The organism is Nonomuraea sp. NPDC004580, assembly GCF_040609855.1.
GTDB classification, from domain to species: Bacteria; Actinomycetota; Actinomycetes; order Streptosporangiales; family Streptosporangiaceae; genus Nonomuraea; species Nonomuraea salmonea.
Map to the genome: position 1 here is coordinate 1 of NZ_JBEXLH010000018.1, position 56,594 is coordinate 56,594.

53 protein-coding genes (1 of these 53 running past the window's edge) are annotated in these 56,594 nt (G+C 71.7%); 34 read left to right on the top strand and 19 right to left on the bottom strand.

Translation table 11 applies throughout. The features are described 5' to 3' along the window. Together ABZW11_RS20090 and ABZW11_RS20095 are read right to left on the bottom strand one after the other, a co-directional pair. A partial coding sequence (locus ABZW11_RS20090) for a thiamine pyrophosphate-binding protein (protein ID WP_355419106.1) occupies window positions 1-957 on the bottom strand: 957 nt, incomplete at its 3' end. A gap of 93 nt (window positions 958-1,050) precedes the next feature. Then, window positions 1,051-2,283 (bottom strand): molybdopterin molybdotransferase MoeA, encoded by a 1,233-nt coding sequence (locus tag ABZW11_RS20095; RefSeq protein WP_355419108.1) that lies wholly within the window; start codon window positions 2,281-2,283, stop codon window positions 1,051-1,053. A gap of 199 nt (window positions 2,284-2,482) precedes the next feature. On the opposite strand from ABZW11_RS20095, the gene ABZW11_RS20100 reads away from it, so the two are divergent. From ABZW11_RS20100 to ABZW11_RS20140, 9 genes are all read left to right on the top strand, one after another. Continuing rightward, complete coding sequence (locus ABZW11_RS20100) at window positions 2,483-3,460, top strand: 2-dehydropantoate 2-reductase (RefSeq protein ID WP_355419110.1); 978 nt, start codon at window positions 2,483-2,485, stop codon at window positions 3,458-3,460. Between the two features lie 38 nt (window positions 3,461-3,498). Further along, window positions 3,499-5,400: a molybdopterin-dependent oxidoreductase gene (locus tag ABZW11_RS20105; RefSeq protein ID WP_355419112.1), complete on the top strand. Its 1,902-nt coding sequence runs from the start codon at window positions 3,499-3,501 to the stop codon at window positions 5,398-5,400. Between the two features lie 4 nt (window positions 5,401-5,404). Then, window positions 5,405-7,282 carry an NAD(P)H-dependent oxidoreductase subunit E gene (locus tag ABZW11_RS20110; RefSeq protein WP_355419114.1) on the top strand — a complete coding sequence of 626 codons (1,878 nt, stop codon included), beginning with the start codon at window positions 5,405-5,407 and terminating at the stop codon, window positions 7,280-7,282. Next, complete coding sequence (locus tag ABZW11_RS20115) at window positions 7,279-8,121, top strand: 2Fe-2S iron-sulfur cluster-binding protein (protein ID WP_355419116.1); 843 nt, start codon at window positions 7,279-7,281, stop codon at window positions 8,119-8,121. The genes ABZW11_RS20110 and ABZW11_RS20115 overlap by 4 nt, the downstream gene beginning before the upstream one ends. After that, window positions 8,114-8,986 carry a formate dehydrogenase accessory sulfurtransferase FdhD gene (gene fdhD, locus ABZW11_RS20120; protein ID WP_355419118.1) on the top strand — a complete coding sequence of 291 codons (873 nt, stop codon included), beginning with the start codon at window positions 8,114-8,116 and terminating at the stop codon, window positions 8,984-8,986. The genes ABZW11_RS20115 and fdhD overlap by 8 nt, the downstream gene beginning before the upstream one ends. A 217-nt stretch (window positions 8,987-9,203) precedes the next feature. Beyond that, window positions 9,204-10,136 carry a metal ABC transporter substrate-binding protein gene (locus ABZW11_RS20125; protein ID WP_355419120.1) on the top strand — a complete coding sequence of 311 codons (933 nt, stop codon included), beginning with the start codon at window positions 9,204-9,206 and terminating at the stop codon, window positions 10,134-10,136. Then, entirely contained in the window at window positions 10,133-10,912 is a 780-nt protein-coding gene (locus ABZW11_RS20130; protein ID WP_355419122.1) for a metal ABC transporter ATP-binding protein, read from the top strand. The genes ABZW11_RS20125 and ABZW11_RS20130 overlap by 4 nt, the downstream gene beginning before the upstream one ends. Next, window positions 10,912-11,784 carry a metal ABC transporter permease gene (locus ABZW11_RS20135; RefSeq protein ID WP_355419350.1) on the top strand — a complete coding sequence of 291 codons (873 nt, stop codon included), beginning with the start codon at window positions 10,912-10,914 and terminating at the stop codon, window positions 11,782-11,784. Before ABZW11_RS20130 ends, ABZW11_RS20135 begins: the two co-directional genes overlap by 1 nt. Continuing rightward, entirely contained in the window at window positions 11,781-12,170 is a 390-nt protein-coding gene (locus ABZW11_RS20140; protein ID WP_355419124.1) for a transcriptional repressor, read from the top strand. Before ABZW11_RS20135 ends, ABZW11_RS20140 begins: the two co-directional genes overlap by 4 nt. Here ABZW11_RS20140 and ABZW11_RS20145 read toward each other — a convergent pair. Next, entirely contained in the window at window positions 12,157-13,146 is a 990-nt protein-coding gene (locus ABZW11_RS20145) for a DMT family transporter (protein WP_355419126.1), read from the bottom strand. The two genes, ABZW11_RS20140 and ABZW11_RS20145, sit on opposite strands and share 14 nt — an antisense overlap. A 92-nt stretch (window positions 13,147-13,238) precedes the next feature. Between ABZW11_RS20145 and ABZW11_RS20150 the strand changes: the two genes are divergently transcribed. Then, complete coding sequence (locus ABZW11_RS20150; protein ID WP_355419128.1) at window positions 13,239-13,787, top strand: CGNR zinc finger domain-containing protein; 549 nt, start codon at window positions 13,239-13,241, stop codon at window positions 13,785-13,787. Window positions 13,788-13,852: 65 nt separating this feature from the next. Beyond that, complete coding sequence (locus tag ABZW11_RS20155; protein ID WP_355419130.1) at window positions 13,853-15,808, top strand: ATP-binding protein; 1,956 nt, start codon at window positions 13,853-13,855, stop codon at window positions 15,806-15,808. A gap of 71 nt (window positions 15,809-15,879) precedes the next feature. Here the strand turns inward: ABZW11_RS20155 and ABZW11_RS20160 are convergent, their stop codons facing one another. Continuing rightward, entirely contained in the window at window positions 15,880-16,707 is an 828-nt protein-coding gene (locus tag ABZW11_RS20160; RefSeq protein ID WP_355419132.1) for an isoprenyl transferase, read from the bottom strand. Then, on the bottom strand, window positions 16,650-17,384 hold the full coding sequence (gene recO / locus ABZW11_RS20165; protein ID WP_355419134.1) for a DNA repair protein RecO: 735 nt from the start codon (window positions 17,382-17,384) through the stop codon (window positions 16,650-16,652). Before recO ends, ABZW11_RS20160 begins: the two co-directional genes overlap by 58 nt. Before the next feature lie 151 nt (window positions 17,385-17,535). On the opposite strand from recO, the gene ABZW11_RS20170 reads away from it, so the two are divergent. The 3 genes from ABZW11_RS20170 (at window position 17,536) to ABZW11_RS20180 (ending at window position 21,521) form a co-directional block, all read left to right on the top strand. Beyond that, window positions 17,536-19,092, top strand: coding sequence for a CDP-alcohol phosphatidyltransferase family protein (locus ABZW11_RS20170; protein WP_355419136.1), 1,557 nt, complete (start codon window positions 17,536-17,538; stop codon window positions 19,090-19,092). Then, on the top strand, window positions 19,089-19,808 hold the full coding sequence (locus ABZW11_RS20175) for a DUF5941 domain-containing protein (RefSeq protein WP_355419138.1): 720 nt from the start codon (window positions 19,089-19,091) through the stop codon (window positions 19,806-19,808). Before ABZW11_RS20170 ends, ABZW11_RS20175 begins: the two co-directional genes overlap by 4 nt. Before the next feature lie 321 nt (window positions 19,809-20,129). After that, the gene (locus ABZW11_RS20180) at window positions 20,130-21,521 is read left to right on the top strand and encodes a glycoside hydrolase family 16 protein (RefSeq protein WP_355419140.1); all 1,392 of its coding nucleotides are present in this window, start codon (window positions 20,130-20,132) and stop codon (window positions 21,519-21,521) included. A gap of 38 nt (window positions 21,522-21,559) precedes the next feature. Here ABZW11_RS20180 and ABZW11_RS20185 read toward each other — a convergent pair whose 3' ends face one another. After that, a complete protein-coding gene (locus ABZW11_RS20185; protein WP_355419142.1) occupies window positions 21,560-21,688 on the bottom strand; it encodes a hypothetical protein in 129 nt (42 codons plus the stop codon). A 34-nt stretch (window positions 21,689-21,722) separates the two neighbouring features. On the opposite strand from ABZW11_RS20185, the gene ABZW11_RS20190 reads away from it, so the two are divergent. Next, window positions 21,723-22,688: a 2-oxoglutarate and iron-dependent oxygenase domain-containing protein gene (locus ABZW11_RS20190; protein WP_355419144.1), complete on the top strand. Its 966-nt coding sequence runs from the start codon at window positions 21,723-21,725 to the stop codon at window positions 22,686-22,688. On the opposite strand, the gene ABZW11_RS20195 is transcribed toward ABZW11_RS20190, so the two are convergent. Further along, window positions 22,685-25,039: a GH1 family beta-glucosidase gene (locus ABZW11_RS20195; protein ID WP_355419146.1), complete on the bottom strand. Its 2,355-nt coding sequence runs from the start codon at window positions 25,037-25,039 to the stop codon at window positions 22,685-22,687. The two genes, ABZW11_RS20190 and ABZW11_RS20195, sit on opposite strands and share 4 nt — an antisense overlap. A 92-nt stretch (window positions 25,040-25,131) precedes the next feature. Here ABZW11_RS20195 and ABZW11_RS20200 point away from each other — a divergent pair, with 92 nt between their 5' ends. The 3 genes from ABZW11_RS20200 (at window position 25,132) to rocD (ending at window position 27,759) form a co-directional block, all read left to right on the top strand. Continuing rightward, window positions 25,132-25,617 (top strand): Lrp/AsnC family transcriptional regulator, encoded by a 486-nt coding sequence (locus ABZW11_RS20200; RefSeq protein ID WP_345399260.1) that lies wholly within the window; start codon window positions 25,132-25,134, stop codon window positions 25,615-25,617. 125 nt (window positions 25,618-25,742) lie between these two features. Next, complete coding sequence (gene ddaH, locus ABZW11_RS20205; protein ID WP_355419148.1) at window positions 25,743-26,540, top strand: dimethylargininase; 798 nt, start codon at window positions 25,743-25,745, stop codon at window positions 26,538-26,540. Between the two features lies 1 nt (window position 26,541). Beyond that, window positions 26,542-27,759, top strand: coding sequence for an ornithine--oxo-acid transaminase (rocD, locus tag ABZW11_RS20210; protein WP_355419150.1), 1,218 nt, complete (start codon window positions 26,542-26,544; stop codon window positions 27,757-27,759). Between the two features lie 40 nt (window positions 27,760-27,799). On the opposite strand, the gene ABZW11_RS20215 is transcribed toward rocD, so the two are convergent. Further along, a complete protein-coding gene (locus tag ABZW11_RS20215; RefSeq protein ID WP_355419152.1) occupies window positions 27,800-28,516 on the bottom strand; it encodes a class I SAM-dependent methyltransferase in 717 nt (238 codons plus the stop codon). A gap of 16 nt (window positions 28,517-28,532) precedes the next feature. Continuing rightward, complete coding sequence (locus tag ABZW11_RS20220; RefSeq protein ID WP_355419154.1) at window positions 28,533-30,083, bottom strand: alkaline phosphatase D family protein; 1,551 nt, start codon at window positions 30,081-30,083, stop codon at window positions 28,533-28,535. A 213-nt stretch (window positions 30,084-30,296) separates the two neighbouring features. Here ABZW11_RS20220 and ABZW11_RS20225 point away from each other — a divergent pair, with 213 nt between their 5' ends. Together ABZW11_RS20225 and ABZW11_RS20230 are read left to right on the top strand one after the other, a co-directional pair. Further along, a complete protein-coding gene (locus tag ABZW11_RS20225) occupies window positions 30,297-31,574 on the top strand; it encodes a Glu/Leu/Phe/Val dehydrogenase (RefSeq protein ID WP_355419156.1) in 1,278 nt (425 codons plus the stop codon). A gap of 75 nt (window positions 31,575-31,649) precedes the next feature. Then, window positions 31,650-31,853: a hypothetical protein gene (locus ABZW11_RS20230; protein WP_355419158.1), complete on the top strand. Its 204-nt coding sequence runs from the start codon at window positions 31,650-31,652 to the stop codon at window positions 31,851-31,853. Window positions 31,854-31,893: 40 nt separating this feature from the next. Here ABZW11_RS20230 and ABZW11_RS20235 read toward each other — a convergent pair whose 3' ends face one another. Further along, a complete protein-coding gene (locus ABZW11_RS20235) occupies window positions 31,894-32,340 on the bottom strand; it encodes a MarR family transcriptional regulator (protein ID WP_355419160.1) in 447 nt (148 codons plus the stop codon). A gap of 48 nt (window positions 32,341-32,388) precedes the next feature. On the opposite strand from ABZW11_RS20235, the gene ABZW11_RS20240 reads away from it, so the two are divergent. The 4 genes from ABZW11_RS20240 to ABZW11_RS20255 are packed head-to-tail and all read left to right on the top strand — an operon-like array spanning window position 32,389 to window position 36,768. Beyond that, entirely contained in the window at window positions 32,389-33,465 is a 1,077-nt protein-coding gene (locus ABZW11_RS20240; protein ID WP_355419162.1) for a substrate-binding domain-containing protein, read from the top strand. A 52-nt stretch (window positions 33,466-33,517) separates the two neighbouring features. Continuing rightward, window positions 33,518-34,885 (top strand): APC family permease, encoded by a 1,368-nt coding sequence (locus ABZW11_RS20245; protein ID WP_355419164.1) that lies wholly within the window; start codon window positions 33,518-33,520, stop codon window positions 34,883-34,885. Beyond that, on the top strand, window positions 34,882-35,886 hold the full coding sequence (locus tag ABZW11_RS20250) for an acetamidase/formamidase family protein (protein ID WP_355419165.1): 1,005 nt from the start codon (window positions 34,882-34,884) through the stop codon (window positions 35,884-35,886). The genes ABZW11_RS20245 and ABZW11_RS20250 overlap by 4 nt, the downstream gene beginning before the upstream one ends. A 57-nt stretch (window positions 35,887-35,943) precedes the next feature. Next, complete coding sequence (locus ABZW11_RS20255; protein WP_355419166.1) at window positions 35,944-36,768, top strand: trypsin-like serine protease; 825 nt, start codon at window positions 35,944-35,946, stop codon at window positions 36,766-36,768. Here ABZW11_RS20255 and ABZW11_RS20260 read toward each other — a convergent pair. The 3 genes from ABZW11_RS20260 to ABZW11_RS20270 are packed head-to-tail and all read right to left on the bottom strand — an operon-like array spanning window position 36,765 to window position 38,916. Beyond that, window positions 36,765-37,652: a Gfo/Idh/MocA family oxidoreductase gene (locus tag ABZW11_RS20260; protein ID WP_355419168.1), complete on the bottom strand. Its 888-nt coding sequence runs from the start codon at window positions 37,650-37,652 to the stop codon at window positions 36,765-36,767. The two genes, ABZW11_RS20255 and ABZW11_RS20260, sit on opposite strands and share 4 nt — an antisense overlap. Next, the gene (locus tag ABZW11_RS20265; protein ID WP_355419170.1) at window positions 37,649-38,560 is read right to left on the bottom strand and encodes an NAD-dependent epimerase/dehydratase family protein; all 912 of its coding nucleotides are present in this window, start codon (window positions 38,558-38,560) and stop codon (window positions 37,649-37,651) included. The genes ABZW11_RS20260 and ABZW11_RS20265 overlap by 4 nt, the downstream gene beginning before the upstream one ends. A gap of 2 nt (window positions 38,561-38,562) precedes the next feature. After that, on the bottom strand, window positions 38,563-38,916 hold the full coding sequence (locus ABZW11_RS20270) for a YrdB family protein (protein WP_355419172.1): 354 nt from the start codon (window positions 38,914-38,916) through the stop codon (window positions 38,563-38,565). A gap of 113 nt (window positions 38,917-39,029) precedes the next feature. On the opposite strand from ABZW11_RS20270, the gene ABZW11_RS20275 reads away from it, so the two are divergent. From ABZW11_RS20275 to ABZW11_RS20285, 3 genes are all read left to right on the top strand, one after another. Continuing rightward, window positions 39,030-39,746 (top strand): TetR/AcrR family transcriptional regulator, encoded by a 717-nt coding sequence (locus tag ABZW11_RS20275; RefSeq protein ID WP_355419174.1) that lies wholly within the window; start codon window positions 39,030-39,032, stop codon window positions 39,744-39,746. A gap of 24 nt (window positions 39,747-39,770) precedes the next feature. Next, window positions 39,771-40,094 carry a helix-turn-helix transcriptional regulator gene (locus ABZW11_RS20280; protein ID WP_345399206.1) on the top strand — a complete coding sequence of 108 codons (324 nt, stop codon included), beginning with the start codon at window positions 39,771-39,773 and terminating at the stop codon, window positions 40,092-40,094. 98 nt (window positions 40,095-40,192) lie between these two features. Next, entirely contained in the window at window positions 40,193-41,044 is an 852-nt protein-coding gene (locus tag ABZW11_RS20285) for a hypothetical protein (protein ID WP_355419176.1), read from the top strand. On the opposite strand, the gene ABZW11_RS20290 is transcribed toward ABZW11_RS20285, so the two are convergent. From ABZW11_RS20290 to ddaH (ABZW11_RS20310), 5 genes are all read right to left on the bottom strand, one after another. Further along, a complete protein-coding gene (locus tag ABZW11_RS20290) occupies window positions 41,025-41,621 on the bottom strand; it encodes a TetR/AcrR family transcriptional regulator (protein WP_355419178.1) in 597 nt (198 codons plus the stop codon). The genes ABZW11_RS20285 and ABZW11_RS20290 overlap by 20 nt on opposite strands. Window positions 41,622-41,631: 10 nt before the next feature. After that, window positions 41,632-44,085 carry a PEP/pyruvate-binding domain-containing protein gene (locus ABZW11_RS20295; RefSeq protein ID WP_355419352.1) on the bottom strand — a complete coding sequence of 818 codons (2,454 nt, stop codon included), beginning with the start codon at window positions 44,083-44,085 and terminating at the stop codon, window positions 41,632-41,634. A 44-nt stretch (window positions 44,086-44,129) separates the two neighbouring features. Further along, window positions 44,130-45,506, bottom strand: coding sequence for an MDR family MFS transporter (locus ABZW11_RS20300; protein WP_355419180.1), 1,377 nt, complete (start codon window positions 45,504-45,506; stop codon window positions 44,130-44,132). A 140-nt stretch (window positions 45,507-45,646) separates the two neighbouring features. Further along, the gene (leuA, locus tag ABZW11_RS20305; RefSeq protein ID WP_355419182.1) at window positions 45,647-47,353 is read right to left on the bottom strand and encodes a 2-isopropylmalate synthase; all 1,707 of its coding nucleotides are present in this window, start codon (window positions 47,351-47,353) and stop codon (window positions 45,647-45,649) included. 216 nt (window positions 47,354-47,569) lie between these two features. Beyond that, window positions 47,570-48,316: a dimethylargininase gene (ddaH, locus tag ABZW11_RS20310; RefSeq protein ID WP_355419184.1), complete on the bottom strand. Its 747-nt coding sequence runs from the start codon at window positions 48,314-48,316 to the stop codon at window positions 47,570-47,572. Between the two features lie 38 nt (window positions 48,317-48,354). Here ddaH (ABZW11_RS20310) and ABZW11_RS20315 point away from each other — a divergent pair, with 38 nt between their 5' ends. The 6 genes from ABZW11_RS20315 (at window position 48,355) to ABZW11_RS20340 (ending at window position 55,353) form a co-directional block, all read left to right on the top strand. After that, entirely contained in the window at window positions 48,355-48,600 is a 246-nt protein-coding gene (locus ABZW11_RS20315) for a DUF2630 family protein (protein ID WP_355419186.1), read from the top strand. A 41-nt stretch (window positions 48,601-48,641) separates the two neighbouring features. Then, entirely contained in the window at window positions 48,642-49,625 is a 984-nt protein-coding gene (locus ABZW11_RS20320; protein ID WP_355419188.1) for a GNAT family N-acetyltransferase, read from the top strand. A gap of 63 nt (window positions 49,626-49,688) precedes the next feature. Continuing rightward, window positions 49,689-51,839: a glycoside hydrolase family 6 protein gene (locus tag ABZW11_RS20325; protein ID WP_355419190.1), complete on the top strand. Its 2,151-nt coding sequence runs from the start codon at window positions 49,689-49,691 to the stop codon at window positions 51,837-51,839. A gap of 197 nt (window positions 51,840-52,036) precedes the next feature. Next, window positions 52,037-53,347 (top strand): MFS transporter, encoded by a 1,311-nt coding sequence (locus tag ABZW11_RS20330; protein WP_355419192.1) that lies wholly within the window; start codon window positions 52,037-52,039, stop codon window positions 53,345-53,347. 9 nt (window positions 53,348-53,356) lie between these two features. Then, the gene (locus ABZW11_RS20335) at window positions 53,357-54,022 is read left to right on the top strand and encodes a response regulator transcription factor (protein WP_355419194.1); all 666 of its coding nucleotides are present in this window, start codon (window positions 53,357-53,359) and stop codon (window positions 54,020-54,022) included. Then, on the top strand, window positions 54,019-55,353 hold the full coding sequence (locus tag ABZW11_RS20340; protein ID WP_355419196.1) for a HAMP domain-containing sensor histidine kinase: 1,335 nt from the start codon (window positions 54,019-54,021) through the stop codon (window positions 55,351-55,353). The genes ABZW11_RS20335 and ABZW11_RS20340 overlap by 4 nt, the downstream gene beginning before the upstream one ends. Window positions 55,354-55,430: 77 nt before the next feature. On the opposite strand, the gene ABZW11_RS20345 is transcribed toward ABZW11_RS20340, so the two are convergent. Further along, window positions 55,431-56,336 (bottom strand): TAXI family TRAP transporter solute-binding subunit, encoded by a 906-nt coding sequence (locus ABZW11_RS20345; protein WP_355419198.1) that lies wholly within the window; start codon window positions 56,334-56,336, stop codon window positions 55,431-55,433. Window positions 56,337-56,369: 33 nt separating this feature from the next. On the opposite strand from ABZW11_RS20345, the gene ABZW11_RS20350 reads away from it, so the two are divergent. Beyond that, window positions 56,370-56,594 carry the beginning of a Mut7-C RNAse domain-containing protein gene (locus ABZW11_RS20350; protein WP_355419200.1) on the top strand. It continues 486 nt past the right edge of the window, so the window shows 225 of its 711 coding nt (coding positions 1-225); the start codon lies at window positions 56,370-56,372; the stop codon falls past the right edge of the window.

Here is a 56,594-nt window from a genome sequence, read left to right on the forward strand (position 1 = left end):
GAGCCCGGCGTCGCCGACGATGCCGAGGTCGATGTCGCGGTTCTTGCCGACCGTGCGGTAGTCGAGGTCGATCTGCACGACCTTGGCCGTCGGCGACAGGCGCTTGCCGTAGCCCATGCGGAAGTCGAACGGGGTGCCGACGATGATGATCAGGTCGGCCTCGGTGAAGGCGTAGCGGCGGCTGAGCTGGAAGTGGTGCGGGTCGCCGGGCGGCAGCGTGCCGCGGCCGGAGCCGTTCATGTACGCGGGGACGTTCAGCGTCCGCGCGAAGTCGATGGCCGCGTCGGTCGCCCGGCACGTCCAGACCTGGCTGCCGAGCAGGATGCACGGCTTCTCGGCGTGGGCGAGCATGTCGGCCAGCTGCTCGATGGCCTCGGGGTCGCCCTGCTGGCGGGTGGAGGCGCGGTAGTGGCCGGCCTTGGGGATGCGCGCCTTCTCGACCGGCACCTTCGCGTCGAGCACGTCGCGCGGGATCTCCAGGAACGACGGCCCTGGAGCGCCGTGGTAGCACTCGCGGAAGGCCATGGAGACGATGTCGGCCACCCGCTCGGTGCTCGGCACCGTGGCCGCGAACTTGGTGATCGGGGTCATCATGTCGACGTGCGGGAGGTCCTGCAAGGAGCCCATCTTGTGCTGGCTCAGCGCACCCTGGCCGCCGATGAGCAACATCGGGCTCTCCGCGCGGAAGGCGTTGGCCACGCCGGTCACCGCGTCGGTCGTGCCCGGCCCCGCGGTGACGACCGCGCAACCCGGCTTGCCGGTGATGCGGGCGTAACCGTCGGCGGCGTGCGCGGCCACCTGCTCGTGGCGTACGTCGATGACCTCGATGCCCTCATCGACGCAGCCGTCGTAGATATCGATGATGTGGCCGCCGCAGAGCGTGTAGATCACGTCCACGCCTTCGGCTTTGAGCGCCTTGGCTACGAGATGACCACCGGAGATCGTTTCCGACATCATGCACCCTTCCTGGCGAACGAACTCGCTGTCTTCCGCATACTGCATACCGTATGAACGCAATGGTTACTCTCTCCGGAAGGGCGTGTCCAGGCCCTAGGGCAACTCGATCAGCTCGACCTGCTCACCGGACCACCCCGGCGGCACCACGGCCAGCGCGTCCGCCAGGGCCGCGCCCCACAACGATCCCGGCCGGTCATGACCCACGGGGACCGCGCCGCGACCCGACCGCCGGACCGGCACCAGCCGGGTGTCGCGCGGGTGCGGGCGCACCTCGCCCGACAGCGCGCTCGTCTCCCGCGCGGCGGGCACCCCGGACAGCTCGCGCAGGATCGGGGCGAGCAGCGTCAGCGCGGCGGCGAGGGCCGCGAACGGGTTCCCCGGCAGGCCCACCACGAGCCTTCCGTCCGTCAGGCGGGCCAGCGCCTGGGGGTGCCCTGGACGTACGGCGACCCCGTCCACCAGCACGTCGGCGCCCAGCTCCGCCAGCACCGCCCGCAGGTGATCGGCGGGCCCCTTGGACGACGCCCCGCACACCACGACCACGTCCTCGCGGCACTCCGGCCACCCGGCCGCCACGCCGGACAGGGCGGCGCGGAGGGCGGCGGGGCCGTCGGGGAGACGGGTGGTGGTAACGACGCGGCCGCCGGCCCACTCCACGAGGCCGGGCAGGAACGGGCCGATCGCGTCGCGGACGCGGCCGGGTGCGGGCAGGCCGGCGTCCACGACCTCGTCACCCGTGACCAGCACCGCGACGCGCGGCCGTGGACGCACCTCCAGCACGTCGTGGCCGAGCGCGGCGGCCAGGCCGAGCGTCACCGGCGTCACCACCGTCCCGGCACCCAGCACGACCGCGCCCTCGGCGATGTCCTCGCCCCTGCGCCTGATGTGCCTGCCGGGCACGACGACCCCACCGACGACCCCACCCACGACCCCGCCCACGGACCCGCCCACGGACCCGCCGAGGGGGCCACCCGCGCCGGACCCGGGCACGTCGCCGTCCGCGTGCTCGTACGGCAGGACCGCCTCGGCGCCCACCGGCACCGGGGCGCCCGTGGCGATCTCGACGGCCTGGCCCGCCCGCAACGCACCCCCGTACGGGGCTCCCCCGGCCAGCACCCGGGCCACCACCCGCCAGGGCGCGGGACCCGCGACCGCGTATCCGTCCATCGCCGAGACGTCGACGCCCGGCACCGCCACCAGCGCGCGCAGCGGCGCCACCAGCCGGCAGCCGAGCGCCTCCCGCAGCGGCACGGATGAGGGCTTCGAAGGGCAGGCCGCGCCCGCCGCGAGGGCCCGTGCGGCGGGCCATGAGATCGCTTCCACCACTGGTCCATGCCACAAAACGGTCACAGGCACACTCCTTGACCCTCGTTTTTCCATACTGTATACCGAATGCACGGTGGGGAGTGTCCAGCGATCCCGCCGCGAGCACGGGGCCCCGTACTTACGGCCGGGTCGCCTTCAAGCGACTGCCGCAGCTACGGGGCTCCGTGCTTACAATCCGACGCAAGAACGGAGCGCAAGCATGAAGGTCGCTGTTCTTGGCGCCGGCGCCATCGGCGCGTACGTGGGGGCCGCACTCCACAGGGCGGGAGTCGAGGTGCACCTCATCGCGAGAGGCGCGCACCTCGAGGCGATACGCCGTGCCGGTGTGCGGGTGCTCACCCCCAGGGGCGACTTCACCGCCCATCCCCACGCCACCGACGACCCCGCCGAGGTCGGCCCGGTGGACCACGTCTTCCTGGGCCTCAAGGCGAACAGCTACGCCGCCGCCGGCCCCATGATCCGGCCGCTCCTGCACGAGACGACCAGCATCATCGCCGCGCAGAACGGCATCCCGTGGTGGTACTTCCACGAACTCAAGGGCCCCTACGAGGGTTACCGCATCGAGAGCGTCGATCCCGGCGGCGCGGTGACGGCCGCGCTGCCCCTGCACCGCGCCATCGGCTGCGTGGTCTACGCCGCGACGGAGATCGAGGAGCCCGGCGTGATCCGCCACCTGGAGGGCACCCGCTTCTCCATCGGCGAGCCCGACGGCCGGCTGTCGGAGCGCTGCCTCGCCTTCAGCGGGGCCGCCGTCGAGGGCGGGCTGAAGTGCCCGGTCGAGCGCGACCTGCGCAGGGACGTGTGGATCAAGCTGATGGGCAACATCGCCTTCAACCCGATCAGCGCGCTGGCCCGCGCGACGATGGCCGGCATCTGCCGCCACGACGGCACCAGGGAGCTGGTCGTCGCCATGATGCGGGAGACCGTGGAGGTGGCCCGCCGGGTGGGCTGCGATCCGGGCATCTCGATCGAGCGCCGCCTGCGCGGGGCGGAGAAGGCGGGCGAGCACAAGACGTCCACGCTCCAGGACCTGGAGAAGGGCAAGCCGCTGGAGCTCGACGTGCTGCTCGCGGCGGTGGTCGAGCTGGCCGATCTGACCGGAGCGGAGGTGCCGACGCTGAGGGCGATCCACGCGGTGAGCGACCTGCTGAACGCGAACCTTGTCCGTGCGGTATAGCCCGGAATACCGTAGATTGTATACTGAATGGAGGGATCATGAGCTATGACCGCCTGACCCATCCACTGGTACGCGAGAACGGCGTGCTGCGCAAGGCGTCGTGGGAGGAGGCGCTGGAGCGAGCAGCGGAGGGCTTCCGCCGCAACATAGAACGACACGGGCCCGACAGCTTCGCGATGCTGTCGTGCGCCCGCTCCACCAACGAGATGAACTACGTCGGGCAGAAGTTCACCCGGGTGGTCGTCGGGACCAACAACGTGGACTCCTGCAACCGCACCTGCCACGCCCCCAGCGTGGCCGGCCTGTCGGCGGTGTTCGGCAGCGGTGGCGGCACCTCCTCCTACCAGGAGGTCGAGGACACCGACGTGATAGTGATGTGGGGTTCCGCGGCCAGGAACGCCCACCCCATCTTCTTCCAGCACGTGCTCAAGGGCATCCGCAACGGCGCCAAGATGTTCGCCGTCGATCCGCGCCGCACCGGCACCGCCCAGTGGGCCGACCTCTGGCTCGGGCTCAACGTCGGCACCGACATCCCGCTCGCGCACGCGGTCGCCCGCGAGATCATCCACGCGGGGCTGCACAACGAGGCGTTCATCGAGCGGGCCACCGTGGGCTTCGAGGAGTTCAAGGAGTCCGTCGAGCCCTGGACGCTGTCGGCGGCCGAGCAGGTGACCGGCGTACCGGCCGCGGCGATCCGCGAGCTGGCCCACGCCTACGCCCGCGCCGACCGCGCACAGCTCTGCTGGACGCTCGGCATCACCGAGCACCACAACGCGACCGACAACGTCCGGGCGCTGATCAACCTGGCCCTGCTGACCGGCCACGTCGGCCGCTACGGCTCCGGCCTGTCGCCGCTGCGCGGCCAGAACAACGTGCAGGGCGGCGGCGACATGGGCGCCATCCCCAACCGCCTGCCCGGCTTCCAGGACATCCTCGACCCCGGCATCCGCCGGCGCTTCGAGAGCGCCTGGGGCCGCGCCATCCAGCCCCGTTACGGCTACAACCTCACCGAGATGCTGGAGGCGATGGGCGAGGGCAAGCTCACCACCTGCTACATGATCGGCGAGAACCCGGTGCAGTCCGAGGCCGACTCGCTCTCCTGCATCAAGCGCCTGTCCATGCTCGATCACCTGGTCGTCCAGGACATCTTCCTCACCAAGACCGCGCAGATGGCCGACGTGGTGCTGCCGGCCAGCGCCGCCTGGTGCGAGGCCGACGGCACCTTCACCAACAGCGAGCGCCGGGTCCAGCGGGTGCGCAAGGCCCTGGAGCCGCCGGGCGAGGCCCGCGACGACATCTGGATCGTCTGCGAGATCGCCCGCAGGCTCGGCCACGACTGGCACTACGACGGCGCCGAGGAGGTCTGGAACGAGCTGCGGTCGCTGTCGCCCCAGCACGCCGGCATGTCCTACCAGCGGCTGGCCGAGTTGCAGGGCATCCAGTGGCCATGCCCGTCGGAGGACTCCGTGGAGCCGCCCTACCTGCACGGCCGGCTGTGGGAGAGCGACCCGGTCAAGCGGGGCACGCCGGCGCCCTTCGCCGTGCTGCGCCACTCGCCGCCGGTGGACCTGGTGGACGAGGAGTACCCGCTGCGGCTGACGACCGGGCGGCGGCTCGACTCGTACAACACGGGCGTGCAGTCCTCCGGGTTCGCCTCGCCGCTGCGCCGCGGCGAGACGATCGAGCTGTGCCCCGAGGACGCCGAGAAGCTCGGCGTCGTGGCCGGCGAGGAGGTGCGGATCACCTCCCGGCGGGCCTCGGTGGTCGCGCCCGTCCACATCGACCCGGGGCTGAGACCCGGGCTGGTGTTCATGACCTTCCACTTCCCCGACGAGGTCGACACCAACTCCCTGACGATCGAGGCCACCGACCCGATCTCGGGGACGGCGGAGTTCAAAGCGGCCGCGGTCAGGGTCGAGAAGCTCGTCAAGGCCGGGTGACCACATGGATCTGAGATTCCGCGACGCCAAGCCCACCGACGAGGAGCGCGCGGCGGTCGACGACCTGCTCGGCCCGCCCGCCTCCGCGTGGACCGGCGGCAGCCGTACCGACGCCGACCTGCGCATGGCCGTCCGCGCCGAGGAGGCGCGCGACCAGCTGCTGCCCGCGCTGCACGCGGTCAACGACCGCGTCGGGTGGATCAGCGAGGGCGCGCTCGACTACATCTGCCGCCGGCTCAACGTGCCGCCGTCCGAGGCGTACGGCGTGGCCACGTTCTACTCGCTGCTCTCCGTCGAGGAGCGGCCCAAGCGGGTGCTGCACGTCTGCACCGACCTGGCCTGCCAGGCCAAGGGCTCCAAGGCCGTGTGCGACCGCGTACGCGAGCGCCTCGGCCCACCCGGCAAGGACTGGCAGGAGAGCCCCTGCCTCGGCCTGTGCGAGCGGGCCCCCGCCGCGCTCGCCCTGGAGGCCGGCGTGCCGCACCGGGCCGAGGTGTACGCCCCCGCCACCCCCGACACGATCACCACCATCACCGGCACCCTGCCCACCACCCTGCCCACCACCCTGCCCACCACCCTGCCCGGCACGCTGCCCGGCACCAACGGCCACGCGCCCGCCGTGCACGTCGCCGGCGAGACGCCCGTCAAGGAGGCCGTGCCGCAGTCCGGCGACCCCGGCCTGGTGCTGCTGCGCCGCGTCGGCCAGGTCGATCCGGCCAGCCTCGACGACTACCGGGCGGCCGGCGGCTACACCGCGCTGCGCCGCGCCTTCGAGCTCGGCCCGACCGGGGTGATCCGCGAGGTGCTGGAGTCGGGCCTGGTCGGCAGGGGCGGCGCCGCCTTCCCCACCGGCCGCAAGTGGGAGGCCACCGCCCGCCAGCCCGACCACCCCCACTACCTCGTGTGCAACGCCGACGAGAGCGAGCCGGGCACGTTCAAGGACCGGGTCGTGATGGAGGGCGACCCGTACGCGCTCATCGAGGCGATGACCGTCGCCGCGTACGCCACCGGCTGCGCCAAGGGCTACCTCTACATCAGGGGCGAGTACCCGAGGGCGACCGCGCGGCTCCAGCACGCCATCGCCACCGCCCGCTCCCGGGGGCTGCTCGGCGACGACATCCTCGGCAAGGGGCTGTCGTTCGACATCGAGCTGCGCAGGGGCGCGGGGGCGTACATCTGCGGCGAGGAGACCGCGATCTTCAACTCCATCGAGGGGCGGCGCGGCGAGCCGCGCAGCAAACCGCCCTTCCCCGTGGAGAAGGGGCTGTTCGGCAAGCCGACCGTGGTCAACAACGTCGAGACGCTGGTCAACGTGCTGCCGATCCTGGAGCGGGGCGCGCAGGCGTACGCGGCGGCCGAGCCCAAGCTGTTCTGCGTCTCCGGCGCGGTCGAGCGGCCCGGCGTCTACGAGCTCACCTTCGGCGCCACCCTGCGCGAGCTGCTCGACCTGGCCGGCACCACCGGCACCACCAGGGCCGTGCTGCTCGGCGGCGCCGCCGGGGCGTTCGTCACCGACCTCGACATCCCGCTCACCTTCGAGGGCACCAGGAACGCCGGCGCCACCCTCGGCTCCGGCGTGGTGCTCGTCATCGACGACTCCGTCGACCTCAAGGCGCTGCTGCTGCGCATCGCGGAGTTCTTCCGCGACGAGTCCTGCGGGCAGTGCGTGCCGTGCCGGGTCGGCACCGTACGGCAGGAGGAGGCCCTGCACCGCCTCACTCGCCGGGTCGACCCGAACGAGCCGCGCCGGGACGACGACCCCGACCTGGTGCTGCTGCGCGAGGTCGGGCAGACCATGCGCGACGCCTCCATCTGCGGCCTCGGGCAGACCGCCTGGAACGCCGTCGAATCGGCCATCGACCGTCTGGGAGTGTTCACATGATCCCGCTCCAGCCGCCCCGCCGGCTCATCGACGTCGAGATCGACGGCGAGACCGTACGGGTGCCGGAGGGCTCCACGATCCTCGACGCCTGCCAGGCGGCGGGCAAGGACGTCCCCACCCTCTGCTACGGCGACACGCTCACCCCGAAGAACGCCTGCCGGGTCTGCGTCGTGGAGGTGGAGGGCGCCAGGACGTTGGCGCCCGCCTGCTCCAGGAAGGCCGAGCCGAACATGAAGGTCGGCACCGGCACCGAGCGGGCCCGCCAGAGCCGCAAGGTCGTGCTCGAACTGCTCGGCTCGTCGGTCGACCTGTCCACCACGCCGCGCGCCGCCGAGTGGACCGAGGAGTACGGCGCCGACCCCGCCAGGTTCGGCGACGAGGCCGCCACCGTCGAGCAGCCCGCCAAGGTGGACAACGACCTCTACGTCCGCGACTACAGCAAATGCATCCTCTGCTACAAGTGCGTGGACGCCTGCGGCGACCAGTGGCAGAACTCCTTCGCCATCTCCGTCGCGGGACGCGGCTTCGACGCCGAGATCTCCACCGAGTTCGACGCCCCGCTCACCGACTCGGCCTGCGTCTACTGCGGCAACTGCGTCGAGGTCTGCCCCACCGGGGCGCTGTCGTTCAAGACCGAGTACGACATGCGCGCCGACGGCACCTGGGACGAGTCCCGCCAGGCCGAGACCACCACCGTCTGCAGCTACTGCGGCGTCGGCTGCAACCTCACCCTGCACGTCCAGGACAACAAGATCGTCAAGGTGACCTCGCCGCACGACAACCCCGTCACGAAGGGCAACCTCTGCGTCAAGGGGCGCTTCGGGTACGGATATGTCTAGGGTCACCGTCAAGAAGCGCATCCTGCGGGTGGAGGACGCCGCCCGGGTACGCAAGGTCGACGCGCTGGCCGCCGAGGAGCCGCTGGAGATCCGGCTCAACGGCACCCCGCTGACCGTCACCATGCGCACGCCGGGCGACGACTTCGACCTGGCGGCCGGGTTCCTCGTCAGCGAAGGGGCCGTCGGGTCGCCGGGCGACATCTCCACCATCCGCTACTGCGCCGGAGCCACCGTCGAAGGGCAGAACACCTACAACGTCCTCGACGTGCGGCTCGCCCCCGGCGTGCCCGAGCCTGAGCCGCGCAACTTCTACACCACCTCCTCGTGCGGCGTCTGCGGGAAGGCGTCGCTGGAGGCCGTACGCACGGTGGCTCGCTGGAACGCGGGAGATGACCCGGTCGAGCTGGCGCAGTCGACTGTCGCTGCCCTGCCGGACCGGCTGCGCGCCGCCCAGCGGGTCTTCGACAGGACCGGGGGCCTGCACGCGGCCGGCCTGTTCACGGCCGACGGTGAGCCGCTGTGCGTACGCGAGGACGTCGGCCGGCACAACGCCGTCGACAAGCTGCTCGGCTGGGCGCTGCGCGAAGGACGGCTGCCGCTGCGCGGCACCGTGCTCATGGTGTCGGGACGGGCGTCGTTCGAGCTGGTGCAGAAGGCCGTCATGGGCGGGATACCGGTGCTCGCCGCGGTCTCGGCGCCGTCCTCGCTCGCCGTCGAGCTGGCCGCCGACGAGGGACTGACGCTCATCGGGTTCCTGCGCGGGAACTCGATGAACGTCTACACGGGTGAACGCCGGCTGAGCGCCCGTACAAGCGTCACCTCGGGCGCCGGCAACGGCTCTGCCGACGCACGATCACCGAGGTGATGACGGGATGCCGCACGGCGCGCCGAGCCCCCAGCACGCCGTGCGGCAACCCTCTCTCTCCTCGCCGCGCCCTGTCTGATGGCTCTGTCTGATTGCCGCACTCCGTGCGGCGGGCTCGCTCGCCACTGACGCCGCCGCCTTCCCCCGCTAGTCCGATGGGGCGTCCTGACTCGGGAGGTTTTGACAACCATTTTCATTTTGGCGCATACTGACTCACATGATGTCAGGATTTTCCCGGTCGTGGGCTGGTGGCCTGCTGGCCGCGGCCACGCTGCTCACCACCACTGCCTGCGGTTCCGGTACGGCGGACACCTCCGCCGGGTCCGAGGGCGGCAAGCCCGAAGTGATCGCCGCCTTCTATCCGCTGCAGTGGCTGAGCGAGCAGGTCGGAGGATCCGACACCCAGGTGAGCGTGCTGACCGCCCCCGGCGTCGAACCGCACGACCTGGAACTGGGCATCCAGCAGGTCACCCAGCTGAAGAACGCCGCACTCACGGTCTACATCAAGGGCATCCAGCCGGCCGTGGACGACGCCGTCGATCCTGAGACGAGTTTCGACGCCGCCACGGCGGTCCAGACGATCCCGGCCGGTGAGCACGCGGAAGAGGAAGAAGGCGAGGAGGCCCACGAGCACGAGGTCGCGTACGACCCGCACATCTGGCTCGACCCCGCCCGCCTGGCCACCGTCGCCACCAAGCTCGGCGAGCGGCTGGCCGCCGCCGACCCCGCGCACGCCCAGGGCTACAAGGACCGCGCCGCCCGGACGGCCGCCACGCTGGGCGCCCTCGACCAGGAGTTCGCCAAGGGCCTCGGCACGTGCAGGACCAAGACGATGGTGACCGCGCACGAGGCGTTCGGCTACCTGGCCGACCGCTACCGGCTGAAGCAGGTCGGCATCACGCTCGACCCCGAGACCGAGCCCTCCCCCACCCGCCTGTCGGAGGTCGGCAAGCTGGCCAAGGCAGAGGGCGTCACCACCATCTTCACCGAGTCCCTGGTCAGCCCGAAGGTGGCCGAGGTGCTGGCGAGCCAGGTCGGCGCCAAGACCGCGGTGCTCGACCCGCTGGAGAGCAAGCCCTCGGGCGACTACGTCTCAGCCATGCGCGATAACCTCAAAACCCTACAAACAGCACTGGGGTGTACGTCATGACGGAAACGGCCTTCGCGATGACCGGCGGCCGGGTCACCTTCGATGGCAAGCCCGTCCTTCGAGGGATCGACCTGACCGTCTGTCCCGGGGAGGTCGTGGCCCTGCTCGGCGCCAACGGCTCGGGCAAGTCGACGCTGGTCCGCGCGCTGCTCGGCCTCACGCCGCTGACCGGCGGCACGACATTGCTGTACGGCACCCCGCCGGCCAGGTTCCGTGACTGGTGGCGCATCGGCTACGTGCCGCAGCGCCTCCAGGTGGGCGGCGGCGTGCCCGCGACCGTCCGCGAGGTGGTCGCCTCCGGCCGCGTCGCCAGGCAACGCCGGTTGCGCAGGACCAGCGCGGCCGACAAGGCGGCCGTGGCCGGCGCCCTCGAGGCCGTGCGCCTGGCCGACCGGGCCGGCGACCCCGTCCAGTCGCTGTCGGGCGGCCAGCAGCAGCGGGTGCTCATCGCCCGCGCGCTGGCCGGGGAGCCCGACACGTACGTGATGGACGAACCCACCGCCGGCGTGGACGCCGACACCCAGCAGCTGCTCGCCGACACCCTGGGCGGGCTGGTACGCGAGGGCAAGACGGTCGTCCTGGTGGCCCACGAGCTGGGCCCGCTGGAGCCGATCATCACGCGCGGCGTGGTGATCCGCGAGGGCCGCGTCGCCCACGACGGGCGGCCGCCCCGGCCCGAGGGCGAGTGCGCGCGGCCGGGACACGAGCACCAGCACCCGCACGCCGCCGAACCCGTCGGCGGCCCGCTGACCGGGTGGCAAGGGGAACCAAGGTGATCTTCGAACTTCTGCAGGAACAGCTCTTCCAGCTCGCGCTCGTCGCGGCGCTGCTGGTGGGGCTCTGCGCGCCCGCCGTGGGGACGTTCATCGTGCAGCGCCGGCTGGCGCTGCTCGGCGACGGCGTCGGCCACATCGCGCTGACCGGCGTCGCGCTCGGCTTCCTGACCGGCAGCGCGCCGGTGCTCACCGCGGTTCTCGTGTCCATCGCCGGCGCCGTGGCCATCGAGCTGGTCAGGGCGCGCGGGCGCACCAGCGGCGACGTGGCGCTGGCGCTGATGTTCTACGGCGGCATCGCGGGCGGCGTCATGCTCATGGCCATCGCGCCCGGCGGCAGCAACGCCAAGCTCAACTCCTACCTGTTCGGCGCCATCGCCAGCGTCACCGTCGAGGACATCTGGGTCGTCGCCGCGCTCGCCGTGGCCGTGCTCGCGGTCGTCCTGATCTTCGGCAGGGAGCTGTTCGTGCTCTGCCAGGACGAGGAGATGGCCAAGGCCAGCGGCCTGCCCGTACGGTTCCTGAGCCTGCTCATCGCCGTCACCGCCGCGCTCACCGTGGTCATCGCCATGCGCGTGGTCGGCCTGCTGCTCGTCAGCGCCCTCATGGTGATCCCCGTGGCCACCAGCCAGCAGCTCACCCGCGGGTTCCGTACCACGATGGGGCTGGCCATGCTGTTCGGGGTGCTCGCCTCCGTGGGCGGCCTGCTCGCCTCCACCTACTCCGCCAAGGTGCCGCCGGGGGCCGCGATCGTGCTTCTTGCGCTCGCCGGCTTCGTCCTGGCGCTCGGGGTCGGTAAATTCGTACGTCGAGGGCGTACCCAGGAGTCGACATTGAGCGAGCGGCCAAAGCTGCGCATCGAGGAGGTCGCATGACGACGAGACGCGATGCCGTGCACGACACCCTGCGCAAGAGCGAGGGGTTTCGCAGCGCGCAGGACGTCTATGCCGAGATGCGCCTGCACGGCGCCAAGATCGGGCTGACCACCGTCTACCGCGCGCTCCAGGCGCTGGCCGACGGCGGCCAGGTCGACGTGCTGCGCACCGACGACGGCGAGTCCGTCTACCGCGCCTGCGCCACCGACACCCACCACCACCATCTGGTGTGCCGCCGCTGCGGGCGCACGGTCGAGGTGGCGGGGCCCGCCGTCGAGCGGTGGGCGGAGATGGTGGGCAGTGAGCACGGCTTCACCGAGATCACGCACACGGTCGAGGTGTTCGGCACCTGCGCGGGCTGCTCGACGGCGGTCAGGTCGAGCTGACCGGCCCCGCCCTAGGCTCCTCTGCCGCCCGCACCGGCACCGCGTCCGGTTCCGGCCTCGCGTTCGGTTCCCGTACCGCGTCCGGACCCGGCTGCCCGGCCGCCTGCCCCGGTTCCCCTGCCTGCTCGGGTGACGGGGTGCGGCGGGAGCCGTACAGGACACCCAGCACGATCACCGCGCACCCGGCGAGCTGCAGCACCGACGGCCGCTCGCCCAGCGCGAGCGCGCCGATCGCCACCGTCGTCATGGGCTGGATGAGCAGCAGCAGCGCGGTCAGCGCGGCGGGCTGGCGGGGCAGCGAGTACGTGATCAGCGACCACCCCAGCACCTGCGGCCCCAGCGCGAGCAGCAGCAGCCACCAGTGACCCGGCCAGGTGGGCACCAGGTCGGCGCCGCCGAACATGGGGCTCAGCAGCGCCATGACGACGGTGGCCACCACGGTGGCGTGCGCCAGCGGCCCGGCCGCGCGATCGCCCCCGCCGCCCTTCATCAGCAGCAGGAACACGGCGTACGACACGGACGTCGCCAGCCCCGCCAGCACCCCCTTGAGCGGGTCGCTGCCGTAGGCGGCGCTGTCGAACACCCCGGAGATCAGCACGACGCCGGCGAAGACGACCGGCGTACCGAGCATGAGGCGGGTGGACGGCCGCTCACCGAACAGCCCCCACGCCGCGAACGCCACCAGGAACACCTGCAGGTTGCCCAGCACGGTCGCGAGGCCCGCCCCCACGTAGTCGATCGCGTGGTGCCAGAACAGCAGGTCGAACGCGAACGCCACGCCCGCCACCCACGCCGCAGGCAACGCCCGGCGCGGCAGGGGCCCCAGCCTGCGCCGTTCGCGCCAGGCGAGGAACAGCAGCGGAGGTACGGCGTACGCGCAGCGGAACACCGCCGAGGTGGCGGGCGACACCTCGGACAGCCGGACCAAGGGGGCCGAGGTGGAGATGATGAGCGCTCCGGCGATCGCGATCAGCACGATACGGCGATGTGCGCTCACCGAAACCCCCGAAGTCCCGTATAGGAGATACGCTGCGACCACGCTAGAACCCGGCGCGGACAGGAGTCAACATGCCGTTTGGCCATGACATGGTGCATGCATTGGCCACCGTCGTCGAGCTGGTCAACACCTCGCCTTCCACCGGAGGCGACGAAGGGCTGGCCGGCCTGGACGACCTCCAGGCGTTCGTGGAGTCACGCGAGGTCAGCGGCATCGACAAGATCACCGCCCGCGACCTCGGCCAGGTCCGCATGGTGCGCGAGGCGTTCCACCGCGTCTTCACCGCCCCCGACCAGCCCACGGCCGTACGCACGCTCAACGCCCTGCTCGCCGAGACCCGCATCACGCCCCGCCTCACCGAGCACGACGGCCACCCGCTGCACGTCCACTACTTCGCCGCCGACGCCAGCCTCGCCGAACACGTGGCCGCCGACTGCGGCGTCGCGCTGGCGCACCTGCTGGTCGAGGGCGAAGCCGAACGCCTGCGCACCTGCTCGGCCCCCGACTGCGACCGCGTCTTCGTCGACGAGTCCCGCAACCGCTCCCGCGTCTACTGCGACAGCCGCACCTGCGGCAACCGCATGCACGTGGCCGCCTACCGCGCCCGCCGCCGCGCCTGAGAAGACGTTCGCCGGGATAGCGCTCCTCCCCTCGTTCGCGCACGTCATCTGGGATAGTTGGCCGCGTGCGCACCGTTCACATCGAAGCGAAGCCCGACCACCTTCTGCGCCTCGCACGTCAGAAGGACCCCGTGGGAGCCGTGGCCGAGATGATCTGGAACGCGCTGGATGCCGAGGCCGGTCATGTCAGCGTGGACATCGAGGTCAACGAGCTCAACGGAGTCGAGTCGGTCAGCGTCACCGACGACGGACACGGCATGCCCAATGCTTCGTGCGCGGGCTTCTTCAGCGGTCTGGGCGGCTCCTGGAAGACCACGGCCAAGTTCTCCCCTCATCTGAAGCGCGGCCTGCACGGAAGGAGCGGCCAAGGGAGGCTGCGCGCGTTCGCACTGGGCGAGCAGGTTCGCTGGGTCACCGTCGCGGAGGCCGCCGACGGCCGGATCGAGCGCACGGCCATCACCGGAGCGGTCGACCGGCCCACCGACTTCGACATCTCCGATGCCGAGCAGGTCGAGGGCCCGACCAGCACCCGCGTCGAGGCCTCGGTCCCAGCGGATTTCGTCAACCGGCTCGTCCACGACGACACCTCACAGGATCTGGCCTCGATCTTCGCGCCGTTCCTGGCGGCCAACCCCGATGTGCGTATCATCTACCAGGGGACGGACCTCAACCCCAGCACGGTCTGGACGGACACCGCCGAATACACGGTGCGCGGCCCCGATTCCGCCGGCCTCGCCCAGCCGCTGCTCCGCGTCATCGAGTGGCCGAAGAACGTGGGCCGCGTACTTGCTCTGTGCGATGCGAGCGGCGTGGTCCTGGACGAGGCATCACCCGGGATCCAGGCGCCCGGCCATCACTTTACGGCCTACCTGCTCTGGGACGGCTTCGTGGAGCGGCGCGGCACCCTCCACCTGGCCGAGATGGACGAGACCGCCGAACTGCTTGAGTCGGCCCGCGAGGCGCTACGAGCACATTTCAGAAGACGCGACCAAGAGCGCCGCGCCAGGCTCATCCAGGAGTGGAAGAGCGAGGGCGTCTATCCCTATGCCGGCGAGCCGGCTCTTCCTGTCCACGCGGTCGAACGGCAGATGTTCGACGAGGTCGCCACGACCATCTCGCGCCGTCTCCCGGGCGCGACCCAGAGCAAGAGGACCACGCTGCGGCTGCTGAGAGAGATCATCTCGCACGACCCCAGCGGACTGTACGCGGTGCTGGACGAGTTGTTCAGGCTGCCTCAGTCGGAGCAGGAGGAGCTCAAACGCATCCTGCAGCGCACCAGCCTGTCCGAGGTGATCAAAGCCACCGGGCAGGTCACCGATCGCCTCGACTTCCTCGCCGCTCTGAAGAAGCTGGTCTTCGAACCGGAGATCAGCCAGACGGTCAAGGAACGCAGCGAACTGCACAAGATCCTTGAGCGCGAGACGTGGGTCTTCGGGGATGCGTACGCGCTGATGGTCAGCGATCAGAGCCTCGACGCGGTGCTGCGACGGCATCTGCAGGAGTTGGGCCGTGCCCCCGGCCCTGGAGGGCTGAGCCCCGTACTCCGTGAGGACGGCAGGAAAGGCATCATCGACCTGCTGCTCGGACGGGCCCATCGCGGCAGTGTGGGCAGGGAGCACCTCGTGGTGGAGCTCAAGGCGCCGAAGGTCAGGATCGGGCAGACGGAGGTCAGGATCGGGCAGACGGAGGTCGCGCAGATCAAGAGCTACGCCAAGGCCGTCGTCGGTGACCCGCAGTTCCGCGACGCCAGGGTGACATGGGACTTCTGGGTCATCTCCACCGAGATGGACGACGTCGTCAGAGAAGACGCCTGCGCACCCAACCGGCCTCCCGGCTGCGTCGCCGAATGGAAGGACGGCGTCCGCATCTGGGCCCGCACCTGGAGCGAGATCATCGACGACTGCGAGGACCGCCTGCACTTCTACCGCGAGCGCCTGAATCACGATCCGGCGACGGAGCACGCCGTGGAATATCTCCGCCGCGTGCACGGAGAGGTCGCACCCGTGGCCGCGGTGCGCTAGGGCGACCGTTCCTCCGTGCCGCTCGCCTCGGCCTCAGGGTGAGCTGAGGCGGAATCCACCGGTGGCGGGGGTCAGACCGGGTTGGGGAGGGCGCCGCCGTAGCGGCGGTCGCGTTTGGCGAAGATCTCGCAGGCTTCCCACAGGTCGCGGCGGTCGAAGTCGGGCCAGAGGCGGTCGAGGAAGACCATCTCGGCGTAGGCCGACTGCCAGAGCAGGAAGTTGGAGAAGCGCTGCTCGCCCGACGACCGTACGAACAGGTCGACCGGCGGGATCTCCGGCTCGTCGAGGTAGCGGGCGAAGACCTTCTCGTTGACCTTGCCGGGCTTGACGCGGCCGGCGGCGATGTCGGCGGCCAGCTTCAGCGCCGCGTCGACGATCTCGGCCTGCCCGCCGTAATTGACACAGAATTGCAATGTGAGCTTGCGGTTGGCCGTCGTCATCTCCTCGGCGGTCTGCAGCTCGGAGACGACGCTCTTCCACAGCCGGCCGGGGCGGCCGGCCCACCGCACGCGTACACCCATGGCGTGCAGCTCGTCGCGCCGCCGCCTGATGACGTCGCGGTTGAAGCCCATGAGGAAGCGCACCTCGTCGGGCGAGCGCTTCCAGTTCTCGGTGGAGAACGCGTAGGCGCTCAGGTAGGGGATGCCCAGCTCAAGGGCCCCTTCGATGACGTCGAAGAGCGAGGATTCGCCCGCCTTGTGGCCTTCGGTGCGGGGCAGGCCACGGGTCTTGGCCCAGCGGCCGTTGCCGTCCATGACGATGGCGACGTGCTGGGGCACCAGCTCTCGCGGAATGGGCGGCGGGGTCGCCCCCGACGGGTGCGGGGACGGTGGTCGTACGTTCACGCGGGCTCCCTTTCGACGTGTCGGAGAGAGCGTATTCCGTGTTCGAGGTGCCATTGCAGGTAGGCGGCGACCAGGCCGCTGCACTCGCTGCGATGGCGCGGCTCCGAAGCGTCGGCGGTGACCCAGTCGCCGCGCAGCAGCGCCGTCATGAGCCCGATGGTCTCACCGGCAGGCACCGCGGCGCCGGCCGGCTTGCAGGCTCCGCACACCACGCCACCTGCGACGATGGCGAACGCCCTGATCGCGGGCGCCTGGCATTTGGCGCACGCGTCGAGGGCGGGCGCGTAGCCGGCCACGGCCAGGGAGCGCAGGAAGTAGGCGTCGAGCACCAGCCGGGCCTCGTGTCCGCGGTCGGCGAGGGTGCGCAACCCGCCCACGAGCAGCAGGAACTGCCGCAGCGCCGGCTCCTTCTCCCCCTGCGTCAGCCGGTCGGCGGTCTCGAGCATCGCGCTGCCGGCGGTGTAGCGGGGATAGTCGACGGCCAGCGCCTCTCCGTAGGGTCTGATCGTCTCCGCCTGGGTGATGACGTCGAGCGTGCGACCGGTGTGAAGCTGCAGGTCGACGTGCGTGAACGGCTCCAGCCTTGCCCCGAAGCGTGAGGTCGTGCGACGGACCCCCTTCGCCACCGCGCGGATCTTGCCGGTGCGCTTGGCCAGGATGGTGACGATGCGGTCGGCCTCACCGAGCTTCTGAGTGCGCAGAACCACGCCTTCGTCACGGTAGAGACTCACTCGCACATCTTACGGCCGACCTGTATACCGACGGACGAGACGTTACGGTCATGCTCTGGTGACGCGACTTTGCGTCACTCTCACTAGACTTTGACGCCTGTCCCCGCATTACCCGTTGTTCAACCCCCCGCTACCGCCTCGAAAGGGAGTCATGACCCGCGTGGTCCTGCTGGGTGCTTCGCCCGGCCCCGACATCTCTCCGACCGGCCTGAGGCTGGCCGCGCTGCCCGGTAATCCCACTGTCGCCGAGCGCCTGCGCGGCCAGCTCTCATCGATGGACCCGCGTTTCGCGACGGTCCCGACGGGCGATGTGGCTGCCGCTCTGCGCGCCGTGGCCGACGTCGCCGAGTCAGCAACGGAGAGCCTGTTCCTCATCCCGGAGAACTCTGTCGTCCACGACGAGCTGATCTACCAGATCACCAAGTCCAAGCGCGGTGCGCTGGCGCTCGTCGCGAAAGAGCCGCGCCCGGAGGTGACGGAGGACAACGGCCAGGAGGATCCCGGGCAGGAGGAGCCCGGAACCGAGGACGAAGGTCCCGGAGACCGCATCCCCATCGACGAGGCCGAGCCGGAGATCGGGCTCAACCGCGTCGAAGGGCTGCCGGTGCGGGTGCGCATCGGCAAGTCGCGCGTGGTCTCGGTCGGCACCGCCAACCACGCGGTGACCAGGCCCAACGGCGTGGTGCTCGGCCCGCTGCACATCAGCGCGCGCAACGCGCCGGTGCTCGCCCGCACGTGCCGCGAGCTCGCCGACATGGCCCACCGCTTCGGTGACGACGACGACCTGGTGCAGCTCATCGTCTTCGGCCTCGTACGCAACGGCGTGTCGGTCGGCATCCGCGGCCGCCGCGACCTGTTCTACCGACGGGTCACCACCCAGGAGGAGATCAACGAGGCCGGCGCCGAGATGGCCGGCATGGACGAAGACCGCTCCAGGCTCAACAACGCGGTCAAGGGCGCCGACGGCTTCTTCACCACGTACTTCGTCTCCACCTACTCCCGCTACATCGCCCGCTGGGCCGCCCGGCGCGGCCTGACCCCCAACCAGGTCACGCTGATCTCCATCACGCTCGGCGTGGCGGCCGCCGCCTGTTTCGCGACCGGCGACCGGCCCTGGATGGTGGCGGGCGGCGTGCTGATCTACTTCGCCTTCGTCTTCGACTGCGTCGACGGCCAGGTCGCCCGTTACGCCCGCAAGTTCGGCGTGCTCGGGGCGTGGCTGGACGCCACGTTCGACCGGTTCAAGGAATACGTCGTCTTCGCCGGCCTGGCCATCGGCTGGGTGGTCTCCGGCCACGGCGACGAGATCTGGATCCTCGCGCTCGCGGCGATCGGCCTGCAGTCCGTACGCCACCTGCTCGACTTCTCCTTCGGCGCCGCTCGCCGCCGCAAGCCGCCGTCCCCCCTCCCCTCGATCCCCCTCGACTCCCCCGACGACCGCGAGCTGCGGCAGGCGCTCTCCACCCGTAAGGTGGAGCGGAGCCAGGGTGTCCGAGGCATGCTCAAGATGTGGACGAAGGCGGGCAAGTACCGCGCCGTCCACTGGGCGCGTAAGATGATCGTCTTCCCCATCGGCGAGCGTTTCGCGGCCATCGCGATCACCGCCGCCCTCTTCGACGCCCGGATCACCTTCATCACGCTGGTGATCTGGGGTTGCGTCGCCGCCGCCTACACCCTCACCGGACGCCTCATGAGGTCGCTCGTATGATCACCCACCCGCAGGCCATGGCCACCCCCACGCCGGATCCCGACGAGGAGCGCCGCCGCATCCAGACCGCCCGGCTCGTCGCCTATCGGGACGACGGCCCGCTCGCCCACGCCCTGTCCACCCGGATCGGGGCCGGCCTGCCACCCGTGCCCGCCACGCTCGTCGCCCTGCTCGCCGTGGTCGCCATCACGGTCGCCGGCCTGCTGGAGCCGGGCCCCATCCTCCTGCTGCCCGTGGCCGTCGTGCTGCTGCTCGTGCTGCCCACGACGTCGCGCGACCACCTGGGCCGCTTCGACTGGCTCACCCCGCCGCTGGTGCGCGGCGCCGAGTTCTTCACCATCATCGCGATCGGCCTGGCCGCGGACGCGCCGAAGTGGCTGCTGTTCGTGCTGGTCTACGTCGTCGGCTACCACACCTACGACACCGTCTACCGCACCCGGCAGAGCATCTGGCCGCCCGCCTGGGTCTTCCGCGCCGGTCTCGGCTGGGAGCTGCGGCTGGCCATCATCGGTGTCGGTGCGGCGTTCGGCGCGGTGACGCCGGTGCTCGCGGTGCTGACGGCGTACCTGTTCGTGCTGTTCGCCGTCGAGAGCGTGACGAGCTGGGTGCGCCTGGACAAGGCGTCCGCCCAGGCCAGTGCCGACGCCGAGCAGGACCTGGAGGCCTCCCCTGAAGACGCCCTCGAGCAGGCCACGGGAGAGGCGGAGAAGGGCTGACCCGACGCCCGACCGCAGCTCCCGCCGCGGCGCCGTACCCCACGGGTGCGGCGCCGCGGCTTTTTCCTGTCACGCGGGGCCTGCGGCCACCCAAGGCTGGGTTGAGGAGCACCTCGGGCCGGGGAGAGGCGGCGGGCGCGACCACGGTCGACCTGCTCAGGAAGCTGCGAGAGCGCTCTCTACACGTCGCCTAGGGGCTTTTCACAGGGCGGTCAGGAGCGGCGTGCGGAATGTTGACAGCAGGTAAGCCAAGCGTCCACACTGCGGAGAGAGCGCTCTCTCAGGTCCCTCCGCACCCCCCATGGAGCGATGATGACCCGTGTGAACAGGCACAGGCGCCGCTTGGCGGCGGTCGCCGCGGCGCTGGCCGCACTCGGCGGCCTGCTCGTCCAGGTGGCCACCAGCGCCTCGGCCTCCGTCCCCGCCACCCCGTCCGGCTGGTCGCTGGTCTGGGCGGACGACTTCAACGGCCCGGCCAACACCCTTCCCTCCTCCAGCAACTGGATCATCGACACCGGCCACGGTTACCCGGGCGGCCCCGGCAACTGGGGAACGGGCGAGATCCAGCGCTACACCGACAGCACCTCCAACCTCAGCCTCGACGGCTCGGGCAACCTGCGCATCACCCCGCTGCGCAGCTCGTCGGGCGAGTGGACCTCGGCCCGCATCGAGACCAGGCGCGCCGACTTCAAGCCCGCCGACGGCCGCATCCTGCGCATCGAGAGCCGCCTGCAGATGCCGAACGTGACCGGTCAAGCCGCCCTCGGCTACTGGCCGGCGTTCTGGGCGCTCGGAGCGCCGTACCGGGGGAACTACTGGAACTGGCCGGCCATCGGCGAGTTCGACATCATGGAGAACGTCAACGGACTCAACTCCGTCTGGGGAGTGCTCCACTGCGGCGTCAACCCCGGCGGCCCGTGCGAGGAGACCAACGGCCTGAGCGCCAGCCGCGCCTGCCCCGGCTCGACCTGCCAGTCGGCCTTCCACACCTTCCGCTTCGAGTGGGACCGCAGCGTCTCGCCCAACCAGCTCCGCTGGTACGTGGACGGCCAGCTGTTCCACAGCCTGAGCCAGTCCAGGTTCGACGCCACCACGTGGAACAACATGACCGGCCACGCCGGCTACTTCCTGCTGCTCAACGTGGCGATGGGCGGCGCGTTCCCGAACGCGCTCGGCGGCCAGACGCCGACCGCGGCCACCGTGCCGGGCCGGCCGATGGTGGTCGACTACGTGGCGGTCTGGCAGAGCGGCGGCGGCGGCACCGACCCGACCGACCCGCCGACCGACCCGCCCGGCGACGTCGACGCCCGCTCGACCATCCAGGCCGAGCGCTACTCTGCTCAGTCGGGCACGATCGTCGAGACCACCACCGACTCGGGCGGCGGTCAGAACGTCGGCGCCATCGCCAACGGCGACTGGCTGCGCTACGACGGCGTGAGATTCGGCTCTACGCCCGCCACCCAGTTCAGGGCCAGAGTGGCGTCGGGCGCGGCGGCGGGGGTGAGCGGGCTCGTCCAGGTCAGGCTGGACAGCCCCACGGCGCCGCCCATCGGTGACTTCGCCCTGGCCAGCACGGGCGGCTGGCAGAGCTGGCGGACCATCCCCGCCAACATCTCGGGGGTGACGGGCACGCACACCGTGTACCTGACTTTCTCCTCCGGGCAGCCCGCCGACTTCGTCAACGTCAACTGGTTCACATTCTCGACCTCCTGACCGGAGCCGCTGGGGCCCGGGAAGGGCCCCAGCGGCCGTCAGGCGGTGCGCCGGCGGGCGATGATCCGTTCTGCCCAGCTCGCCGCCTCCGGGTCCCGCAGCCCCTCCACGACGCCGCCCAGGTACGCCGTGGCCAGGCTGTCGAAGCCGCTGTCGAGCCGGCACACGCGGCGATGGACGAAATGGGGGAACAATGACCGCGTGAGCGATTTGCCGATCATCGATGTGTCGCCGCTCGTCACCGGCGGCCCGGGTGGGGAAGCAGGCAAGAAGGCGGGCAAAGGGGCCGTGGCCGAGGCGATCGGCGCGGCCTGCCGCGACAGCGGGTTCTTCTACATCCGCGGCCACGGCGTACCGGCCGAGCTGATCGACCGGCTCGACGCCGCCGCCAGGCGCTTCTTCGCGCTGCCCGACGAGGTCAAGAACGAGATCGCGATGGAGCGCGGCGGCCGGGCGTGGCGCGGCTTCTTCCCGGTCGGCGGCGAGCTGACCTCGGGCCGGCCCGACCTGAAGGAGGGCGTCTGCTTCGGCGCCGAGGAGCCGCCAGGGCCGCGCCCGCTGCACGGCCCCAACCTGTTCCCCGCCCAGGTGCCCGAGCTGCGCGCGGCGGTGCTGGACTACCTGGACAGGATGACGGAGGTCGGGCAGGCGGTCATGGCGGGCGTCGCGCTCAGCCTGGGGCTGGACGAGGACTACTTCCGTACGGGCTACACGGCCGACCCGACCATCCTGTTCCGGATCTTCCACTACCCGCCGGGCGCGCCGGACGACCCCGAGACGTGGGGCGTCGGCGAGCACACCGACTACGGCCTGCTCACCCTCCTCCTCCAGGACGCCAACGGCGGCCTTCAGGTGCACACGCGATCGGGCTGGGTGGAGGCGCCGCCGCTGGAAGGCACGTTCGTGTGCAACATCGGCGACATGCTCGACAAGCTCACCGGCGGCCGTTACCGCTCGACGCCGCACCGGGTGCGCAACCGCAGCGGCAACGAGCGGCTCAGCTTCCCGTTCTTCTTCGACCCCGGCTGGGACAGCGAGGTGCCGCCCCTGCCGTACGCGCCGGGCCGCCGCTGGGACGGCCAGGTCGACTTCACCGGCACGTACGGCGAGTACCTGCTGGCGAAGGTGTCGAAGGTCTTCCCCGAGCTGTTCGAGCGGCAGATCTAGGCCGACTCGCGCACGACGAGCCGGGCGGGCAGCACGACCGAGGTGGTGTGGCGGCCCTCGAGCCGCGACAGCAGCAGCCGGGCCAGCGCCAGCGCCTGGTCGGCGACCGGCACCCGGACGGTGGTGAGCGCGGGCGTGGTGGCCGAGGCGGCGTCGATGTCGTCGAAGCCCACCACCGCCACGTCGTCCGGCACCCGCCGCCCTGCCTCGCGCAGCGCCCGCATGGCGCCGATGGCGAGCTGGTCGGTGGCGGCGAAGACGGCGTCGAGCGCGGGGTCGTCGGCGAGCAGCCGCCGCATCGCGTCGGCGCCCGCGGCCCTGGTGAGGTCGTCGGCGGGCGCCAGGTGGGGCTGCAGGCCCGCCCGGTGCAGCGCCGCCCGGTGCCCGGCCAGCCGGTCCTGGACGGTCACCAGGTCCATCGGCCCGCACACCATGCCGACGCGCCGCCGCCCCCGCTCCAGCAGGTGCTCGGTGGCCGCCGCCGCGCCGCCCGCGTTGTCCACGTCCACGTACGGCACCAGCGACGCGATCTCCGGCTTGCCCAGCAGCACGACCGGCACCCCGGTGCGGGACAGCCGCTCGGCCAGCGTGTCGGCCCGGTCGGGCGGCAGCAGCACGACGCCGTCGGCCAGCCGCGCCTCCACGTGGGCGACGATGCGCCGGTGGCTCTCGGCGGTGTCGGCGAGCATGAGCGTGATCTGCTTGCCGGCGCCTTCGAGCAGGCTGGTGACGTATTGGACGACGGCCGCGGTCAGCGCGTCGCCGCCGCCCTGCCTGGGCACCGACAGCACGAGCGCGACCGCGTTGGTCCTGCGGGTGACGAGGCTGCGGGCGGCCAGGTTGGGCACGTAGCCGAGCTCGTTGACGGCCCGCATGACGGCGGTCCTGACCTCGGGGCTCACCGACGACTCGCCGTTGACGACGCGGGAGACGGTGGCGCGGGAGACGCCGGCGCGGGCGGCCACGGTCTCCAGGGTGGGGCGCTTGGGCGGGGTCTCGGCCAGGCCGTTGCGGCGTACGACGTCGCGGTACCACAGGGCGCTGTCCTTGAGCCGCCGCCGCTGGGTGGCGAAGTCGACGTGGACGAGGCCGAACTTGCGCTGGTAGCCGTCCACCCATTCGAGGTTGTCGAGCAGCGTCCAGGCGAGGTAGCCGCGTACGTTGGCGCCCGCGTCGAGCGCGGCGCGCAGGGCGCGCAGGTGCTCCTCGATGAAGCTGATGCGATCGACGTCGTGGATGCCGTCGCCGGTCACCACGTCGACGAAGTCGGCGCCGTTCTCGGTGATCATGAGCTCGAGCCCGGGGTACTCGCGGGTGAGCCGGCCCAGCAGCTGCGACAGGCAACCGGGCACGATGGGCCAGCCCATGGCGGTGACGGCGGTGGGCACCGTGCAGAACAGCACGCCCTCGCTGCCCGGGTAGGCGGGGTCGGCGGGCTCGCTGGGCTGGGCCTGCACGACGAGAGGCGCGTAGTAGTTGACGCCGAGCAGGTCGATGGGCTGCCCGATGATCTCCAGGTCGCCGTCGTGGACGTGGCCGAGCCTGCCGTGCCGCTCGATGACCGGCAGCAGCTCCTCCGGGTACGCCCCGCGCAGCACGGGCTCCAGGAACTGCCGGTTGACCAGCGTGTCGATCCTGGCGACGGCCGCCGCGTCCTCCTCCGACGCCCGCCGGCCGGGATCACCCACCTGGGCGGGCGTCATGACGGGCGAGATGTTGAGCACGACGCCCACCTCGGCGGCGCCCGCCTCGCGCAGCGCCCGCACGGCCAGGCCGTGGCCGAGCAGCATGTGGTGGGCGGCGGCGAACGCCTCGGCGGCCGACGTGCGGCCGGGGGCGTGGATGCCGGAGCCGTAGCCGAGGTAGGCGGCCACCCACGGCTCGTTCAGCGTGAACCAGGTGCGCACCCGGTCGCCGAGCCGCTGGTGCACGGCGGCGGCGTAGTCGGCGAAGCGCAGCGCCGTGTCACGCGACGGCCAGCCGCCGCGATCTTCCAGCGCCTGCGGCAGGTCCCAGTGATAGAGCGTCGCGTACGGCTTGATGCCGGCGCCGGCCAGCTCGTCCACCAGCCGGTCGTAGAAGTCCAGCCCGGCCGGGTTGGGCTTGCCGCCGCCCGCGGGGAAGATCCGCGGCCAGCTCATCGAGAACCGGTAGGAGCCGAGACCCAGCTCCCGCATCAGCCGGACGTCCTCCGGATAGCGGTGGTAGTGGTCGCACGCCTCCACCCGGTCCACGGAGAAGGCGTCCCAGATCGACGGGCCGCGGCCGTCGAGGTCCGGGGCCCCCTCGATCTGGAAGGCCGAGGTCGACACTCCCCACTCGAAGCCCTCGGGGAAGCTTGCGGTGCTCATTTCTGCGGATACCTTCCCATCAACGATCAGCCGGCCCAGTCTCCCGCGCCCCTTCGTCGCGCGCCAGCCTGGCCAGGAGGTATACAGAGCGCGTGGAACTGGACCGGCTCGATCGTGACATCATCGCGGCGCTCGTGGACGACGCCCGCCAGACCTACGCCGAGATCGGCCACCGGGTCGGGCTGAGCGCCTCGGCGGTCAAGCGCAGGGTCGACCGGTTGCGGCAGGCGGGGGCGATCACGGGGTTCAGCGCGCGGGTGGCGCCGCAGGCGCTGGGCTGGACGACGGAGGCGTACGTCGAGCTGTTCTGCCAGGGCAAGACCAAGCCGTCGGACATCGCGCTGGCGGTGGCGAAGTTCCCCGAAGTGGTGGCGGCGGCCACGATCACCGGCGAGGCCGACGCGCTGCTGCACATCAGGGCCACCGACGTGCGGCACGTGGAGCGGGTGATCGAGCGCATCGCGGCGGAGACGTTCGTGGTGCGGACCAAGAGCGCGATCGTGCTATCGCGGCTCATCGACACACCGCCGGGCGCCTCGGTGCCGGAGGCGCGCAACGAATCGCCCTTGATGGGCTGAGACAAGCAACGGATCTGCGCGAACGCGCAATGTCAAGCCCTTGGCCGCCCTAATCGGCGTTCCTAGGCTGTCCTCATCTCCGCATCGTGGAGTTTTCCCTGCTTAGAGAGCCGATGGAGCGCTGCATGCCCAAACACTTCCTCATGTGCCGCCCGGACTATTTCGCGGTCGAGTACGCCATCAACCCGTGGATGCATCCCGAGGCGGGCGCCGACCGTGACATCGCGGTCCGGCAGTGGGAGGGCCTGAAGTCGGCGTACGAGGAGCTCGGGCACGAGGTGAGCCTGATCGAGCCGATCGACGGCCTGCCCGACATGGTCTTCGCCGCGAACGGCGCGCTGGTCGCGGGCGGCCGCGTCTACGGCGCCCGCTTCGCCTACCCGCAGCGCGCCGCGGAGGGGCCCGCCTACCTGCGCTGGTTCGCCGAGCGCGGCTACCCGGTGATGGAGCCGGCGCACGTCAACGAGGGCGAGGGCGACTTCCTCACCCTCGACGAGGTCATCCTGGCCGGCACCGGCTTCCGCACGGACGTGGTGGCCCACCAGGAGGCACAGGAGTACCTCGGCCGCCCCGTCGTCTCGCTGACGCTGGTGGACCCGCGCTTCTACCACCTGGACACGGCGCTGTTCCCGCTCGACGGGCGCAACGTGGCCTACTACCCCGAGGCGTTCTCGCCCGGGAGCCTCGCGGTGCTGCGCCGCATGTTCCCCGACGCGGTGCTCGCGACCGCTCAGGACGCCGAGGTGCTCGGCCTCAACGCGGTCAGCGACGGCACGAACGTGGTCATCAACGCCGAGGCGACCGACCTGCAGTTGGAACTCAAGCGACGCGGGTACGAGGTGATCCCCGTCGACCTGTCGGAGCTGCGCAAGGCGGGTGGCGGCCCCAAGTGCTGCACACTGGAGATCAGGGGGGACAACTGACATGATCACCAGCGCAGAGCTGATCGAGATAAGCGAGCGCCGCAGCGCGCACAACTACCATCCACTGCCCGTCGTCATCCACGAGGCTGACGGCGCGTGGGTCACCGACGTCGAGGGCAGGCGTTACCTCGACTGCCTGTCCGGCTACTCCTCGCTGAACTTCGGCCACCGCCACCCGAAGATCATCGAGGCGGCGCGCGAGCAGCTCGAGCGGCTCACGCTGACCAGCCGCGCCTTCTACCACGACCAGTTCGCGCAGTTCTGCGCCGGGCTCGGCGACCTGACGGGCAAGGACATGGTCCTGCCCATGAACACCGGCGCCGAGGCCGTCGAGACCGCGATCAAGGTGGCCCGCAAGTGGGGTTACGAGGTCAAGGGCGTCGAGCCCGGCCAGGCCAACATCATCGTCATGGACGGCAACTTCCACGGCCGTACGACGACGATCATCAGCTTCTCCACCGACCCCGACGCGCACGACGGCTTCGGCCCGTACACGCCGGGCTTCCGCATCGTCCCGTACGGCTCCGCCGAGGCGGTCCGCGAGGCCATGGACGCGGCGACGGTGGCCGTGCTGGTCGAGCCGATCCAGGGCGAGGCCGGGGTGCTGGTGCCGCCGGACGGCTACCTGACCGAGCTGCGGGAGCTGTGCTCGGCCGAGGGCGTGCTGCTGATCGCCGACGAGATCCAGTCGGGGCTCGGGCGCACCGGCCACACGTTCGCCTGCGACCACGAGGGCGTCGTGCCCGACATCTACGTCATGGGCAAGGCGCTCGGCGGCGGCGTGGTGCCGGTGTCGGCCATCGCGGCCAACCGCGACGTGCTCGGCGTGATCCATCCGGGCCAGCACGGCTCCACGTTCGGCGGCAACCCGCTGGCCTGCGCGGTCGCCAACGCCGTGATCGAGATACTCAACACCGGCGAGTTCCAGGCCAGGGCCGCCAAGCTGGGCGAGCTGATGCTCGGCAGGCTGCGCGAGCTGGTGGGCCACGGCGCGGTGATCGAGGTGCGCGGGCGCGGGCTGTGGGCGGGCGTGGACATCCACCCCGACGTCGGCACCGGGCGCGAGGTGTCGAAGGCGCTGCTGAAGCGCGGCGTGCTGGCCAAGGACACCCACGGCTCCACGATCCGGCTGGCCCCGCCCATCGTGGTCTCGGAGGACGACCTCCACTGGGCGCTCGACCAGCTCGTGGACGCCGTCTACGAGCTCCAGAGCAGGTGACGCGGGGGCCGGAGGCCACGCCTCCGGCCCTCACGCGTGCTCAGGAGGCGCGCCACACCTGCATGCCGTCGGGGGCGTCGTCCTGGACGAAGCCCGCCTCCTTCAGCTCGGCCGCCAGCACCGCGCCCGCCGGCCGGTGGGCGGTGCTCACCACCTCGTCCTCGCTGAGGAGCAGGTCGCCCTGCCTGACCCGGTAGAGGAAGCGCGAGGTGACGCTGTCACCGGTGACGTCGAGCACCTGCCCGGCCACCTCGTACGTGTGCCGCCCCACGGTGTACGTCCCCATGACTCCCGGCTCGGCCTCGGGGCTGGGCAGGTCGCGGTCGCGCCAGTTGAACACCAGCCGCCCGTCCGTCTCGAGTTGCCCGGCCAGCACCCGCCACAGCTCGGGCCGCTCGGCGGCGGTGAAGCTCTGCAGCACCGAGATCATCACGACCGCCTCGGCGGGCTCGTCCACCTTCACCTCCAGCCCGCCGCACGGCAGCACGGTCACCCGGCGCAGCAGCTCGGGGTCGTGGGCCAGCCGGTTGACCAGCACAGAGCGCATGCCGGGCGACGGCTCGACGGCGTAGATCTCACCCGGCGTGGCACGGGCGATGACCTCGGTGATCAGGCCGGTGCCCGCGCCGATCTCGATGACGCCACGCCGCACTCCGGTGAGCAGCGGGGGCAGCCACTCGCGGATCGCCGGCACGTGGCCGTCCTCGTGGAAGAGGTCGTAGAAGGGCACGGCAGGGGCATAGGGATCAGCAAGCATGCGGACGAGCTTAGATTCAGCGCAGCTCGGTGGTGTCGATGGGTGCGACGACCTCGCCGGTGGAGCCGTACCAGGTGACCGTGTTCGGCAGGTCGAGCGTGGCCAGCGCGTTCTGGAACCAGGGGCCCCTGGTGATGCGCCAGCGGAACGGCGGGCGCGGGACGCCGGCCAGGCGCGCCAGCAGGCTGCCGACCAGGGTGGCGATGGAGAACTGGGTGAAGACGTTGGCCCAGCGCAGCATCCGGCTGAGCGGGTTGCGGATGGGCGAGCAGACGAGCTGGAAGACCTGCCCGCGGTCGGCCTTGGCGAGGTAGGAGTAGTGGACGTCGCCCGACAAAATGTAGGCCGGCTTGCCGAGCGCGATGAGCAGCCGGGCGAGGTCCTCGAACGAGCGGCGGAAGGCCGCCCAGTGCTCCAGGTCGATGGCCTGCCTCAACGTCTCCGACCAGCGGCGGACGACCGGGCCCCACTTGCCGTCGGCCAGGGCCTCGTTCCAGTTCTGGACGCCGTGGACGCCTTCGGGCAGCAGGAACGGGATCGACGAGCCGATGATGAGCCGGTCGGCGGGCTTGCGCACCTCCTCCTGCAGCCACGCCCACTCCTCGGCGTCGAGCATGCGCCGGTCGCCGGGGGTGAGCTGCCTGGCGCACCGGGTGTCGACCATGATCAGCCGGGCGGTGCCGAGGTCGCGGGCGTAGCTCCAGCGGTTGCTGCTCGGCTCGGCGTCGGCCTTCTCGGCGAACGCGTCGAGCGCCGCTCCCCCGTCGCCGGCCATCAGCTTGGCCAGCAGCGGGTCCTCGGCGCGCTCGGCCGGTGAGAGGTTGCCGAGGTGCTGGTAGACCCAGTAGGCGCCGAGGCCGGCGACGACCCGGCGCTGCCACCACGGCGTCTTGGCCATCTGCTCGCGCCAAGGCTGGGAGGTGTTCCAGTCGTCGCGCAGGTCGTGGTCGTCGAAAATCATCGCCGTCGGCACGGTGGACAGCAGCCAGCGGATCTCGGTCTCGGTCCACGCCTGGCGGTAGAGCTCGGCGTATTCCTCGAAGTCGGCGATCTCCGCCTGGGGCTCGGTGTCGCTCCTGCGGGAGCGGATGAAGGCCAGCATGTCGGGCGACGGGCTGTCGGCGTAGACCTGGTCGCCGAGGAGCAGCAGCAGGTCGGGCCACTCGTCCTCGCCGGCCTGGGCGAGGTGCTCGCCGTAGGCGCGCAGCACGTCGTCACCGTGGGTGCGCACGTGGAAGGCGTCGTGGGGCACGCTGGTGCGGCACGATCCGAACGCCAGCCGCCGCACCCCCTCGGCGGGCAGCAGCCGGATGCGGCTCGGCGGGCGACCCGCCAGCGGCCATACCTGCTCCCCGTCGCAACTGACCGTGTACGACGCGATATCCTGGGACAACTCAACGAGATCCACGATCGCGTAGTGGTGACCGTGCACGGTGAAGGTAGGCGACCGGTAAGTCCTGCCGTCCGCCTCGACGGCGACCGTGCAGGGTTCGGCGGTCTCCACCCAGATCGAGGCGCTGACGGAGTCGACGTATCTGAGCATCGGCCCCACCACGAGTGCGGTCATGTCACCCCCGATTCGACGTTTCGGCACACTCTGCGCTTGTAAGCCTGCCAGAGTGGCACGACCGCGGCATCTCGATCACCGGCCTGGATTTCATCGACAACTAGGCAAGGTCAAACCACCCGCTCTAGGATGATCGTAACAACAACGCCCAAAAGGAATGGCAATGGCGCCTTTTCCCATAATAGGGCGTACATAACAGGAGGAATTCCTTCCATGAGCATCATGGTGCCGTCAACGACGCCGGCCCTGATCACCCCGGGCCGTCAAGCCCTCGACTCCGCCCTGCACCAGCTCGACCGGGCCGCCGCGCACCTCGGCCTGGACGACGGGCTCCGCACGATGCTGGCCACGCCCCGCCGCTCGCTGACCGTCTCGGTCCCGGTGCGGCGCGAGGACGGCAGCCTGGACGTCGTCCAGGGCTTCCGGGTCCAGCACAACGTCTCGCGCGGGCCCGCCAAGGGCGGCCTCCGCTTTCATCCGGCGACCGACATCCACGAGGTCACCGCACTCGCCATGTGGATGACGTGGAAGTGCGCACTGGTCGGCATCCCGTACGGCGGCGCCAAAGGCGGCGTGGCCGTGGACCCGACCGGGCTCACCACCCGCGAGCTGGAGCGGCTCACCCGCCGCTACGTCAACGAGATCCTGCCGCTGATCGGCCCGGAGAAGGACATCCCGGCCCCCGACGTCGGCACCGACGAGCAGACCATGGCCTGGATCATGGACACCTACAGCGTCAACGCGGGCTACTCGGTGCCAGGGGTGGTCACCGGCAAGCCCATGACGCTGGGCGGCTCGCTCGGCCGCGGCGGCGCGACCTCGCGCGGCGTGCAGATCGCGGCGCTGGCCGCGCTCGGCCGCTCGCCCGAGGGCGTGACCGTGGCCGTGCAGGGCTTCGGCAAGGTGGGCGCGCTCGCCGCCCAATACCTCGCCGACGCCGGTTGCAAGGTCGTGGCGGTCTCCGACATCACCGGCGCCGTCCACGACGGGCGCGGGCTCGACGTCGCCGCGCTGCGCGCGTGGGTCGCCGAGAGCGGCGGTGTGCGCGGGTACGCCCAGGCCGACGCGATGGCCCACGACGACCTGTTCGAGCTGGACGTGGACGTGCTCGTCCCAGCCGCGCTCGAAGGCGTCATCACCGCGGCCAACGCGCCGCGCGTCCGCGCCCGCCTGGTCGTGGAGGGCGCCAACGGGCCCACCACGCCCGAGGCCGACGAGATACTCGCGGCCAACGGCACCACGGTCGTGCCGGACATCCTCGCCAACGCCGGCGGGGTGATCGTGTCGTACCTGGAGTGGGTGCAGAACCTGCAGGCGTGCTCGTGGAGCTCGGGCGAGATCGAGCTCAAGCTGCGCGAGCTGATGCTGAACGCCTTCGACGAGGTGAAGGCGCTGGCCGCCGAGCGCGGGCTGACGCTCAGGCAGGCGGCGCACGTCATCGGCGTGAGCCGGGTGGCCGAGGCGCACCGGATGCGCGGCCTCTACCCGTGAGCGCGCGACTTTAGTAGCAGGAGGCCCGCCCAAGGTTCGATGCCGGGGCGGGCCTCGTGTTGCGAGCCTTGACGCATGAGAGGAATCGTCAACATCGTCGGCGTGATCGCCATCATCCAGGGGCTCGCCGGGTTCGCCGGGCGGATGTGGTTCGACAGCACCTGGGGCTTTCTGCATCGGCTCGTGGACCTGCCGCTGCCGGGCTATCTGGGGGTGGCGGCGGCCGGCGTGGTGGCGATCATCTGGGCCGACTCCGCCAAGAAGCGCGAGGGGAGCTGACCGGCTCGGGCGTTCAGGGCGGGGCCCGCGTCCCGCCTGCTCAGGCTCGCAGCTCGGCGTGGTCGAGGGCGGCGACCAGGCTCTCCAGGTCGCGCATGAGCTGCTCGGTGCGCTCGGCGCCGAACGCCAGCGCGATCAGCCCCTGCTGCTCGGCCACGGCGCCGTCGATGCGGGCCAGCAGCTCGGCCCCCCGCCCTGAGACGAACACCGCCACCCGCCGCCGGTCGCCCTTGGCCGGGCCGCGATAGACCAGCGCCCGGTCGATGAGCCGGTCGACGGCCTTGGTCAGCGTGGGATGCGGCATCAGCACCGCCTCGGCCAGCTCGCCCATCGACTCGCCCCGCCCGTCGGCCAGCGCCCGCATGATGCGCCACTGCTCGACGGTGACCCCCTCGCCGGCAAGCACCGCCGCGAGCCCCCGGTTGACGCTGCGCTCCGCACGGCTCAGCAAGTAGGCGAGTGAGGACCCGAGCCCATGAGTGGTCATCGGAGTGGTCCTTTCGTCGGGGGGTTGTAGAGGAGGATACTCGTCGGCGTGGCGGCGACGGTCGATCCTCTCGAAGCGCGGCTCCTCCCCTCCGACGCGATCAGGATCGCGCTGGTCGTCCCCGTGTCGGGGGTGCTCGGCCTGATGGGGCCCTGCGCGATCAACTGCGCGGTGCTGGCCGCCGAGGAGATCAACGGCAGGGGCGGCATGCTGGGCCGGCCGGTCGAGCTGGTGCTCATCGACGGCGGGCGGCCCGCGCCGCAGGTCGCGGACGAGGTGGCCGGTCTCGTGCGGTCCGGCACGATCTCCGCCGTGGCCGGGGCGCACGCCAGCGACGTGCGGGTGGCGGTGGTGGCGGCGACCGCGGGGCGGGTGCCGTTCGTGTACGCGCCTCCGTACGAGGGCGGCGGCCGCGCGCCAGGCGTCTACTTCCTGGGCGAGACCCCCGACAGGCAGCTCGTCCCCGGCATCGATCGGCTGACCGCCTCCCACGCCCGCCGCTGGTACCTGCTGGGCAACGACTACATCTGGCCGCGCCTGGTGCACGCCAAGGCGCGCGGGCGGCTGCGCGCGGCGGGGGCCACGGTGGTGGGCGAGAGCCTCGTCGCCTACGGACGGGCCGTGCACTGGCTGGACCGGGTGGCCGACGCCCGGCCTGACGCGATCCTGCTGACCTTGATCGGCAGCGACCTGGTGGCCTTCAACCGGGCGTACGCGGCGGCGGGCCTGAGCGCGGTGCGGCTGTGCGGGGCGCTGGAGGAGCACGGCCTGCTGGGCATCGGCGGCGACGTCACGGGCGGCCTGTACGCCTCGATGGGCTACTTCCGCAACCTGCCCACGGAGGCCGGCCAGGGCTTCGCCGAGCGCTACGCGGCCCGGTTCGGCGCGGACGCGCCGCTGCTCAACGCGCACGGCCACGGCTGCTACGAGGCGGTGGCGATGCTGGCGGCGCTGTGCGCGCGGGCCGGCTCGCTGGCGGTGCCCGCGCTCGACGCGGTGGCCGACGGCACCTCGATCACCAGCGCGCGGGGCACGCTGACGCTGCTCGACCACCAGGTGCGCCACCCCGTCCACCTGGGCAGGGCCGACGGCCTTGATTTCTTTCTGGAGAAATCTTTTCAGTAGAAAGCTTTGGCTCTAAGGTGCCAATCGCCCCCTTAGCAGCTAGGAGCCGTACATGAGCACAGTCGAGCAGTTCGGCTACCGCCAGGAACTCCAGCGGTCCCTGGGCTTCGCCGATCTGATGATCTATGGCCTGATCTTCATGGTGCCGATCGCGCCCTTCGGCATCTTCGGCAACGTCTTCTCCATCTCGCACGGGATGGTGGCGCTGGCGTACGTCATCGGGCTCGTGGCGATGGCGTTCACCGCGCTGTCGTACGCGCAGATGGCCAGGGCGTTCCCGATGGCCGGCTCGGTCTACACCTACGCGGGACGCGGCATCGCGGCCCCCGTCGGCTTCTTCGCCGGCTGGGCGATCCTGCTGGACTACGTGCTCGTGCCCTCGCTGCTCTACCTGGTGGCGAGCACGGCGATGAACTCGTTCGTCCCGGTCGTGCCCGTCTGGGCGTGGCTGGTGGCGTTCGTGCTGCTCAACACCGTCGTCAACTACCTGGGCATCCAGATGACGGCCAGGATCACCCGCGTCATGCTGGTCGCCGAGCTGGCCGTGCTGGCGATCTTCCTGGTGGTCGGCGGCGTCGCGCTGGCCCAGGGCAAGGCGCAGGCGGGCGCGCTGACCCCGCTCTTCGACCCCTCCTCCTTCACCTGGACCGTCGTGTTCGCGGCGGCGTCGGTGGCGGTGCTGTCGTTCCTCGGCTTCGACGGCATCTCGACGCTCGCCGAGGAGAACCGCGAGGACGCCCGCAGGCTCGGCCGCTCCATGGTGGCCGCGCTGGCCGTCGCGGCGGTGCTGTTCGTGGTGCAGACGTGGGTGGCCGCGCTGCTCACCCCGAACAGGGAGCAGCTCATCACCGAGGGCGACCTCACCGGCAACGCCTTCTACGACACCGCGGCCTTCGCCGGCGGGCCGTGGCTGTCCGTGCTCACCGCCGTCGCCACCGCCATCGCCTGGGGCTTCGCCAACTCGCTGGTCGCGCAGGCCGCCACCTCGCGGCTGCTGTTCGCGATGGCCCGCGACCGGCAGCTGCCCGCCTTCCTGGCGAAGGTGCATCCCAAGCACCGGGTGCCGGTCAACGCGACGTTCGCGGTGGCCGCCGTGTCGGTCACGCTCGGCGTCTTCATGAGCCTGCGCGACAATGGCATCGGGGAGCTCGCCTCCCTGGTCAACTTCGGTGCGATGAGCGCGTTCCTGCTGCTCCACGTCGCCGTGGTCGTCCACTACATGATCAAGAAGCGCAGCCGGAACATCTGGGCGCACCTCATCGCGCCCGCGATCGGCTTCGCGGTGCTGGTGGCCGTCGTCATCAACCAGAACGTCGCCGCGCAGTGGGTCGGCGGCGTCTGGCTCGCGATCGGCCTGGTCGTCATCGGCGTCTCCTACGTGGTGGGGCGCCGGCCCGAACTTCCCACGGAGGTCAAGTGAACGTCGTCTCCTACCACCCCGCGCCGGAAGAGCTGAGCTACACCTTCGGGGGGCGCACGGCCGTCGGCAAGGTACGGCCGGGCACGATCCTGGAGATCTACACCGAGGACTGCTTCGGCGGCCGGGTGCGTACCGTGGACGACCTGCCGTCCCAGGTGTGCGAGTTCCCCTACCTCAACCCCGTGACAGGCCCCTTCCACGTGGAGGGCGCCGAGCCGGGCGACACGCTGGCGCTGCACTTCATCTCGATCACCCCGGCCAGGGACTGGGCGGTCTCCACCACGTTCCCGCACTTCGGCGCGCTGACCGCGACCCACACCACGGCCATGCTGCACCCTCCGCTGGAGGAGCGGGTCTGGCGCTACGACATCGACCTGGAGCGGAACGTGGCCGTCTACCACGCCCGCACCAGCGACTTCAGCGTGGACCTGCCGCTCGACCCCATGCACGGCACGGTCGGCGTGGCGCCGGGCGCGAACGAGGTCCGCATGTCGATCACCCCCGACGCCCACGGCGGCAACATGGACACCCCCGAGCTGCGCGCGGGCGTCACCGTCTACCTCGGCGTCAACGTGGAGGGCGGGCTGTTCTCCGTCGGCGACGGCCACGGCCTGCAGGGGCACGGCGAGGTGTGCGGCACCGCCGTGGAGTCGGCCATGAACACCGTGATCGCGGTCGAGCTGATCAAGGGCGTCTCCACGCCGTGGCCGCGGCTGGAGGACGACCGGCACCTGATGTCCACCGGCTCGGCCCGGCCGCTGGAGGACGCCTACCGCATCAGCCAGCACGACCTCGTCACCTGGACCTCCGAGCTGACCGGGCTCGACACGCTCGACGCCTACCAGCTCGTCAGCCAGGCCGGGCAGGCGCCGGTCGGGAACGTCTGCGACACCAACTACACGATGGTCGCCAAACTGCCCAAGGCGTACCTCGGCCGGGCCTCCGTCCACGAGGACGTGCACGCCCGGCTGCGGGCCCTGGGTTCCGCGTACACAAGTTAGGGTAAACATTGATGTCGCAGGTCAGGGCACTGATCATCTTCCCCATAGGGTGTGAGGGTGCTCAGGTTGGTGCTGTCCCTCGTCCTGCTCGATCCAGCCGCCGTCACCGAGGTGTCCCAACGCGACGTTCCCGCTTCCAGCGTCCTCACCCCCGACGGTGACCGCCTGGGCTACGCGCCGGTCCCGCGCCCCTACACGGGGGCACGGCGGCTGACGGGGGTGCTGCTCGGCCGCGACCCCGTCGCCAAGACCGACGTGTTGTGCGGGGGGACGGTGATCGGCTCGCGCAGCCGGAGCCTGGTGCTGACGGCGGCGCACTGCCTCTACCGCGGCGGGCGGCTGCTCGAACACCTTGCGTTCCTGCCGGGCTTCGATCGGGGGCGGCCGAAGCTGGGCGTCTGGCCGGTCGTGCGCACGTGGGTGCCGGCCAGGTGGCGCTCGCGGCCGTACTCGCCGGACCTGCTGCCGTACGACGTGGGGCTGGTCGGCGTCGCCCGCCGCAAGCGCCCGCTGGAGGCCGTCACCGGGCGCGGGCTGAAGGCGATGCCCACCGCGCGCGGCACCGAGCTGCGCGGCCTCGAACTGCTCGGCTACCCGGCGGGCAAGGACTACCCGGGCACGGCGCTGTACCGGTGCGTCGGCGACACCGTCGAGGCCGTGCGCAAGGGCCCAGGGCTGATGGTGACCCACAACTGCCACGCCACCGCGGGCGGCAGCGGCGGCCCCGCCCTGTACGGCGGCGCGATCGCGGGCGTGGTGTCCTCATCGAGCCCGCTGCGCGACGCCGAGGGCTACACCGTGCTGGCCCGGCTGGGCGGCAAGGTGTTCGGCCGCATGTTCGCCAAGGCCGACGAGACGATGCTCGCGCGCCCCACTGACTAGCCGGCGTGTTCGACGATCCGCTCGCAGAGGGCGTGGGTGGCCAGCGCGTCGCCCGCGTCGATGCGGCGCTCCTCGCGTACGGCGGCCAGGAACTCCAGGCAGATCTGCTCGATGCCGCGCTGCCTGGCCACCGGCACCCAGTCGGGCCTGCGGACGAGCCGCTCGCCGCCCTCGTAGTCGATCACGTCGCCCAGGTTGACCACCCGCCGCTTGGTGCCGTCGCCCATGACCTCGCAGGTCTCCTCGCCGGCGCCGCTCATCCTGTTCATGACGCCGATGGCGGTGAAGCCGTCGCCGGACAGCTCGAGCACGATGTGCTCGATGAGCCCGTCGTGGACGCGGGTCCTGATCGTGGTGTCGGTGACCTGGCCGGGCGCGAGGAACCTGAGCGTGTCGGCCACGTGGATGAAGTCGTCGAAGATCGCCCGGCGCGGCGTGTCGGGATGGTTGAGCCGGTTCTTCTCCATCAGCACCAGGCGGCGCGGGTGGGCGACCAGCTCGGCGTAGCCGGGGGCGTATCGCCGGTTGAAGCCCACCATGAGCGACCTGTCCTCGTCCCTGGCCAGCCGGACCAGGCGCTCCGCGTCGGCCAGCGTGTAGGCGATGGGCTTGTCCACGTAGACGTGGACACCGGCGGCGAGCAGCGGCTCGACGATCTCCGGGTGCGCCTCGGTGGCCGCGTGCACGAACGCCGCCCGCACCCCCGCCTTGATCACCTCGTCCACGCCGGTGTAGCGGGCGGCGATGCGGTAGGCGTCGCCGAGCCGGTCGAGGCGGGCCTGGTTGCGGGTGCACAGGTGCAGGTCGAGTGCGGGCTGAGCGGCGAGCACGGGCAGGTAGGCCTTCTCCGCGATGTCGCCCAGCCCGATCATGGCAATCTTCACGCGTCGAGCGTAGCCTTGAGCGCCTCGTCGATCGGGGTAGGCGCGACGCCGAACGCCCGCTGGAAGGCCGACGAGTCCATCACGAACGGCTTCGTGAACTGGTAGCGGACGTGCGCCAGCTCGCCGATCATGTACGAGAACGGCCCCGCCGCCCTGATCACCGGCCAGGGGATCTGGAACATGCGCGGCGCGGGCCGGCCCAGCAGCGCGGCCATGCGCTCGCCCACTTGCCGGAAGGTCAGCGGCTCCCCGCTCGGCACGTGCCAGGGGCGGCCCCAGGCCCGCTCGTCCGTGCCGGCCGTGATCAGCGCCTCCGCCACGTCCGGCAGGTACGACCACGTGTGCGGCACGTCGGCCGGCCACACCAGCGGGATCGTCTTGCCCGCGCGCAGCGGCTTGAGGAACCGGTCGCCCAGGTAGGACTGGTCGGTGGCGCCGGGCCCGAAGAAGTCGGAGGCGCGGACCTCGGTGGCCCTGATGCGGCCCGCCTCGTGCGCGGCCAGCGCGTCCTGCCACATCTTGGTCCGCACCCGGAACTTGGGGTCGGTGGAGGCGAGCGGCAGGTCCTCGGTCATGGGGCCGGTGACGGGACCGTACGGGTAGAGGTTGCCGAGCAGCACGTAGACGGCGCCGGTGGCCTCGGCGGCGGCCAGGAACGCGGCGGCCATCGGCGGCCAGTCGACCGGCCAGCGGTCATAGCGGGGGTTGACGCAGTTGTAGAGGACGTCGGCGCCCTCGGTGAGCTCGGTGAGCCTGGCCTTGCCGGCCACGTCGGCGGCCACCTTGACCGCCCCGTCGGGGCCGCGGCCCGAGCGGGTCACGACCACGACCTCGTGGCCGCGTGAGAGGAGCTTCCTCGCCAGGTGCGTACCGACCTGGCCGGAGCCCACGACGACGTGCTTGCCCATGATCAGACCTCGTTCCAGATGAGGCGGAGAACCGCGTTGACGATGAAGAGCGCGAAGAAGACGAACGCAGGAGTGACCAGGCCCGAGGCGTGGAGCGCCAGGGCGCCGCCGCCGAACCAGAGGATCTCCAGTGCGGCGCGGGCCAGGCCGGTCAGCGGATAGACGGCGTTCTCGCCGCCGCCCGCCCCGAACAGCGCCCACGCGGCGATGAACAGCGCCGGACCGCCGAGCCCGGCCAGGAGCTTCACGCCCCAGTCAGGGCTCAGGGTGAAGCCCCAGTAACCGGCGGAGAACAGCACCCCCAGCTCCAGGAGGAACATCAGGAGCATGTTGGCGTTCTTGGCGAGGGGCAACATCGGGGGCCTCCTGGGGCGGCGTTCTCTTACGAGAGCAATGCTCTCTCAATAGAGCGCTTATCGTCAAGAGCGGTGCTCTCGATTTTTGGCACCGCTCTGATAATCTGCTCGGCATGACCGCCAGCCGCACCGCAAGAGAACGCGTCAGGGCCGAGCTCACCAGGGAGATCACCGACATCGCACGGCGCAGGCTCGCCACCGAGGGAGCCGGCGGCCTGTCCCTGCGGGCCGTCGCCCGCGAGATGGGCATGGTGTCGTCGGCCATCTACCGCTATTTCCCGAGCCGCGACGATCTGCTCACCGCGCTGATCATCGACGGCTACAACGCGCTCGGCGAGGCCGTCGAGACCGGCGAGGCCGAGGTGGCCCGTGACGACCACCTCGGCCGATGGCTGGCGGTCTGCCGCGCCGTCCGCGGCTGGGCCCTGGCCCATCCCCATGAGTTCGCGCTCATCTACGGCTCCCCCGTGCCCGGCTACCAGGCGCCGCAGGCCACGATCGAGGCCCGCGTGCGCGACGTCGTCGTGCTGGGCCGCCTCGTGTCCGACGCCTGGCGGGCCGGCGCGATCCGGCCGCCCTCCGGCGGGGCGCCGCAGGAATCGGCGGGTGAATCGGCGGGTGAATTGGCGGGGGACGCCGCGACCATCCGGGAGCTGATGCCCGAGGTGCCCGACGACGTGGTCTGGCGCGCCGTCACCGCGTGGAGCACCTTGTACGGCTGGGTCACGTTCGAGGTGTTCGGCCAGTTCGACAACACCATCGAGCACCGGGAGCCCGCCTTCGAGCACACCATGCGGCTGACGGCGGGCACCTTGGGGCTTGCTCAGTGAGACTTACTAAGTTTTACTGAATAGATGGCTCGCAGGACACAGGAGCTCGGCCGCTTCACGGACGTGGCGCTGCTGGTGCTCATCAGCCTCGCGGAGGGGCAGAAACACGGCTACCGGATGATCGGCGACATCGAGGAGTTCTCCGGCACCTCACTGGAGCCGGGCACGCTCTACGGCGCGCTGATGCGGCTGGAGGAGCGCGGCTGGATCGAGCCGGTCGCCTCGGCCGAGCGGCGCAAGCCGTACCGGATCACGCCAGGCGGCCGGGCCGCGCTCGGCGAGCAGCTCGCCACGCTGCGCCGCATCGAACGGGCCGGCAGCACGCGCGTGGCTCTGGGGCCGGCATGACTCCTGCCCGCCCGCGTCCCCCGAGGCGGGGACGCTCCTCTTCAACGAACACGACCGGCGGAGGCGGCGTTCCTCCGCGCGGGGAAACGGGGGCCGGTGTGCTGCGGTGGCTGGCTGAGGCGGTGCTGCGTCTCTATCCGAAGGCGTGGCGGGAGCGGTACGGCGACGAGGTGGGCGACCTGGTCGCCGCCCGGCCGGTACGCCCGCGCACGGTGGCGGATCTGCTGGCCGGGGCGGCCGACGCCTGGCTGCACCGCCGGCGCATCCCCGGCGCGGGCCCGTTGCGTGTGCCGCTCGCGATGTCGCTGGTCACGGGCGGCTTCCTGCTGTGGTTCCTGTGGCGGCCCGGCCTCGGCGACCTGCCCGGCGTGTGGGCGCGGGCGGAGGCCGCCGGCCCCATCGCCGAGCAGCTGCGCGGCACGGCGACGTCGCTCTTCTTCGCGGCGGGCGTGACGGCGCTGCTGTCGCTCTGGCAGCTCGGCTCCGCCGTCCGCGTCCACTCCTCCCACGATCAGGCGGCCAGGACCACCGCGCGGCGGATGCTGCGGACGGCGGGCCTGCTGGCCGTCCCCGCCGCACCGGTGGTCGTCCTCCTGCTCGGACAGCCTGCCGGGCCGCTGGGGACGGCGATGACGGGCGGGTTCTTCGTGCCGATCCTCATGGCGCTGGTGCTGCCGCTGCCGCTGATCGCCTCGGCCGCTCCGGCGTTCGGGCCCGCCGTGCTCGCCGCAGGGCGCTCCCTTGCCGTCGCCGCGCTGATGAACGGCCTCGCCTGGCTCGCCGTGGCCGTGCTGCTCGTGCTGGGCCAGGCGGCACCGGCGTTCGTGACGCCGGTGGCCGCGGGCGCGCTGATCGGCGTCTCCATGACCGCTCTGGTGGCGGGCCGTACGCTCGCCAGGGGCAGGACGGGCGCCGTGGACGTCCCCTCGCTCAGCGGGACGACGGTTTGAGCAGGGGGACGAGCACCTCGTCCACGATCTGCACCACGAGGCCGTCGGGGAACGGCAGGCCCTCGAACAGGAAGTGGTGGCGCAGCAGGGCGTGACCGGCGTCGATGCGGCGCGGCGTGACGTCGGACGGGTCCACCTCGCCGCGCTCGATCGCCCGCTGCACCACCTCCTCCATCAGCCGCCGGCCCCTCCCCTGCGTGTTGCGCCGCATCGAGCCCAGCGGCGACTCGCCGCGCAGCGCCTCGCCGAGCAGCCCGCGCATCGCCTCGCCCGCCGGGCCCGACAGGGCGTTGGAGGTGGTGGTCAGCAGCGCCACCAGGTCGTCGCGCAGGTTGCCCGTGTCGGGCGCGGAACCGGGCGACGGCAGCGACCGGTAGACCGCCTCCATCACCAGCTCGATGCGGCTGGGCCAGCGCCGGTACAGCGAGGCCTTGCTGGCCTTCGCCCGCTCCGCGACCCCCTCCATGGTCAGCCCGGCGTAACCGACCTCGGACAGCTCGTCGAGCGTGGCCTGGAAGATCGCGGCGCTCAGGGCCTCGCCCCTGCGGCGCGGCTGTTTGCGGTGGTCGGTCACCATGGCAGGCATTCTAGGGAGCTGCCGTGACGGTGCCGGTGTCACCGTTGACGGTGACCAGCAGGCCGTTCTCCAGCACCGACGTGCCGCGTCCCGTGCCCATGACGGCCGGGATGCCGTACTCCCTGGCGACGATGGCGGCGTGCGAGGCGGCGCCGCCGGTGTCCACGACGACCGCCGCCGCCCGCTGGAACAGCGGCGTCCACGACGGGTTCGTGTACGGGCAGACCAGCACGTCGCCGGGCTCCAGCCGGCCGAACTCGGCGACGTTCGCGATCACCTTCACCGGTCCCGTGGCGGTGCCGCCGCCCGCCGCCGCCCCGGTCAGCAGCGCGGGGCCCGGGTCGGTGACGGGGTGGACGGCCGCCGGGTCGATGAGCCGGACGCCGGACAGCTCCTCCCGCTTGGCCGCCCGCCGCCTGGCCACGTCGCGCAGCCGGGCGGCGGCCGGGTCGTCGGTGCCGCGCAGCGACTCCAGCTCCTCCAGCCGCAGGTGGAAGACGTCATCGGGGCGGTCGAGCAGGCGCGCTTGCGCCAGTCTGCGGCCCATCTCCACCAGCGCCCTGCGCATGACCGGCGCCGGCATCATGAACGAGAAGTGGCTGTCCTCGCGGAAGACCATGCCCGCGCGGGCCGCCGCCGCCCGGCGGGCCAGCCACCGGGGTCTCACGGGTGGCCCCGCCTGCTCCTTCCGTTCCTTGGGCGGCGCCGCCGCCAGCACCCGCACCAGGTCGAGCACCACCTCGGGGGCGTCGGCCCAGGTGGGCGGGGTGATGAGGATGGGGCTCGCGGTCTCCCGGTGGCCGTACTCGGCCATGAAGTCCGCCAGCTCCGCGGCGAACTCCGGGCCGAACTCCGGGCCGGAGTCCGGGCCGAACTCCGCGGGCGGGCGCTCCGCCTCCAGCGCCCCCGTACGGCGGGCCGTCTCGGCCAGGCGCTCCAGCGCGCGGTTGGCATCGGAGGTGCGGGTGGGCGCGCCGAGCAGCAGCTCGCCGAACAACTTCCTGCGGCCGAGCAGCGTCAGCCCCAGCATCAGCCGCAGCAGCGCGAGCCCGACGCCAGGCAGGTAGTCGATCCGCAGGTCGGCCACCGGTCCCACCAGGTCCATCGCCTGCCTGGGCACCCGCCGCAGCTCCTCCCACGGCAGCTCCCCGAGGTCGAGGGCGCGCAGCTTCTCGACGTCCTTCATGTACGCCTGGAAGCGGGAGTCCTCGGTCCAGCGGGCGGGATCGTACCTCCTGGCCTTGCGCAGCGCGCGAAACGGCGCCGTCAGCACCTTCCGCTCGAAGCTCGGCTTGACGGGAACGATCCGGTAGACGACGCCGTCCTCCTCCTTGAGTGCCTCGTGGATGAGGTTGCGGACGCCGTACGCGGCGAACACCTTGCTCATCTGCCCCGCCGGACCGTTGGGCAGCCAGGAGGACATGTCCATCGGGTACGGCCGCTCGGGCAGGTACTCCATGAGGATTTCCGCCGTCTTGCGCTGCATCCCGTCGAGCGGCCCCACCGGAGGCGGCGGCAGCGCGGTCATGGGCCGGGCCTGGAGCAGGTGCAGCCGCCCCGCCACGTGAGCCCACTCGATGTCCTGCGGCCGCCCGAACACCTCGGCCACCCGCCCCCCGAGCGTGGCCAGCTCCCGCTGCACCTCATCGGACAGCGACCCAGGGGTGCCCGGAACCGGCCCCCGCTCGGCCCCGGCACCCGGCCCACCACCCGGCCCACCGCCCAGCCCACCGCGCAGCCCGCCGCCCTGCCCGCCGCCCTGCCCGCCGGCCCGCGCCTCCGCCTGCGCGCCGGCGGCGCTTTCCGGGGGTTCCGCCGGGCTCTCGTGGACGACGCCGCCGCCTTCCGCGCTGCGCACCACGACCTCGCCGCGGCCCGGCCTGAAGTCCACGACCTCGCCCGACGGCCGGAGCACGTAGTGGTCAGGGGTGACCAGCCCCGACACGACCGCCTCCCCCAGCCCCCGGCCCGCGTCGACGACGAGTTGCGTGCGGTCGCCGGTGACCGGGTTCGCGGTGAACATCACCCCGGCCGTCTCCGCCTCCACCATGCGCTGCACGACGACCGCGATCCGCACCTCGGAGTCGTCCAGGCGCAGGCGGGCCCGGTAGGCGACGGCGCGGTCGGTCCAGAGGGAGGCCCAGCAGCGGCGTACCGCGTCGAGCAGCGCCTGCTCCCCGGCCACGTTGAGGAAGGTGTCCTGCTGACCGGCGAACGCCGCACCCGGCAGGTCCTCGGCGGTCGCGCTCGACCGCACGGCCACCGGCCCGCCGCCGAGCCGCGCGTACGCATCGGTGATGGCCTCCCGCAGCTCGCCGGGGGGTTCGACGGTCTCGAAGTGCTCGCGGGTCTCACGGCCGCGGGCGACCAGCTCGTACGCGTGCGTCGTGATCACGAACCCGTCGGGCACCGGAAGGCCGTGCCTGACGAGTTCGCCCAGGTTGGCGCCCTTGCCCCCGGCCATGGCCAGGTCGGCGCGACCGAAGGCGTTCAGGGGTGCGACCAGCTTCACGGTCTCTCCTCGACGTAGGCGGTGGTGCGGAGCGGGCGCGCCGGCAGGGCCAGGGCCAGGAAGAACGCGACGACGAGCAGCGGCGCCATGGCCGCGAACACCGGCGGCACCGCGGCGGCGAACGTCTCGCGCATCCCTTCCGGCAGCGTGGCCGGGTTGCTCCCCGAGATGCCCGACCGCAGCGTGATCAGGGCGCCGACCAGCGCGACCCCGGCGGAGGCGCCGATCTGGCGCAGGAACGTGACCGACGAGGTGGCGGTGCCCAGGTCCTCGTAGGGGACGGCGTTCTGGGCGGCCGTCACCATCACCTGCATGACGAGCCCCACCCCCAGCCCGGTCAGCGCCATCGCCGCCACGAGCCCGGCCGGTGAGGCGCCGGCCAGCCCGATGAGCCCGAGCCCGGCCGCGGCGACGATCGTGCCCGCGACGGGGTAGGGCTTGTAGACGCCGGTCCTGGTGATGAGGCGGCCGGAGACGATGGTGGTGAGCAGCACGCCGGCCATGAGGGCGGTCACCATCAGCCCGGCGCGGGTGGCGCTGGTGTGCAGCGCGATCTGCGCGTACGCGGGTAGGTACGCCGTCGCGCCGAACAACGCGAACCCGACGACGAAGCTGATCGCCACCGGCACCGCGAACGCCCGGTCCCTGAACAGCCGCAGCGGCAGGATCGGGTCGGTCGCGTAGCGGGCGCTGAGCAGCCAGCCGGCCACGCCGGCCGCCGCCAGCCCCAGGTAGGCGGGGTTGCCGCTCTCCCCCAGCAGGACGACGCCCACGACGGCCACGCCCAGCGTGACGGCCCCCGCCACGTCGAGCGGCGCCCGGCCGACGGGCCTCGGCAGCTTCAGCGTGGCGGTCAGCACGATCAGCGCGAGCAGCCCCAGGGGCGGGTAGATGACGAAGATCCACCGCCAGCTCAGCTGGTCGATGAAGAACCCGCCGATCAGCGGGCCGCCCACGGCCGCCACCACGTACGCGGCCCCGATGAGCCCCAGGTAGCGCCCCCGCTCGCGCGGGCTCACCACCTCCCCGATGATCGCCTGCGCCCCGATCATCAACCCACCGCCGCCGATGCCCTGAACCGCCCGGAAGGCGATGAACTGCGGCATCGACGTGGCCAGCGCACACAGCACCGCACCGGCGACGAAGATCACGATGGCCGCCTGCATGACCGGCTTGCGCCCGTACCGATCGCCGAGCTTCCCGTAGACCGGCATGACGACGGTCGCGGCCACCAGGTAAGCGCTGACGACGGCCGACATCTGATCGAGCCCGCCCAGCCCGGCCGCCACGGCGGGCAACGCCGGCGCCATGATCGTCTGATCGAGCGCGCCGAGCAGCATGCACAGCATCAGCCCCGACAGCACGAGCCCCATGGCCGCTCCTTTAGAGAACGTCTCGTTCTCTACTGAGCATAGAATCCACCCTAAAGAAACGCAACGTTCACTATCCGGTCATTTCCCGGGCAGGAAAAAGCCCGAGCCCTCACTGCCGTGAGGGCTCGGGCTTTCGCAGGTCAGCGGGAGGCGCGGTTCACCGCGGAGATGATGGCCTTGAGTGAGGCGGTCGTGACGTTGGTGTCGATGCCGACGCCCCACAGGACCTGGCCGTTCACCTCGCACTCCAGGTAGGAGGCGGCCTTGGCGTCGCTGCCGGCGGTCATCGCGTGCTCGACGTAGTCGAGGACGCGCACCTGGATGCCGACGCCGGCGATGGCGTCGATGAAGGCCGAGATGGGGCCGTTGCCGGTGCCGTCGATCTCGCGGATCTCCCCGTCGAGCCGCACGTCGGCGCTGATGCGGTCTTTGTCGTCGACCGTGGACTGGTGGCGGTGGGCCATGAGGCTGAGCCGGCCCCAGCGGTTGGCGGGGTTGGGCAGGTATTCGTCGCGGAAGATCTCGTACATCGCGGCCGGGCTGATCTCGCCGCCCTCGCTGTCGGTGCGCGCCTGCACGACCTTGGAGAACTCGATCTGCAGCCGCCGCGGCAGGTCGAGCTGGTGGTCGGCCTTCATGATGTACGCGACGCCGCCCTTGCCGGACTGGCTGTTGACCCGGATGACGGCCTCGTAGGAACGCCCGATGTCCTTGGGGTCGATGGGCAGGTAGGGAACGGCCCAGGTGAACTCGTCGACGGGGACGCCGGCCGCCGCGGCGTCGCGCTCGAGGTGCTCGAAGCCCTTCTTGATGGCGTCCTGGTGGGAGCCGGAGAAGGCGGTGTAGACCAGCTCGCCGCCCCACGGGTGGCGCGGGTGCACGGGCAGCTGGTTGCAGTATTCGGTGATGCGACGGATCTCGTCGATGTCACTGAAGTCGATCTCGGGGTCGACGCCCTGGGAGAACAGGTTCATGCCGAGCGTGACCAGGCAGACGTTGCCGGTGCGCTCGCCGTTGCCGAACAGGCAGCCCTCGATGCGGTCGGCGCCCGCCATGTAGCCCAGCTCGGCGGCGGCCACGGCGCTGCCGCGGTCGTTGTGCGGGTGCAGCGACAGCACGATCGAGTCGCGGTGCTTGAGGTTGCGGTGCATCCACTCGATCTGGTCGGCGTAGACGTTGGGAGTGGCCATCTCGACGGTGGCGGGCAGGTTGACGATGACCTTGCGGTCGGGGGTGGGCTGCCACACCTCGTTGACGGCGTCGCACACCTCGACGGCGTATTCGAGCTCGGTGCCGGTGAACGACTCGGGCGAGTATTGGAAGCGGACGTCGACGTCGGTGGCGTCGGCGAGCTTCTTCACCAGCTTGGCGCCCTCGACCGCGATGGCGGTGATGCCGTCCTTGTCCTGGCCGAACACGACGCGGCGCTGGAGGGTGGAGGTCGAGTTGTACAGATGGACGATGGCCTGCTTGGCGCCCTCGATCGACTCGAAGGTGCGCTCGATCAGCTCGGGCCTGGCCTGCGTCAGCACCTGGATGACCACGTCACCGGGGATGCGGCCCTCTTCGATGATCTTCCGGATGAAGTCGAAGTCGGTCTGCGACGCCGCCGGGAAGCCGACCTCGATCTCCTTGTAGCCCATGCGTACGAGCAGCTCGAACATCTGGAGCTTGCGGTGGGAGTCCATCGGGTCGATCAGGGCCTGGTTGCCGTCGCGCAGGTCGACCGCGCACCAGCGGGGCGCCTTGGTGATGACCTTGTCGGGCCAGGTGCGATCGGTCAGCCGGATGGGCTCGAACGGCTGATAACGATGGACGGGCATGCGGCTGGGCTGCTGAGCGGTCATGGGTCGGTGCTCCTCGTCGGTCTTCGGAAGAAAAGCGGCCGACGCGCATGACTGGCTCCGCGGCGAGGGAGCCGGCCTCTACAGGCCCCCGCCGCGGCAGCTAAGAAGCAGCCCGCGCAGCATGCCATGCACGCTACCAGACGTCTCGCCGTAGGCCGCGCAGGTTCTCACATGGTGAGAACGTCGCGAGAACGTCGCGAGAACGTCGTGAGAACGTCAGTCCGCCACGAGCACGCTGAGGCAGGTCACGCAGCCTTCCAGCCGCTCAAATTCCGAAATATCCACTTTCATCACCATATAGCCGCGCTGTTCGAGCACCGTCCCTGTCTCAGGGGCGGCAGCGGACAGCAGCACCCGGTTCCCGCCCAGCGGCACCACGTGCGCGCCCGCCTCCTCCTCCGGCACGAGCAGGCCCGGCAGGTCCACGTGGCGCGGGTCGCCGATGAGCGTCCCGTCGGGCAGCGCGGTGACAGCCGACTTCAGGTGCAGCACGCCCTTGAGCTCGACGGGCACGACCCTGCGCTCCGGCAGCAGGGCGGTGAGCTGCGCGATGCCCTCGTCGTTGGTGCGGCCCGACCTGCCGACGTACACGGTGGAGCCGACCTGCAGGACGTCGCCGCCGTCGAGGGTGGCGGGCGGCGCGATGCGCACGGACGAAAGGCCCAGGCCGCGCACCACCTCCGCCACCGACTCCACCTCGGGCCGCCGCTCCTCGGCGCCCGGCCTGGTCAGCACCGCGAGGCGGCCCGAGACCACCACCGCGTCCTCCACGAACGGCGCGTCGGGCAGGTCGTCGGCGCGCGGCGCGTACACCGGCCGCCAGCCCGCCTCGGCCAGCGCGGCGACGTAGGCGTCGTGCTGGACGGCGGCCCGCTCGGGATCGACCGGCTCGCGCGCGAGATGGGTGACGATGCCCTCGGCGACGCGGAAACCGGGCTTCCTTACCAGCGCAATGCCTGACATAGGGCGTGTTCTATCACGCACTGACTAGAGTCTTGGGCATGCGTGACGACGAGATTCTGACCAGGATCAGCGCCCTGGTCGACGAGGAGCACGAGCTGCGCGACAGGCTCACGGCCGGCCAGGTGACCACCGACGAGGAGCAGGCGCGCATCAAGGAGCTGGAGACGGCGCTCGACCAGTGCTGGGACCTGCTCAGGCAGCGCAGGGCCAGGCGCGGCGCGGGCGAGGACCCCGACGGCGCCGCCGCCAGGCCGCCCCGCGAGGTGGAGAACTACCGGCAATAAATCGTTCGCCTCAGGCCGGGGTCGTGCGTTCTCCTGGGTCCATGCACATCCAGCCGATCGACCCGGAGCAGCCGGGCGGCCTCATCGAGGGCCTGCACGAGGCGTACGTCACGGCCGAGGCGGCGAGCGGCGACGACCGCGGCCCTCAGCCTCCCCTGCCCTGGTTCTCCCATCTGATCAGGAGGGGCGGGGCGGGCCAGCGCTACGAGGCGTGGGTGGCGACCGACGGCGGCAAGGTGGCGGGCGGTTACGGGCTGGAGCTGTACGAGACCGACAACCGGCACATCGGCTGGCTCTTCCCGCTCACCGTACGTCCCGAGTCGCAGGGCCGCGGCCTCGGCACCGCCCTGTTCGCGCACGCACTCGACCGGATGCGCGCGAACGGCAGGACGCTGCTGCTGACCGAGACGATCACCACGGGCACGGCCGCCCGCTTCGCCGCCGCGCGCGGCATGACGGTGGCGATGAACGAGGCCCGCCGCACGCTCGACCTGCGCGCCGCCGACTGGGACGCGCTGCGCCGCATGCGTCCCGAGGTGCCCGGCTACCACCTGGAGCAGTGGGTCGGCCCTGCCGGGCCCGAGCTGCTGCCCGACCTGGCCGTGCTGATGGACGGCATGAACGACGCCCCGCGCGACCCCGGCGTGGAGGACCAGGTCCACTCCGTCGAGCGGCTGCGGCAGCGCGAGGAGTCCATCCCCCTGACCGGCCGCACCTGCTACACCACGATCGCCCGGCGCACGTCCGACGGCGCCCCCGCCGGCTACACCCGCATCCTGCTCGACAGCGCCCGCGACAACGGCTGGGGCCACCAGGCCGACACCACCGTGCTCCGCGAGCACCGCGGCCACCGGCTCGGGCTGCTGCTCAAGGTCGCCAACCTGCTGTGGCTGCGCGAGCACGAGCCGCACCTCGACCGGATCATCACCTGGAACGCCGTGTCCAACGCCCACATGCTGGCCATCAACGAGGCGATGGGGTTCGAGCTGTTCGACGAGTGGCACGAGTGGCGGCTGCCCTTGTGAAGATCGTTGAGAAGATTGCGTAAGCATGGCCCGGCCGCCGCGCCGCGGCTAACCTGACGCATTATGACCTTGGAGTCGCTGAGGACAGGAGATCCGCGGCAGGTGGGGCCGTACACCCTGCTGGGCCGGCTCGGCGAGGGCGGCATGGGGGTCGTCTACCTCGGCGAGGGCCCCGGCGGCCGGGTCGCGGTCAAGGTCATCCACGCCAGGATGGACGCCGACGCCGGCTTCCGCCGCAGGTTCGCCCGCGAGGTGGCCGCCGCGCAGCGGGTCGCCAGGTTCTGTACGGCGCCTGTGCTCGACGCCGACGTCAGCGGCGACCTGGCCTACCTCGTCACCGAATACGTCGAGGGCCCCAGCCTGGGCGCGGCCGTGCAGGAGTCGGGGCCGCTCAAGGGGTCGGCGCTCGACGGGCTCGCCGCCGCGATGGCGATGGCCCTGCGCGCCATCCACGGGGCCGGGGTCGTGCACCGCGACCTCAAGCCGTCGAACGTGCTGCTGTCGCAGGTCGGGCCCAAGGTGATCGACTTCGGCATCGCGCATCTCGTTGACTCCGAGATGAGCAGCGCCATCGTGGGGACGCCGTCGTACATGTCGCCCGAGCAGGTGTCGGGCGTCACCGTGGGGCCCGCGTCGGACATCTTCTCCTGGGGCTGCACGGTCGCGTACGCCGCGAGCGGATTCTCCCCGTTCGGCACCGGATCCGTTCCCGACGTGCTGATGCGCGTCATCAACGACCCGCCGGAGCTGTCCGGGCTGCCTGGGCCGCTGCACGACCTGGTGGTCGCCGCCCTGTCCAAGAACCCGGCCGAGCGCCCCACCGCCCAGGACCTCATGGACCGGCTGAGCACCGGCCCGGGGAGTGCGGCCCTGCCGGAGGTGGCCGGCTCCAGTGTGCCGGTCGCCGAGCCGCTCCAAGAGACCGGCAGGTGGGTGCCCCAGGACGAGGGAGCGCTCACGGCGGCGTCGGGGCAGCGGAAGTGGGTGCTGGCGGCGGCCGTCGCGGTCGTGGCGGTGGCCGGGTTCTCGGTGGCGATGGCGGTCAGAGGCTCGGGCGATCCAGGCGCCGGGAGGACGTCCGCCACGGGAGAGAGTCAGGCGACGGGCGCGTCCGCTACGGGCGGCACGGCGAAGGACACGGCGAAGGACACGGCGAAGGGCACGGCAAAGGGCACGCCGGGAAGCGGTGGCGGCGGGGCGGGGAACCCGTTGCGGGCCGGTGGGGCCGTCGCCTTCTACTCGCCGAAGGAGCCGTTCGCGAGCGAGCAGGCCGACCGCTGGCGCAAGGACCGCCCGAACGACGCCGCGCTGATGGACCGGCTGGCGGCGGTCCCCCACGCCATCCGGCTCGCCGATCCTGAGGTCAGGCCGAAGGTGGCGGCGGCGGTCACGGCGTCAGGGCAGGCGGGCGCGGTGCCGGTGTTCATGGTCGACGACCTGCCGGGCAGCGACTGCCGGCCGCCCGCCGACGCCGAGCTGAAGGGCTACCAGGAGTGGATCGAGGGGATCGCCAGGACGATCGGCCCGGCCAAGGCGGTGGTGATCCTCGAACCCGGCAGCCTGGTCCGCATCCCCGGCGCGAAGAACTGCGACCCCGGCGGCTCCCCCGGGCCGCGTTACCAGGCGCTGCGCGCCGCCGTGGCCACGCTCAAGTCGAACCCCGGCACGGCCGTCTACCTGGACGGCGCCCAGGCGCACTGGCCGGGCACCGGGGTCATGGCCGAGCGGCTCATCGGGGCGGGCGTCGAGCGGGCCGACGGCTTCTTCCTCAACACCGCCGCCTTCACCGCGACCGAGCCGACCGTCGCGTACGGCAAGGAGCTGTCCGCCTGCATCGGCGTCCGCGTGAAGTCGGGCGGCTCGGGCTGCTCGAAGGCCGCGGACGCCGACCCCGCGGCGATGCCGCACTTCGTGGTGGACACCAGCAGGAACGGCCAGGGGACCTGGGTGCCGGACGAGCACTACGAGGACCCGCAGACGTGGTGCAACCCGCCGGGCCGCGGCGTGGGCCCCCGCCCGACCACGGAGACGGGCGAGGAGCTGGTGGACGCGTACCTGTGGATCTCCAGGCCGGGCGTCTCCGGCGGCCGGTGCAGGCGCGGCACGGACGGCGAGAACGACCCGGAACGCGGCGTCGTGTCACCGCCGTCCGGCGAGTGGTGGGACGTGCTGGGCCTGGAGATGGCGAAGAACGCGAACCCGCCCCTCCGCTGACGCCCCGGCCCGGTGGCGGCCTGCCGCCACCCACACCCCTCCAAGGCCCCAGCCTGTGTTGCGGGCCGGTTAAGCGCAGGTAAGAAGACATGTTAAGCGGACGTTAGATCTGGCCCCGCCCATCTTGTCCGAACAACCTTCCGCCGTAAGGCTCTGGCCAGCACCCACTCCCCCCAGAGCCCTCCAGGAGGTTCTTCGTGAGCAAGGCACGCGTGCCGTGGAAGGCCGTGCTCGGCGGATCCGTCGGCAATCTCGTCGAGTGGTACGACTGGTTCGTCTACAGCAGCTTCGCCGTCTACTTCGCGGCGTCCTTCTTCCCCGAGGGCGACACCACGGCCAAGCTGCTCAACACGGCCGCCATCTTCGCCGTCGGCTTCTTCATGCGCCCGCTGGGCGGCTGGCTGCTCGGCCGCTACGCCGACAGGAAGGGCCGTAAGGCGGCGCTCACGCTCACCGTCACGCTGATGTCGGCCAGCGCCCTGCTGATCGCGGTCGCCCCCACGTACGACTCGGTCGGTTACGTCGGCGCGCTGGTGCTGGTGGTGGCCCGCCTGCTCCAGGGCCTGTCGGTGGGCGGCGAGTACGCGGCCAGCGCCACATACCTGACCGAGGCCACCCCGAAGGGCCGGCGCGGCATGGCGTCGAGCTTCCAGTACGTCTCGATGACCGCGGGCCAGCTCGTCGGCCTCGGCCTGCAGATCATCCTGCAGAACACGATGTCCAAGGAGGCGCTCGACTCCTACGGCTGGCGGATCCCGTTCCTGGTGGGCGCGGTCGCCGCGGCGGTGGTGTTCTGGCTGCGGCGCAACCTGCTGGAGACGGAGGCGTACGACGAGGAGGAGCGCGAGGCGGCGCCCGCCCGGCGGGGCACGATCGCGCAGCTGCTGGTCCACAAGAAGGAGGCGCTGCTGGTCATCGCGCTGACGATGGGCGGCACGGTGGCGTACTACACGTACACGACGTACCTCACGAAGTACCTGTCGAACACGGCGGGCCTGCCGAAGGAGACGGCGACGCTGGTGAGCTTCTGCGCGCTGTTCGTCTTCATGTGCCTGCAGCCGCTCGCGGGGTCGCTGTCGGACCGGATCGGGCGCAGGCCGCTGCTGATCACGTTCGGGATCGGGTCGATGGTCGGGACGGTGCCGCTGATGACGGCGCTGGGCCAGGTGAGCGGGTTCGGCGGCGGGCTGGCGCTGTCGCTGATCGGCCTGATCATCATCACGGGCTACACCTCGATCAACGCGGTGGTGAAGGCCGAGCTGTTCCCGACCCACGTGCGCGCCCTGGGCGTGGCGCTCCCGTACGCGATCGCGAACGCCCTGTTCGGCGGCACCGCCGAGTACGTCGCGCTGTGGTTCAAGAACGCCGGCGTCGAGTCGGGCTTCTACTGGTACGTCTCCGGCTGCGCCGCCGTGTCCCTCGTCGTCTACCTGTTCATGCGCGAGACCAGGGACGCCGCGCTGTCCCGCAGCGAGGTGGCGGCCGAGTCGGTGCCCGCCCGCGTCTAACCTGGCCACATGCGGGTTCTCCTGGTGGAGGACGACGATCGGCTCGCCTCCGCGCTCACCACGGCGCTCGCCCGGCACGGCCATCAGGTCACCAGGGCGGGGCTGGCCGTCGACGCCCTCCGCCTGGCGGGGGGCGTCGACTTCGTGCTGCTCGACCTGGGCCTGCCCGACATGGACGGGCTCGACGTGCTGCGCAGGCTGCGGCGGGTCTCGGCGGTGCCGCTGATCGTGGTGACGGCCCGTACGGAGGAGCGGGAGGTGCTGCGCGGCCTGCGGTCGGGGGCCGACGACTTCCTGGTCAAGCCGTTCCGTACGGTGGAGCTGATGGCCCGCATGGAGGCGGTGGTGCGGCGGGGCACCCGCCCGCGCCCGCCGCGCGACGAGGTGGTGCGGGTCGGCGACGTCCGCATCGACCTGGAGGGCCGCCAGGTCACGGTGGCCGGTGCGCCGGTGACGCTGACGCGGCGCGAGTTCGACCTGCTGGCGATGCTGGCCCGCGAGCCGGGCGTGGTGCGGGGCCGCGAGGAGATCCTGGACGAGATCTGGGGCGATCCGCTGCTGTCGGCGTCCCGCTCGCTCGACGTGCACGTGGCCAACCTGCGCGCGAAGACGGGCCGGCCTGGCCTGGTGGAGACGTTGCGCGGCACGGGCTACCGGCTGGGCTCGACGGCGTGAACGCCCGGCTGGTCGGCACGTTCACGACGCTGATCGTGTTCCTGGTGGCGGCGCTGGCGGTGCCGCTGGGCCTGGCGTACGCCTCCCACCGGACCAACCGGCTGCTGCTCGACCGCCGCGCCGACGCCACCCGCTTCGCCGAACTGGCCGACCAGGCGGCCCGCGAGGACGACTACACGGCCCTGATCGCCGAGGTCGACCGCTACGCCGCCCTCTATGGCGCCGCCGTCCGCGTCCGCGACAGGGACGGCACGGCCCTGCTCACGGCGGGCGACTTCACCGTGGACGACGGCGAGGCGCTGCGGCTCGCGCTGTCCGGCCGTACGACGGAGGACCTGCCGACGATCAGCCCGTTCGGCCCCGGCACGGTGCTGCTGGCCGAGCCGGCCGGCCGCGACGCGCAGCTGTCGGGCGTGGTGCTGCTCCAGACGCCCACGGACCAGGCGCGCGGCGACGTGACGCTGGTGTGGGGCGCGCTGGCGCTGGGCACGCTGGCGTCGGTCTCGTACGCGGTGCTGGCGGCCAGGCGGCTGGCCCGCTGGATCCTGCTCCCGGTCACCGAGCTCGACCGCACCACGCAGGCGATCGCCCAGGGGCGGCTGGACGCCCGGGCGCACCCCGGCGTCGGCCCCTCCGAGCTGCGGCGGCTGGAGGAGCGGTTCAACGCGATGGCCGACGCGGTGGCGGGCGCGATGGAGCGGCAGCGGGCGTTCGTGGCCGACGCCTCGCACGAGCTGCGCACCCCGCTGACGGTGCTCGGGCTGCGGCTGGAGAACCTGGAGCCGCACCTGCGCCACGAGGGCACGACCGAGTACGCCGAGGCCATGGCGGAGCTGGACAGACTGTCGCTGCTGGTGGAGGACCTGCTGGCGCTGGCCAAGGTGGAGGCGGGCGCGGGGGGCGGCGGCAGGGACGTCGAGCTGGGGCCGCGCCTGGCGACGTGGCGCGAGGTGTACGCGGCCAAAGGCGTGCGGCTGGTGACCGAGGTCTGCGACGAGGTCGTTCCCGAGGTGGCGGCCAGGATCGCGGACATCGCGCTCGACAACGCCCAGAAGTTCGTGCCCGCAGGTGGCACGGTCACCGTCACCCTGGACGACACCCCGGACGGCGGCGTGCTGCGGGTCGCCGACGACGGCCCTGGTCTCAGCGAGGAGGAGCGCGCGGAGGCGCTCGGCCGCTTCTGGCGCTCGGGCTCCCACGCGAACGTGCCGGGCAGCGGGCTCGGCCTGGCCATCGCCGCCGAGCTGGCCAGGGCCTGCGGCGCCACCCTGCACCTGCTGCCCGTCGACCCGCACGGCCTGATCGTGGAGCTGCGCCTGGCTCAGCCGTAGCGCAAGCGCTGCGCCTGGCTCAGCCGTAGCGCAAGCGCTGCGCCTGGCTCAGCCGTAGCGCAAGCGCTGCGCCTGGCTCAGCCGTAGACCGAGCGGTAGTAGCGGGCGGCGCCCGGGTGCAGGCTCACGACGCCGGTGCCGATGGCGTAGCGCTTGTCCAGCCGCCCGCCGGGCGCCGACGGCGCCTGGAGGCGGTCGCGGGCCAGGAAGAGCGTCTCGGTGATCGTGTACGCGGTGTCCTCAGGCAGCGAGGTCCGGCACATCAGGTAGCTGGGCGTGCCCACGGTCGGCACCGCCCTGACGGCCCCGTACGCGCCGGCGGGCACGGACGCGTGCTCGTAGACGGGCCCGTAGCGGCGGCGCAGCTCCGGCACCAGCGGCTCGAGCGGCACCAGGCGGATGTCGGGCAGCGCCTCAAGGGCGGGCGTGGGCACACCGCCCGACCAGAAGAACGCCTCGACCCGCCCGTCACGCAGCGCCTTGATCGACGGGTCGAGCCCGAGCCTAGAGACGCGGGGCGGGGTCTCCATCCCGGCGACGGCCAGCACGCGGGCGGCGGTGACGGCGGTGCCGGAACCGTCGAGCCCGATGGACACGGCCCGCCCGGCGAGCTGCCCCGGCCCGATGATCGCGGAGTCCTTGGCGACGACCAGGTGCACGTAGTTCATGTACATCCGGGCCAGGGCGGAGACGGGTTGCCGGCGTACGCGGACGGCGTCGTCGGCGCTGTCGGCCAGCGCGAAACCCACGTCGGCCCGCCCGTCGGTCATCATCGTGAGGTTCTCCACGCTGGCGGCGGTGCGCAGCACCCGAACCCGCCGCCCGTCACGCCGCAGCTCCTCGGCGAGCCGGTCGCCGAGCGCGCCGTAGGGACCGCCCGCGAGGCCCGTGGCCAGCCGCAACTCCGGCAGGTCCGCGCCGCCGCCCGAGCAGCCGGCGGCGAGCAGGGCCAGACCGAGGAAGGAGCGGCGGGAAACGGGCATGATTCACGCTATCCGGTGGCGGAGAATGGACGCGTGACGATCGCACGCCTGCGCATCTCCCCAGAGCTGACGATGTTCCTGCCCGCGAGCCGCCGCCAGGAGTGGCAGGAGGTCACCCCCGACGGCACCACCACGCTCGGCCACCACGTCGAGTCGCTGGGCGTGCCGCTCACGGAGGTGGGGCCGATGCTGGCGGGCGGCCGGGGCGTCCCGCCGTCCCACCTGCTCGCGCCCGGCGACGAGGTGGAGGTGCACCCG

Bases quoted from the DNA above. Each gene is read 5' to 3' on its own strand.
- ABZW11_RS20100 (WP_355419110.1), top strand. From the start codon at position 2,483: ATGAAGGTCGCTGTTCTTGGCGCCGGCGCCATCGGCGCGTACGTGGGG.
- ABZW11_RS20235 (WP_355419160.1), bottom strand. From the start codon at position 32,340: ATGACCACTCATGGGCTCGGGTCCTCACTCGCCTACTTGCTGAGCCGT.
- ABZW11_RS20290 (WP_355419178.1), bottom strand. From the start codon at position 41,621: ATGGTGACCGACCACCGCAAACAGCCGCGCCGCAGGGGCGAGGCCCTG.
- ABZW11_RS20265 (WP_355419170.1), bottom strand. From the start codon at position 38,560: ATGGGCAAGCACGTCGTCGTGGGCTCCGGCCAGGTCGGTACGCACCTG.
- ABZW11_RS20295 (WP_355419352.1), bottom strand. From the start codon at position 44,085: ATGGCCGGGGGCAAGGGCGCCAACCTGGGCGAACTCGTCAGGCACGGC.
- ABZW11_RS20225 (WP_355419156.1), top strand. From the start codon at position 30,297: ATGAGCATCATGGTGCCGTCAACGACGCCGGCCCTGATCACCCCGGGC.
- ABZW11_RS20245 (WP_355419164.1), top strand. From the start codon at position 33,518: ATGAGCACAGTCGAGCAGTTCGGCTACCGCCAGGAACTCCAGCGGTCC.
- rocD (WP_355419150.1), top strand. From the start codon at position 26,542: ATGATCACCAGCGCAGAGCTGATCGAGATAAGCGAGCGCCGCAGCGCG.
- ABZW11_RS20280 (WP_345399206.1), top strand. From the start codon at position 39,771: ATGGCTCGCAGGACACAGGAGCTCGGCCGCTTCACGGACGTGGCGCTG.
- ABZW11_RS20115 (WP_355419116.1), top strand. From the start codon at position 7,279: ATGATCCCGCTCCAGCCGCCCCGCCGGCTCATCGACGTCGAGATCGAC.
- ABZW11_RS20160 (WP_355419132.1), bottom strand. From the start codon at position 16,707: ATGGCACCTCGAACACGGAATACGCTCTCTCCGACACGTCGAAAGGGA.
- ABZW11_RS20345 (WP_355419198.1), bottom strand. From the start codon at position 56,336: ATGCCCGTTTCCCGCCGCTCCTTCCTCGGTCTGGCCCTGCTCGCCGCC.
- ABZW11_RS20300 (WP_355419180.1), bottom strand. From the start codon at position 45,506: ATGGGGCTCGTGCTGTCGGGGCTGATGCTGTGCATGCTGCTCGGCGCG.
- ABZW11_RS20150 (WP_355419128.1), top strand. From the start codon at position 13,239: ATGCCGTTTGGCCATGACATGGTGCATGCATTGGCCACCGTCGTCGAG.
- ABZW11_RS20130 (WP_355419122.1), top strand. From the start codon at position 10,133: ATGACGGAAACGGCCTTCGCGATGACCGGCGGCCGGGTCACCTTCGAT.
- ABZW11_RS20315 (WP_355419186.1), top strand. From the start codon at position 48,355: ATGCGTGACGACGAGATTCTGACCAGGATCAGCGCCCTGGTCGACGAG.
- ABZW11_RS20215 (WP_355419152.1), bottom strand. From the start codon at position 28,516: ATGCTTGCTGATCCCTATGCCCCTGCCGTGCCCTTCTACGACCTCTTC.
- ABZW11_RS20335 (WP_355419194.1), top strand. From the start codon at position 53,357: ATGCGGGTTCTCCTGGTGGAGGACGACGATCGGCTCGCCTCCGCGCTC.
- ABZW11_RS20195 (WP_355419146.1), bottom strand. From the start codon at position 25,039: ATGAGCACCGCAAGCTTCCCCGAGGGCTTCGAGTGGGGAGTGTCGACC.
- ddaH (WP_355419184.1), bottom strand. From the start codon at position 48,316: ATGTCAGGCATTGCGCTGGTAAGGAAGCCCGGTTTCCGCGTCGCCGAG.
- ABZW11_RS20170 (WP_355419136.1), top strand. From the start codon at position 17,536: ATGACCCGCGTGGTCCTGCTGGGTGCTTCGCCCGGCCCCGACATCTCT.
- ABZW11_RS20110 (WP_355419114.1), top strand. From the start codon at position 5,405: ATGGATCTGAGATTCCGCGACGCCAAGCCCACCGACGAGGAGCGCGCG.
- ABZW11_RS20270 (WP_355419172.1), bottom strand. From the start codon at position 38,916: ATGTTGCCCCTCGCCAAGAACGCCAACATGCTCCTGATGTTCCTCCTG.
- ABZW11_RS20125 (WP_355419120.1), top strand. From the start codon at position 9,204: ATGATGTCAGGATTTTCCCGGTCGTGGGCTGGTGGCCTGCTGGCCGCG.
- ABZW11_RS20230 (WP_355419158.1), top strand. From the start codon at position 31,650: ATGAGAGGAATCGTCAACATCGTCGGCGTGATCGCCATCATCCAGGGG.
- ABZW11_RS20325 (WP_355419190.1), top strand. From the start codon at position 49,689: ATGACCTTGGAGTCGCTGAGGACAGGAGATCCGCGGCAGGTGGGGCCG.
- ABZW11_RS20175 (WP_355419138.1), top strand. From the start codon at position 19,089: ATGATCACCCACCCGCAGGCCATGGCCACCCCCACGCCGGATCCCGAC.
- ABZW11_RS20140 (WP_355419124.1), top strand. From the start codon at position 11,781: ATGACGACGAGACGCGATGCCGTGCACGACACCCTGCGCAAGAGCGAG.
- ABZW11_RS20320 (WP_355419188.1), top strand. From the start codon at position 48,642: ATGCACATCCAGCCGATCGACCCGGAGCAGCCGGGCGGCCTCATCGAG.
- ABZW11_RS20275 (WP_355419174.1), top strand. From the start codon at position 39,030: ATGACCGCCAGCCGCACCGCAAGAGAACGCGTCAGGGCCGAGCTCACC.
- fdhD (WP_355419118.1), top strand. From the start codon at position 8,114: ATGTCTAGGGTCACCGTCAAGAAGCGCATCCTGCGGGTGGAGGACGCC.
- ABZW11_RS20105 (WP_355419112.1), top strand. From the start codon at position 3,499: ATGAGCTATGACCGCCTGACCCATCCACTGGTACGCGAGAACGGCGTG.
- leuA (WP_355419182.1), bottom strand. From the start codon at position 47,353: ATGACCGCTCAGCAGCCCAGCCGCATGCCCGTCCATCGTTATCAGCCG.
- ddaH (WP_355419148.1), top strand. From the start codon at position 25,743: ATGCCCAAACACTTCCTCATGTGCCGCCCGGACTATTTCGCGGTCGAG.
- ABZW11_RS20220 (WP_355419154.1), bottom strand. From the start codon at position 30,083: ATGACCGCACTCGTGGTGGGGCCGATGCTCAGATACGTCGACTCCGTC.